Here is a 57671-nt window from a genome sequence, read left to right as displayed (position 1 = left end):
ACTCGCCTATTCTCAAGCATATTCAAAATAGCTTAACTTTTAGTAAATAATTAGCATTAACTGCTTACTTTAAAATAATCAACAGTATGAACTGAGACTTAGAAGTAAGGTAAAGTATAATTTCGATAATTTCGGGGGCTGTTTGTATAGCTGCCATGTCATGTTGTCTGTAAACTTTTGGTCCCACAAATGTTGGTGTAGGACGATGTGCTACTTTCTCTTGTTATGATTATCAATGGTGCCCCATTTTCTACGAATACTCTCCGCTTCTTTAACCATTCTGTCGATCAACTCGGAAACTGTAGGAATATCGTGGATCATGCCGGTCACTTGGCCTGCCTAGCCGAAGCCTTCTTCTATGATGCCATCGTAAATCCAGCGCTTGTTGGCTTCGCCACTTATATATTCTTTTAGCGCCTCATAGGTAGGTGTCATACGTTCAATGGCGAGAGTGTTATCGATGTAGCTACTTCGCAATACCCTGCCAGGTGAACCGATGGAACGTTTGATAACAGTTGTATCCGACTCTGAACTCTCTACTAAGGTCTTTTTATAAGAAGCAGATGCATCAACGCATTCCTGGGTCGCGATAAAGCGTGTGCTCTTTTCGATTCCCTCCGCTCCAAGTGCATGGGTTGCCATCCATCCACGGCCATCCCCAATACCACCCGAGGCAATGACAGGGATTTTCACGGCATCGACTACCTGAGGCACGAGCACCATGGTTCCAACGCCGTCACGTCCGATGTGCCCTCCTCCCTCCTGCCCGACGACAATCACAGCAGATGCACCGAGTTGTTCAGCTTTTTGAGCCTGTCTGCGCTAGGAAACGAGTACTAATGTGCGGATATCTGTAGGCTGCAGTATCTCTAGAATAGAGGCAGGGTTCATGCGGACCGACAAGACGAGCCGCCATTATGGATTGCTCCCCTATTCCCGCGGCGACATCCAACACCTTTCCCACCGGTTTCACTTTAGCCGCTTGCAGCATGAGTTCCGTTGCTTTCCCCATCATGTGAACTCTCTGTCTCTGGTCCCCAGCAACAGGAACCCGAAAGTCCGGCAATCCATTAGACTGAACGTTACACCTTTTTTCATATTCGCAAATAAGTTCGCAGATATACGGTTGGAATGTTTAGATTCGGTCTTTTTGGTCAAAAAATGCAATAAGACATATATGAAATTTATACGCATAATGAAGGAGGTACCATGACGCAGTTCGGGATCAGGGCAGGGGGACATTTGTTTTTTGTATTTACCTTTATTTTGTGGGTGAAGTTCGCATTACTGCGTTACTTTCTTTTTGATACAGTCGATTTGAAGTGGTGGCTTTTGGATTTGGCAAGTCTCCTTGTAATTACCGGAATCATAGAGATTTGCTTCTCGCATCGCGCCAAGCGGTATGCATATTGGGTATTCAATGCCACTTTGTCGCTAATCTGTTTTGCGGCTACCCTTTATTTTGAGCATTTCGGGTCGGTTGTTACCTATACCTCCATCCTTGAAATCAAACAGCTTATGCAAATTTCGTCGAGCATTAAAGCGACGATTCATCCGTTGGATTACTTATTTTTCGCGGACCTCGTACTTGGCCTCGTGATTTGGCTTGCAGCGAGGAAGCGCGGCCCGATCCTGAGCGCCGACCGGCCTGTGCGGCGGTCGTCTTTCATCATTGTAACCCTGGTCTGTTTGGGAATCTGCGCCTGGTTCGTTAAAATGGACAAAGGCATCACGAATGAGCTCGTCCGGGCCGAGCAGCTTGGTCTTATGAATTACGAGGTAACCGTGGCCATCAACGGGATAACCGAAAAAAGCAAAATGACATTCTCAAATTTGACGCAAGCACGAACAGTGATCAATCAGGTGGAAGCCGGTTATGGATATAATCCGACGGCAAGCCCTGATCAAAAGCCGAACTATTTCGCAGCCCAGCAGGGAATGAACGTCGTCGTCGTGCAGCTGGAGGCTTTTCAAAACTTTTTGATTAACCTCTCATACCAGGGCAAGGAGTTGACGCCTGTGCTTAATAAGCTGGCTCAGGAAAGCTTCTATTTCCCGCATGTTTTCCAGCAGATCGGCCAAGGCAATACATCCGACGCCGAATTCATGTCCAATACATCCATTTATCCTACGGGGACGATTCCCATGTCAACAGGTTACGGCGATCGGCAGCTCCCCAGTCTTCCAAGGCTGCTTGAGGGTAAAGGATACGAAGCGGATACGTTTCATGTCAACGATATTCATTTTTGGGATCGGATTAAGTTGTATCCTGCGATCGGGTTTACGCATTATTTTGACAAGCCGTATTATACGAACGACAATTTCAATTCTTTCGGGGCTTCCGACGAAGAATTGTTCCGCGTAGGCTTCGAAGAGCTTACCGAACTACACAATCAAAAAAAGCCATTCTACGCGCAGTTTATAACAGTATCGAGCCACTTCCCATTCATAGTTCCGGTAACATTCGAGAAAATGCCGATACCGGCTGCCTTACAGGGACAGGAGATCGGTAACTATCTGGAAGCTGCCAATTACGCCGATTATGCGCTTGGGACGTTTATTGATAAGCTGAAGAGCACCGGCCTGTGGGATCAAACCCTTTTCATCGCTTACGGCGACCATTTCGGGCTGCAGCCGGAGGACATTAAGCCGGATGTACTTAGCAGCGAGCTGGGGATTCCTTATCATGAAAGAATCACCCGCTTTAACATCCCGCTGTTTATCCATATGCCGGGCCAAACCAAAGGTCAAGTGATGAATCAAGTTGGGGGACAGCTCGATATTATGCCGACGATTGCCAACCTGCTTGGCATTTCTTTGAAGGAGGAGGGCTTCGTCCACTTTGGTCAGGATCTGTTAAATATCCGGAAAAATGCCTTCGGCATGAGATATTATTTGCCTTCCGGCTCCTTTTTTAATGATCATATTCTGTTTGTCCCTGGAAAAGGATTCGATGACGGAACGGCTGTGTCCCTGCAGACTCTTCAGCCTGTAGCTGATTTCCAGGCCTACAAGGGCGATTATGACTACGTCATGACCTTGATGAAATTGTCGGATCAATATGTGAATTTGCTGCCGAAGCGATAATTAGTAATTTCCATAATTGGATGCAGTCGCGATCTAGGAGGAAAAAAAGCGCCGCAGTATAACGAAAACAGCCTCATGTAGAAAACTCGGGGAAAGGGAAGAACGCGATGGACAGAAGGTCTTTTTTAAAATGGATGGCAGGCCCTCTTTCCCTTTCTTTGTTTGGGGGATTTGAGGTTTCGGAGCAGCGGCTATGGGGAGTACGAACGAACCTTCGATACCGCCTCAACCGGCCCGTAAATCTTTAGCTGCACAAATACCCGATGATCAAGCAAGGGCTATCACCCGTTGCGTACTCCCATCGTTCCGAGGCGCTTGTTTTTTTGCAAAGCTGATAATTAACGCAACAGGAATGCTATCGTCCCCCGTTAATGATTTGGTAAACACCTTTAATGTTTGATCAATTTGGTACTTACTCCTTGTTTTACTCCAATTCTCTAGAAAGTAGAATCTCCCTACATAAAAAAATAAAAGCCTGATATCTCAAGCTTTTTCTAAGTGGATAATGTAGGTACTTTTGTGTCATTGGACAGGAGGTGAACCAGCCTTCTCTGGAGGATATTCTAAGCGTAGAAGGTATCCCGGCAAATGTGTGTGTCGCCAGAATCCTGTTGCCGGCTTCGAAATGTCCATCTTCATCTCTCCATAATTCTTGAATAGTTTAATCATAGGTCTGTGATGTAAGCATTTCCCAACCTCGAATTCCTTTCGCACCGGAATAATGAAAGTACGACTTGCCGTCATCATCGTTGAGAACGGTGTCAACGATTTTCATGCCAAGTCCACCATGTTTATGTCCCCCTTATCGTTCGTCTCTCGAAAAAAACGCAACAATAACAATAACGACGAGATAAGAAACCAATCCGTATTAATCGAGCCCTATTGACTCGAATTTCCCCTTACAACATCAATGTAGAAACGCTTTGTGCCGATAAGGTTACTGTACCTTCAACTCGGCGACTTTTTTGTCTGCTTCTTCCTTAGCTTTTCGTAATGCTGAATTGATATCCGATTTACCTTCAAATACATCATTAAATGCTGCGTTAATCGCACCCGATACCGCACCGTTATATTTGGATTGGTAAATCATATTGGACGGTTGGCTCTTAAAGATGCCTTTCAGGTTTTTGCCTTTGACAAAATCAAGATCTTGCGCGAACTGATCGATAATGCTCTGATTCGTAAGCACTGTTTCTTTCCCCATCCTGGCAGCCTTCGCCTGAACTTCATCCGATACGATCACCTTCAAAACATCCATGACGTCATCGATATGTTTTGTTGTTTTGCTGACTACAAATTGATGGTAATCGACCTGATAATATTTATCAGGCGCTTCCGTAAAGGACGGTGCTTGCACAACATCCCAGTCAAGATCCTTCACCAGAGCTAAATTTCCGATCATGCCACCGGTCCAGTATGGCGCCATCGCGAGTGTCTTATCCTTTACGAACAGTTGAACATTGCTTGCATTCAATTTGAGGGGCCGATTTTCGACAACATCATAAAGCGCTTTCCCTTTGGCGAAAACGGCGTTCCAGTGATCCGAAACAAGCGCGTTCGACGTTTTTGGATCGACCAATTCGATTGACAGCGAAGATGCAAACGTCGCAATCCCGCCATGGGTGGCGACCATTCCCCGATACTGTACGCCGTTTTCAACCCGGGCTAACTTTTTGCTGAGCTCAATCGCCTCATCCCAGGTCATGCCATCCTTTGGGTAAGGGACGCCAAAGCGATCAAAAATACTTTTGTTATACCATAATGCGAACGATTGGCTCATATACGGAAGGGAATAAATTTCTCCTTTAGTGCCGAAGCTTTTGATCGCATCCATAATGGTTGGATTAAACCGTGACGTATCGATATTATGTTTCTTCAGTTGCTCTGTTAAATCAAGCGGAATGTCGCTGTCGAGCATACTTTGAATATACGGAGTTGCATAAATGAGGTCAGGAATTTCTCCAGCGCTTATTAATTCATTGAGTCCAAAATCGGGTTGAAATTTGATTGTTTCAAAAGAGATATGCGGATACAGCTGCTTCACTGGCTCAGCGATAAGCTGCTGAAAGATTTCATCTGTCATCCCGGGGTTCGAAAAAAGTACTTTCAGGGTGACCGGAGCTTTAGGTTTGCCATCATCTACTTTATCCGCTGAAGTCATCTCGCCTCCGCCGTTTGAACAACCTGCCGCCAACAACAGTAAAAAAGGAAAAACCAACAGATGTATCTTTGATCGTTTCATAAACATCAACTGTTTCATAACCATTTACCGCCCCTTTATTATTGGTTAGTATGCTTTCGTTTTTATCGGGAATAATTCAATATCTCAGTTTCCCAGCTCGTTACGATCTTGCTCCTGTTTAATCAGATAAAGCAGTGAATCAACCCCCGTATCAGATATGGCAACTGCTCGAGCGGACGGATAGGAAGATCTGACCAGAGATGATAGAACAAGTCCTGGCGGCATCTCAACGAATAACCGAGCTCCACGTTCATACAACTGTTTTGTCATATCGTGCCATTGGACTGGTTTGGCAATACTCTTAATCAAATCTTCGCGAATCGCTTCGGACGTCCGCAATAGCCGGGCGGTTGTATTCGCTATATAAGGTACTTGCGGTTCTTTTAGTGAAACACTTCTGATCGTATTCTCTAGATTGCTGGCGACAGACTCCATTAATGGACAATGGGAAGGTACGGCTACCCTTAGCAGCTCAGCTTTACGTGCTCCTAGCCCTTGTGCAGAATCCAGAACTCGACGAATTCCTGTGATCGTTCCTGCAACGGTAACCTGGTGCGAAGCGTTGATGTTGGCGATATAGACTGGATCTGCGCTGCTTGCGTTCCGAACAACAAGCTGCTGCACCAGCATTGGACCCAAACCCACAATAACCCCCATTCCATACCCGTAAGGAAAAGCTTGTTTCATCAGGGTCGCTCGTAGTTGGACAAGATGAAGTGCATCGCGAAAGGTCAATACGCCTGAAATAACCGCTGCTCCGAATGCACCGATCGAATGGCCGGCCACAAAGGAGGGCAAACCTCCCCAGTTAATAAGAGCTCGCGCCATGGCCACACCTGATAACAAGAGTGCAAGCTGCACTCCAACTGTAGAGGCTAGATTTTCCTCCGTATCGTACTCCAGAATATTGGTATTCAAGATGCATGAAGCTTCCTCGATCGTTTCTCTTACAACGTGATGATCCGGCAATTGATGCAGCATGGTTGGATATTGGGATCCCTGGCCTGGAAAAAGAAACGCCATAGTCATGGATATTGGCTACCTCCTTATATCTCAGATGGTCCATGGACATTTCACCAGCGCCGGGCCATTCATGGTTCGCATAAGAACCGTGGACTTCTCCTGCCGTGCAAGCTCGGATAAAGAGCAAGCACCTGCCGGTGTTTCCAGTAATGAGTCAACCTTGACTGAGCAACGTTGGTTGAAGGCATCCCAACCCGTAATGGTCTCCCACTCCACTTGCTGAGGCAAATAAATCGCCAGATCAATATCGCTTCCAGGATGAACGGTGTCGGCACCACTGGCCAGTTCAAATCCAATACTGCCCGTCAGCCCCCAACAGATACCGGCTCGGTTATAATAATCAGCGATCTCTTCCAATTGGGAGAAAACCTGTGATTCCGCTTTGAGGGAATACTCTCGCCACCGTGCTTGGATCGCTAGTTGTACCGGGGTCACGACCTCATTAACGAATCGAATGGGAAGAAATGCGGCGAAGCGTTGATTACGGCCCATTCCACGCACACCTACAGGGATACGGCCGTTACTAACGGGACTGCGGCGGACGACCACCCATGGTGCCCGTTTCAATGCAAGGTGTACCCATTCCGGAACTGTACTTACACACTCTAAATCAGCAGACGAATGAATCCTAAGCAAATCATGAACTTTCAGTTCCATTGTTCAGTGAGTTCCCTGCGAACGTGAATCGATAAGGAGCGTGAAGCCTGAGCTTGAACGGATTGAAGCCGACTGCTCAAATCCGCTGGAGTTTGGCGTGCGTGGGTGATCGCTTGCAGCAATGCGCTTTCGATTACCTCCATGTCACGGGATGTGGGAAGATCGGCATGGATACCCTTCAGAATATAATAAAGCGCACCGAGCGTGGCGAATGATTTCACATCGTACGCGGTTGCGGCAATTTTTCACGCTGTCTCATCCAACTCTTTTATTCGTCTCCGGGTTACCCTCGCTGCCGATTGTTTGGACATCACCTGTACGTTCACGCTCGCATCGTCCAGCGCTATGATTCGGTTGGCCTGCAAGCCGTGGGCGAGAAAGGCGCCTGAAATAGCCTGGCCGACGATCAACGCAACAACGGGGTGCCCGGCTAGCCTCGCCGTTGCATAGGCATCGACAGCAGCCGCACAGGATTGATGAATGCCAAGCAGTTCTTCTGAATATCCATAAGCCTGTCCCGGAACATCTACGATCGCAACAATGGCCCTTTTATCCCGGTCCTTGTCTTCGTCTACGACTCGCCTAACACAATCGGCAATCCTCCATCCTTCGTCCAAACCAACTTCTCCGTTTCTGGCTCGGTAAAAGCGATTTCCTGCATCAGGCACCACGGCAATAATCCGCACACGCTCCTGTCCAAGCTGCGAATCCGCCGACAAGACAGAATGGGTTCCGGTCGGTACCCGCTCATGCGCTTTCGTTAATCGATCGAAAAAGCTCCGGCCGCGGCTGTTCTTCATTCCTTCAACGATCCCAAGATCTTGCCCGAATGAAGGCAGTACGAATTCGCGCTCCGGCTGACGTAAGTCCCCCCAAAGATTTCTTAAAGCATCCGGTGTTAAGCGCTCTTGGGCATCGAGCTTAGATAAACCGTAGAGAAATCGATCTACCTGTGAGCTTCTGGATGAATGGGTCTTAGGTAACCGATAGATGGCGCGAACGGCATCTCTGATTTCCTCCACCTCATCCTCCACCAGCCTGTCGGCCAGTCCGACCGCATACCGCTGTTCCCCACCCGACATCGACCAGACTAGACGCCTGTTTCTGGAGTCGAGCTCCTGGATTCCCGCCTCTTGTTCAATAACTTCCGGACCGTTCAGCTGCATCCTGCCCTGCCTAGTCATTATAATGGCGCTGCAAAGCCCAGCTGCAATGGACATTCCTCCGAAACAGCCGATCATGCCTGCAATAACGCAAACTACTGGCTGATAGCGCTTTAGTGCAACGATTGCCGCATGGATCTCTGCGATGGCTAACAGACCATAATTTCCTTCTTGCAAACGAACTCCACCGGTTTCCAATAGGAGCACCGCGCGTGTAGGGATTCCCGCTAGATTATCGCGCAGAGCCAGCTCTAGCGCCCCTGCGATTTTGGCCCCGGATACCTCGCCAATGGCTCCTCCTTGAAATCTGCCATCAACAGAAACCAACACTGCCGGCTCTCCATCAATCATTCCTTTGGCCACAACAACGCCGTCATCGCTTTGCGGAACGAGACCTTGTACAGCGAGGTGAGGAGATTCAATCCGTTGAAACGGGTCCAAAAGCTCCCTAAGGGAGCCTTCGTCTAGCACGGCCTGGGCCCTTTCCCGAGCACTGAGCTCGGTAAAGCTGTTATTGCAGCGGAGCTGCCGGCTCATAAATCGATCACCTCCACAACTTGGGCTAAACGCAGGCTCACTACCCCCGGTGTAGCTCCGAAATCATTGATTTGAATTTGTGCGGTAATGTTATAAGTCTGAAAGAATCGGTCGAAAACGGCCTGCCAAATTTGCCCGTACCCTTCCGTTTGGGTTCTGATGTTGACCTCTGCTATACCGTTCGGAGAGGGCTCTACCAGAATTTCTAGATCCCCTGAAGCAACAACGCCGACGCACCCTCTCTTTATAACGCGGAGCTCGGTCTTATACTGAAAGTGTAGATGTTCGATTGTCAAATCCCCCTCGCGGTTTAAACACATTACCTGATGCGTTTTGAATTTTATCCAAAAACAGTACTGCCGCAAGCAAATCCGCGCTTCCCCCCGGTGAAAGACGAAGCTCTAACATTCTTTGTTCGAGCAGCCGATACGCTCCCCGGCCCGACGTTGTACACATGCCCCCTGACTTGAGCACATTTCTGGCACCCTGCTGCGTCGCCTCAAGCGCTTGCAGCCCTCCCCTGTGAAGCAGACAACTGTCTTGCAGACTGGCCATGATGGCCAGCAGAGCATGAAGGCGGGCAGTTTGTTCAGGAGCCTTCTTCGCTCTCATCCTCTGCAGCATGGGAAGTCCGATTCGGGTTACATGCGGAAAGCACATCAGCGCTTCCCCTCTTGCACCTTGAACCCCGTATTTTTGCGTAACCTCCATTCCGTTGGTCCGTTGCAGGGGGGCACGGCGATCAGGAAACTTTGAAATTCGGCCGGCGACCGCCGCAATTTCCGATGCAGATACAGGCTTGCAGTGAACAGCACAACCGGCAATCAGCAAGCCGAGAGCCCAGATCGCTCCGCGATGCGTGTTTACACCTTGTGTCACCCGCATCATCTCCTGCTCGCCGCTGCGTCCCAGGAAAGCCAGTTCTTCTCTTAATTCCTGATCCGGATTACGGCTGTATGCTGCCTTCCCCATGGCCTCGAAACAAGTGCGGAGAGCCACAGCGGACGACCTCATTAAAGAAATATCCATATTGTCATGGCTTCCTGAGGAGCGCTTGTCAACCAATCCTGGCTTTGGAGTCAGCTCCGCCTCCTCAAGCAGCGCCTGCACTGCCCAATCGGCCAATTGTTTCCCGCATTTGTCGGAATCCGCCCACATTGCAACCACCTCACCAAGTTCGAAATTTATCCGGAGGTTCGTATAATCCGCCGGAGCAATCGATTAAATCCTCAATGCTTTTGGCGGCGAGCAAAGACCTTCTTGCATCGGTTCTCCGGATTTGAAGATCCTCAGGGAAGGCAATCAGTCCATCCTGACGCATCTTATCATTCAAGGAAAGGTCATGTTCCCGCCCCAGAGGCGTCATTCCCGCGATCGCTCCGAGCGCCATCCTTCTTTCTTCCATACTTTGCGCTTTATACAAGTAAGCGATTCCATCTTCTGTTATGACATGGGTAACGTCGTCCCCATAGATCATGACCGGCGCTACAGGCAGGTTGCCCTGTCTGCCTACTTCAATGGCATCTAGAGAATCCACGAAAGCCGGTTGCCCCCCTTTTTGAAAAGTTTCCAGCATTTGGACCACAAGCTTCCTCCCTCTTATTATAGGAGATTGTTGCGTGATCAAATCTAGCCAAGCTGGGGTCGCATGTCTTCGTCCCCTCGGATCGCTACCCATGTTAGGCGCCCCGCCGAAACCCGCCAACCGGCCGGCTGTAACCGTGGATGAATTGGCATCACGATCCATTTGCAGGGTAGACCCGATAAACATATCTACACCGTACAAGCCCGCCACTTGACAAATCATCCGGTTGGAGCGAAGGCTGCCGTCAGGTCCGGTAAAAAAAACATCTGATCGTGCGGCCACGTACTTCTCCATGCCCACTTCACCGCCGAAGCAGTGTACTCTCTCTACCCAACCACTTTCGATTGCAGGAATTAAGGTCGGATGAGGATTTAACGCCCAATGCCTGCAAATCTTCCCCCTCAGCCCGAGACTTTCTCCATATGTCGGAAGCAGCAGCTCAATCGCAGCTGTATTGAAGCCAATCCCATGGTTCAAGGATTGAACCTGATGTTTTTCATATACGCCTCGGATAGCCATCATCGCCATGAATATCTGAACTTCCGTAATCTGACGCGGGTCTCGGGTAAATAGCGCTTCGAGCTGATAAGGTTTTTCCGCTTGTACCACAACATCAACCCATGAAGCCGGGATGTCCACTCTAGGCAGCTTGTCGACCAGTTCATTTACTTGCACAATCACGATACCACCTGAGAATGCTGCGGCTTCAATAATCGTAGGCGTTTCCTCCGTATTGGGACCGGTATAAAGGTTTCCCTCTATATCTGCTTTATCAGCTGCGACCAATACTACGTTCGGAGTCAAATCGATAAACAATCGTCCGTATAGCTCAAGGTAAGTGTGAATCGCACCTAGTTCAATCAGACCATCTTCCACCAGCTGTGCTATTCGCAGGCTTTGGGGACCGGCATAGGAAAAATCCAATTTACTGGCTATCCCTTTCTCAAACAAATCCAAGTGCTCCGGTCTTGAGATACTGCTGATCAGCATATGCAACTGATTGATTCGATTGCTGGATACCTTGGCGAGCGATTCGGAGAGGAAAGATGCCTGCTTCTGGTTATTCCCCTCGAGCACAACCTTATCTCCTGATTGAATCAAGACCTCCAATGCATCCACGATCCGCTCGGCAGACAGACATTTTCCATTTAACCATGATTTTACTGCAAGTAATCGTCGCAACTTCTCGTCACGGCGCTCTGACCAACGACGTGACTTAACTTCTGTGTTTTGCAAGCTCGATCAACCTCCATATCCTTTGTCTTTGCAGGAACTGGTTATCACTTTTCTATTAATATTAAGCTTGATTCTTTATTAATAAAAATACATATTTAAATATAGTTGATATAACCAAACTGATATAAAGGTGGGACATGACATTATGGAACTACAACAACTGATCTATTTCCAACAGGTGGCACATTCCGAGAATATAACCCGTACAGCCGGAGATTTACGAGTTTCCCAGCCGGCCTTAAGCAAAATGATTCGTACTCTCGAAGAAGAGCTGGGTGCATCCTTATTTGACCGTAAAGGCAAGCGGATCGAATTGAACACAAGGGGCAAAAGATTTTTGAAGAGAGTCGAAGCTGCGCTGAATGAATTGAACGAAGCTAGAAATGAGATCCAGGACGAAGAAGGAGAAGTGAAAGGTACTATCCGCTTAAGTTTCGATGTCGCCTCCTCCATTATTCCCAATTTAATAAGAGAGTTCCGCACGCTTCACCCGGATGTTACGTTTCAGCTTTCCCAGCATGACACTTACACCGCGTCAACAAACTTCGATCTTTGTGTAACCTCATTACCGATCGGCCTTCATGGTACAGAAAAGACTGTGTTGTTGAACGAAGAAATTGTACTTGCTGTCCCAAAGGATAACGCTCTATCCAACCAGGCAAGCCTTCGATTGGAACAGATCGCGAATGAAGGTCTAATCAGCCTCAAGAGAGGTCGTAGTTTGCGGGAGAAGACCGACGCCTTCTGCAAAGTGGCAGGATTTATCCCTCGCATCACTTTCGAAAGCGATGATCCAGCAACCGTGAGAGCCCTCATACGGGCGGGACAAGGCATTTCATTTATCCCTTCCATTACATGGAAAGGCGCTACAGATGAATCCATACGGCTTCTGAAAATTGAGCATCCTATCTGTTCCAGGTCCATAGAGCTGCACTGGAAAAAGGACCATTATCTAGGGCAAGCAGCACGGACTTTCCGCGAGTTTCTTATCGAATATTTCCACGAAGCTGAAGCTCGACATATAACCTAACAGTTATTTAAACCATATACGATTATATATTATTCAATATGAATATGGTCCGATATAATGGTCTAAGCAAACATTCTATCTGGAGGCTATGCAATTGATTATTAACACGAACTTAGGTCAAGTACAGGGTATTCAGCAAGGTGAACTTTACATTTTTCGCGGAATTCCTTATGCAGAGGCCCCAGCCGCCGAGCGCCGATTTTTGCCGCCGTATCCCAAGCTGCCCTGGGAGGGAGTATTGGATGCTAGCCGATTCGGCCCCAGGTCGTACCAGCCGGATAACGATCAGAAGCAATTCCTCAAGGAACAATCCGAGGATTGTTTAAGTCTCAACATCTGGACATCTGGTGTGGAGCAAGCGAACCGTCCAGTTCTTGTCAACATCCATGGCGGCGGATTTGTTAGTGGAACGGGCGCGGAATTTGCGGGTGTGACTTTTGCCAAACGGGATAACATAGTGTGCGTTTCCCTTAACTACCGCCTGGGGGCATTAGGTTTTCTGTATTTGGGCGATCTGCTGGGTGATGCCTATCGGACCACCGGAAACAACGGGATACTGGACATCGTTGCGGCACTTAAGTGGATCAAAGAGAATATTTCATCTTTTGGAGGCGACCCCAACCGTATCACCATTTCGGGTGTATCGGCCGGTGCCAAGTGCGTAAGTACGCTGCTAGCTGTACCCGCTGCTCAAGGATTATTTCACCAAGTCATTGCCCGAAGTGGCGCAATGCAGTCCATCCGTGATACACGCACTGCCAACCTAATTACTCTACGGCTTCTGGATAAACTGGGCATTCCGCATAAGGAAGCGCATCGATTACTGACACTTCCGGCACATAAGATTGTGGAAGCTCAAGATAACAGCCTTCACACTTTTGGTCCTGTACGCGATGGACTCACGATCCCAATGGAACCTATTGCTGAGGTTCTCGGTAAGCTTGACCGCAATATTCCATTGCTATTGGGGACTAATAAGGACGAAGCCGTATCCTTCATCTCGAACTCGTCCGGACTGAAAGTGCAAAACGAAGAAGTTCTGAATTCCTTATTCGGGACGAACAGCGGGTTGGTCTTGGATGCATATCGTAAAGCCGCTCTCCAAAAACCTGCTGATGAAGTTTGGAAAGACACGCTGACCGACTGCTTATACCGAATTGCGGCAGTCCGCCTCGCGGAGATGGCGGCAGAACACGGGAATCCCGTTTGGCTATACCGTTTCGAGTATACAGGTGAACAAGGAGCAATTCACGGAGCGGAAGGTCCGTTTATCATCGACTCCAATCCGGCAGAAGGAAAAGAGCTTGCAGCTCGTATGCATGCGGCGTGGGCCGCCTTTATCCGCTCAGGTAAGCCGAAAGCTGAGGGGCTGCCCGAATGGACCGCGTTCACCTTATCTGATCGTTCTACGATGATCCTAAACAAGGAGTGTATACTAGAGCATGAAGCAGACTTGAGCGAAAACCTGTTCCCAATGCAGGTGATACTCCTCCTCTAATAAGTAGCTGTGACCATGACTGGACTTCCTCTCCGCTTACCACTGATACCGTTCAGCCTGGTTATGGTGTTCCAAACAAAAGAAAGCGCATTCAAACTTGAGTAAAGAAGGTGAGAGAAGAAAAGGAATGGTGTTTCGATCCCTTGGTGCTGCTGGTTCAACAGGTAAACCCCATTTACAGCAGACAAGGAAAACTCGGGAAAGACAGGCGCATTCCTAATAAGATGCGCCTACCCTATTAACAAGGAGAGAGAATAATGAAGAAAACGTCCCTTCTATCCGCAATAGCAGGCGCCATCTTGCTGACAAGCTTGTTCCCTGTGACAACTCATGCGACTCCTGTCAGCGCAACCATCAACATCAATACTAGCGCCACAACGACGTACAACCCGGATTTTCGCGGCTTGAACAACGAACCTGAACGTACCGCCATCCGGATCAACGATGCGAATGTCATCAACGCGGCAAACAATTATGGACGAATCGGTTTTCTCAGGTGGCCTGGAGGCACGCCTACCAACAGCTATTCCTGGAAGCTCGGATCTACGGATACTGAATACAACGGGCAGGCGATGAAAGAAGCGGGTCGCTATTACCCTCAGTTGTATGCGAGGCGCTATCAGCTCACCAAAGGCGGCGAGCGCATCTCCGATTACGTGGACTTTCTGCAACAAACGGGAGCCAAAGCGGTCATTATGGTGAACGTCCTGCAGTATAATCCGGAGCAGTCGCGAGACCTAGCGAAATATTTGTACGATAATCATGTGCCCGTGCTTTACTTCGAATTAGGGAACGAAATTTCGTACTACACGACGGGCATCGGCAGTCAACAAGCGGCATTCAAGTCCGCCATCGACTATTTGAACAGAGCCAAGACGTTCAACGACATTATCAAATCGGAGTATCCAAGCGCCAAAACCGTCATTTCTATGAGCAACAATCAAGTGGCTGGCTTCGACAACGAAGTCTACAGCTACCCGAACAAATATTGGGATGCGATTACAACGCACAGGTTCAAAGGCGACGGCACCACTACAAGCGCTGCGATGACGAACGCCAACGGGTACTTGGACAACTGGAACACGCTGATTGATGCCAATTACGGGATCAATTTGCCAGGCACTCCCCTATTTATCGGCGAACACGGCGTCGCGCTGGGTGGGGAGCTGTACAACTCGCAGTACCACGGCATTTACGTAAGCGAGTCGATTCTTCGCCTGGTGACGAATTCTAGCATCCCGTACTTGGCGGGTTACACCTTTACGAACGGCTTATTCACCCCTGGCACGAGTAACAAGATGCTGCTCGAGGACGCCTATCAAAGAGGAACCACCGTGGACACATCGACTTTAAATTTCGATCCGTATTACGGCGCGCCTGCCGCTTCGCTGAAGGTCATCGACGGCGCTATCAATCAAGGTACGGTCGCCTGGGGCACATCGGTCACGGGTGGCAGCACCGTCAGTAAGACAGGCGGCACGATGCCGGCGTTGTTCGCGCAAGCGTTCAGAGGTGATAATGGCAAAAATTATGTCGTCCTTACGAATAAATCGGCTGACGAGCATGAAGTGACCGTTCGAATGAACGGCAGCAACGTGGCCTCCGAGCTCACCAAGACGTACACGACTGCAACTGATCCGCTAGCGAGAAACAGAGGAGCCAACTTGATTGATGTGACGGTTCAATCCGGATCGACGAGCAATCCTATACTCGTACCTCCTTACAGTGTCATGAGGGTGGAATGGACGCGTACTAGCAGCCCCGATGCGCCCCGCCCCCCTGTGCTGATGATGACGGCCGCAGGCAATCAATCGGTAACGCTGAAGTGGCAGCCGAGCTTGAACGCGACCGGGTACAAAGTGAAGTACGGCACCTCTTCCGGCAGTTATACGACGACGGTGGACGCGGGCAATAACCTAACTCGAACGATAACCGGTCTTACGAACAACAGTACGTATTATTTTACGATGACGGCATACAACGCCACTGGAGAGAGCTTGGTTTCTAACGAAACGTCTGCGACGCTATCCGCTCCAGTGGCCCCGGAAACCAGACGCGCTTTCGGGGAAACGATCGGCAACATCGGCGTCGAGTGGAAAAGCGTGCCGGGGGCAACAGGTTACAAGGTCAAATATGGAACTACTTCGGGTACTTATACGAACACGATCGATGTCGGCAACAACCTTGGAAAGTTAATCAGAGGTTTGACGGTAGGCACGACGTATTATTTCGCAGTTACAGCGTACAACGGAAGAGGAGAAAGCGGCCCTTCGTCGGAAATGACAGCTACAGCGCCAAGCTTTCTGCCGCTCGCTCCGCACGATGCCGCGATCACGAGCGAGACATCCAATTCATCCGTTGGGAACCAACCCGCACAGAAACGTATCGTAAGTATTTTGAAGACGGCACATCAAGCGGTTGGACGCCCGAACAAGGAACCTGGTCCGTCGTATCCGACAGCGTCCGGAACGCAGGCTTCTATCAATCGCCTCTCGCAGGCATGGGCGTGACGATATTCGACTCCATCGTGACCAACGATTATGAAGTAGAAACAATGGCCGAAAAAGTCGAGTCAGATTCCAGCAAAACGGTGTTTGCTTATGGTCTCGTGGCGAGGTATGCGAACAATTCCAACTACTATAAGTTCGTTTACAATATTAACGAAGACAAGTTTAAAATCGTCAAACTCCAGAACAACACGGAGACCGTGCTCGCTTCCATTACCCGGACCCAATTGCTGGAGAACAAGAACGTGCCTGGGATGGATCTAAATAATTTATTGATGTACTTCAGAGTCGAAGGAAGCACGCTCATAGGCTCAGTCAACCAGTTTGGACCGATTTTGACCGCAACGGATAGTACATTTTCAAGCGGCAAATTCGGCTTGTACTCTCTAAACGAAAAGGTGAACTTCAACTGGGTGCGAAATTACCGTAACAACGCGGACAGCTACACGGTTTACCGTAGTACGGGGCCTACAGCGAACTTCACCGTCTTGCAAAGCGGCATTACGGGCACTACTTTTACCGACAAAACACCGACTCCCGGTGTAACGTATTATTACTACCTAAGGGCTGTGAACAGCAACGGAACCAGCTATCACCATTCCAACACCTTGCGTAAAAACTAAGCGGATGTAGCATGGGGGTGTTTGAGATAGCTCGCATGAATGAACTACACACTACCTAAAAGGTGGAGCTGTCAAATAGCGTGAATCGTTATGTGAAAATTAAAAAACTGAAGCCTCACGGGGCTACAGTTTTTTTGTTTTATATGATATATTATTCCAGCCTTTGCGCTTTGCTCATTTCCACACACATGAGAATAAAGGCTCCTGCGCCGTGCAGATCATTTTCGCTGGTAGGGCGGGCAATATAGTGGGCGTAGTCACCGATGCCTGTGCCGATGCAGATGTTGCCAATGACCGCATGGCCGTTCTCATCGAAATTTAATGTGTCAATGACGCCTTGATAGCCCTTCCAGGCATATTCCAGATACTTCGCATCCAGATAGCCGAAGCGCACGGCCTTCGCTATGGCGTGAACGTACAGGGACGTACAGGAATTTTCCAGCCAGTTGTCCGGCTGATCTCCTTTGTCGACCACCTGGTACCATAAACCGGTTTCGGCATCCTGGAAATTAGGCAAAGCGATCAACAGGTCCTGAAGAATGTTTATCAGCTTCGGCTTATCCTTATGATCCTCAGGCAAGTATTCAAACATTTCCAGCAGGGCGACAGGGAACCAGCCGATCGCACGACCCCAGAACTCTGGAGCGAGGCCCGTTACGGGGTCAGCCCATTTCGCCTGCTTGGTTTCATCCCAACCGTGATACAGCAAGCCGGTCTTCGGATCCTTCGTATGCTTCTCCATCAGAATCGCCTGGTAAGCCATCATGTCGAAGTACTCGCTTTCACCGAAGGTCTTGCCATACATAACGGCAATCGGCCCGGCCATATACAACAAGTCCAGCCACATTTGATTCGGATAACGATCCTTATGCCAGAACCCGCCCGATGGGTTCGTTTTCCATGTTTTAAATAGGGGTACTAGCGTATGAAGGGCTTTGGTATACCGCTCGTCTCCTGTTTGCTCATATAGGTTAAAAAGGAGCACGCCCGGTTGAATATCATCGAATTCACCGGGGTTATACTTCTTGATGCTGCCATCCTCGAGAACCTGGCTGTCCACCCAGCGTTTGATATAATCGTAATATTTATTGATTTTGGTCTCACGCCAGGTTTTCTCCATGCCGGACAAAAAGACCCCCTGATGATAATGGAACCTGTCCGGCGGAAGGTTTTCCGGCTCGAACTTGTACATCAATGCTTCACATGCCTTCTCCGCCCATTGAATGGGAGTTAGTTCTGCCTGCATTGTTTTCTGGGAATTTGTTTCTGAAGAATTCATCGTACTTATCCTCCTTTATGTATTCTACACCTATACTATCACAACAATATGTACATTATTTGCGAAAAAACATGATTTCTTCTTATTTCTTGCGCTTGATATTAGGTGTATAATGAGGCAGACAAGCGGTGTAAAGGCGGTGTTCAGGTTGGGAAGTCTTTATTACGGTAACGACGAAGGGACCTTCTTGGTATCCCACCGGAAGGCACTTAGTCACCATATGCCGACCAATCATTTTCATAGCACGTATGAATTTTATTATCTGATGTCCGGCCAACGGGAATTTTTTATCAAAGACCGGACAATGGTGTTAAACGGGGGAGATATCATCATCATCTCGCCTAATATCCTGCATCGGACTACAAACGCTGAAATGCCGAAGCATGAGCGGCTCATCGTAAATATTCATGAAAATTATATGACCTCGGTAAATGAATCCTATAGGGAAATTCTCCAGCCTCTGTTTGAGAGGGATTACATTATCGTGAAAGGCTCCGAGCTTGACCGGCCCTCTGTGGAGGCGCTGGCGCATGCCATCATACAGGAGGTGCAGGAACGAAAGCCGGGCTTCGAGATGTATGCGCAGACCTTAATACTGCAGCTTCTTATTACCTGCTGCCGGCACATGAAACAAAAAAGCCCGGAACCGTTGGAATTTCCCAGCATCAAGCATGAAAGAATCTCAGAAATCGTTTGTTATATTAACAACCATTATATGGAGAAACTGTCGCTTGACCTGCTGGCGGAGAAATTTTACGTCAGTCCCTACCATGTAAGCCGTTTTTTTAAAGAAGCGACAGGCTTTACCTTCGTGGAGTATTTGAACAGCGTAAGAATAAAGGAAGCGAAAAAGCTACTGGTACGGTCCTCCATGAAGGTCAATCTGATTTCCCAAAAAGTAGGATTCGGCAGTGTGACGCATTTCGGCAGAGTGTTCAAGTTTGTCACCGGACACCAGCCGTTGTATTACAGAAAGAGCAAATAAAAGTTGTGTCAGAGTGCGTGTCAAATTCTTGAGCTCCGAGTTGGGCCTCGATTCCGAAGAGGAAGGCAAGAGCCTGCATCTTCACGCTTGATGACGAAGTATATACCAGAAGTGAACTTAATGAGTTCTGGGCTTTTCGTCGCATGCGTGTGAAGGACAGTCTTGTTGTGTTGTTTTATTTTAGCGATGAAGGGTTCGCTCCAACATAGGCAACGATATTCAAAACGGAATTTCCCGACTGAAATGCCTGAGGGGGCAATTGTCCTCCAGCTTTTACATTTAAGTGATCTATATCAACCGTCGTGCCGTCTCTTTTCACTTTCATACTCTCGGTATATTTGAGGATTTTTTGCCCCCGTTTTGCTCTGAAACCATATCTCCCATTACGGTACTAATATCTGAAGTGGTTAAGCCAGAATAGATAAAGATCCAAATGGAATGATTAGAACTATAGTTCAAAAAAAGTGGTAGCACCAGACTCTAATAAGTCCTATGCTGCCACTGCACTTTTTTTGACAAGATACATCTAGATTTAAGACTTATTCAAGCTTTTAGGAAAGGATCAGCGTTTACTCCCAACGATACCGAAACAGACCCGAGCGATCTGCACCAACACACAAGACCAAACTATTAAACAAAATCAATGGTTACTTCCCGCTTTAGTAAGGATGATCGTATAATACCATCAATAATGGCTTGATTCCGTACAATTTGCTCGCCAGGTATAGGCGCCGGCTTGCCTTCTATTACGGCATGAACGAAATCACGAACTTTTTCGTGAAACAAATTTTTATTATGATCTATTAGCGGAATTTGACTCTCAGTATGATGACCTCTTACATCATGGTAATAGGAAATGGCACCTACGCTCCCATCAAATACACCACTCCATGGTCCTTTACCGGCAGGCATAACTTTCAGCCCACCCTCTGTCCCCAAGAATAAAGTTGGACCCAGAGTATCCATATGCATAGCCCATGATATTTTAAAATTCAGTACGAGATCATTTTCAAAACGAATCATGGCAACACCGAAATCCTCTACATCGAAACGGCTTGATTCCTTGTGATAGCGTGGATTTGTTCCAAAATAATTACTGCTACTTGCGGAAACTGTAATCGGTTTAGGATAACCCATCGCATTCAGTGCCATATCGAGGGAATAGCAGCCGATATCTGCAATCGCACCTGCCCCAGCAATATCCTTGGAAATAAATGTTCCCCCAGGCATGCCTCTTCTCCGACCTCCGCCAGTTTCAATATAATATACCTTTCCGAGCTGACCAGATTGTACAATATCCTGAATAATTCTCATATTCGGATCATATCTGGGTTGAAAACCTATATTGAGCATGAAGCCAGTTTGCTTCGCAGTTTGGGCCATTTCTATGGCTTCATTTAAAGTAACAGACATCGGCTTTTCCAACATGACGTTCTTACCAGCCTTCAAAGCATCGATAGTGGTTTGATAATGGGCTACATTCGGTGTGCAGATGCTTACGCAATCTAACTCTAATTCCAATAACCTCCTATAGTCATCAAAAGGTTGTGCTGATGGAATATTCCAGAAGTCAATAAACTGTTTAGCCTTCCCAGGTACTACATCCGCAACCGCAACTATTTCTACATTGGTTAGTTCTTGATATGCTTTCACATGCGAGCCAGCAATCCCCCCGCTGCCAATAATACCGATCTTCAATATTCTGCTCATGACGTTTACCTCATCTCTATAAGATAATAATAAAGTAGCATAAGCCCTGAGTTAATATTAGTTCAACATTCAGACAAACTCATTCATAAATTACGACATTTTGTAAACGAAACAAATAAAACAATTAGCAAGTAGTGAAAAAGGATAAAAATTAGTCAAGTTGCGTAAAACGCTTATACATATACACAAAATCAGAATTTTGTGTATATGTATTAACGAAATAAGCCCTTTTAGGGGCTCTTTGACTAATCATTTGTCTAACGACACAAATCTCCCTACATTAATGACACAAATCCCCCTACATTTAAGGCGATTGTTGTCGGATGACAAGTGCTATGGGTTCAATCTCGTAACAATTCCAGTTAGGTTCTTATTTTCGAATTCACCGAAGCTGGCCTTAAGCGTACTAACTAGTGATGCCCGCAATCGGCTAAATAACTCTTCTTGTCCTTCTTCGGTCAGTTCTGGCTCCACTCGTAAGCTTATTAGGCTTCATGGATAGTATCCTCCTCGAAACAATAGCACGCTCCAGTAATCGAAACCGGTAGGATCGCTGTTACGTGTGATTCTTCTGCATTACCACGATTAGTAAGAGCCTAGAACGTTATTTTATTTCTCGTTCTTGTCATATTCCGTTAATGGAGCCAACTGCTTTTCATAGGATATCCCTAACGAACCGCCCCCCTTGTAATAACTCCATTTCGATTCTAATTCACGTTCATGTAATTAGGTGAATTAGGGATCTTGGGGCGTAATGAAAGCGTACAGTTCGCTTCCCAACGACTTTAAGCACAGGTAGGATTGCAGCGGAAATTCCTGATGGATCAATTGTTGGTTGTATGAGCGGTATCGAGATCATTGCCTAACCTTGACAATCTAGCGGAACAGTGAAATGTATCGATTTCAACAATAAGCAAGATATTCAGGAAGCAGATCAGGATGAATTTCTTAAAAAACGAAAGACTCACACCGACTTTATCGTGATTAGGGAAATAGTTGATGTAAGTCTTACTTAATATTCAGAATATCCTTGTTATAGAACAATGCCGTCGTCCCCATGTAGAAAGGCAGCGCAACCAGCTTTCCATCACGAAATCCTTTTAACGCATCCAGGGCTACAGGCTCGAAGGTGGATAAATCGACGCCGCTTTGCTTAATTCTATCATCGATTTCCAGCGGAATTCCGAGGTCGCTCAAGTTGGGGATAAAGTAAAATCCCGTTAACAAAATATCCGGAACCGCTCCTGCAGCAATACGGTCGGTAATTTCATTAACTTGGGGGACTCTTTCGCTGCGCTCTAAAGTCACATTGGGATATTTCAGCCCTCTTCGCAGCTTAAGCTAACCTACCACTTCAATCCAGGAAATCGCGCCTCCAACTCCTCAACCAACTACTGCGACGCGCTCAATAGATCGGAAATCGTAATCAACTACGGCGTATTGCAGATCGTTTCGTCAGACTGCCCCTCCTCCAACACTTGCCAGCCCGTTTCGGATCAGACTTAAATCCCGGTATGTCTGCTCCAGCTTCTCAATGACGACGCCGATAAAGGATTCATATTTGTTCATCATGACCTTTCACCTAGATACACAATAACCTCAATCGAACTTAACGACTCGTTTGGATAGAGATGTAAGAGAATTTATCGCAATGAATGCACCATGGTTCCAAATAATCGTTTATCTTAACTTTTCAAAATGAAAAAAGAAAATGCCTCAGGGACCTATACAAGATGTTTCAGCGAGGCTGAACAGTTGGTCAACGCTAAATCTTATGATCTGACTAATGTTCCAACGCACAATCAAGCTAATATGTCCCATTGATATTCATGCACTTCGAAACGGGTAGGCGCGCCCTGTTCTTTGCGCAATATGTCGGCGACGATTTCTCCCATCAGCGCCAGACGGCCATCCACGGTATCTCCTGCCACATGTGGCGTCAATAGTACGTTGTCCAACTCGCGAAGCGGCGATTCTTTCGATGGACCCTTGATAAATACATCGAGAGCGGCATAAAACCGGCCGGTCTGCAATTCCGAGAACAGAACTTGCTCGTCCAGTACTTCTCCACGCGAGGAATTAATGAGTATAGCGCCATCTTTAATACGGCGAATCAGTTCCGCATGCACAAGATTGTCCGTCGCCGGAATGGAAGGCGCGTGAATGGAAATGATCGGGCAATCCACCACCTCTTCCAAGGATGCACGACGCACCCCCAGCTCCTCTGCTCTTTGCTCGCTCAAGTATGGATCGTAGACCAAAATGTCCACTTGAAAAGGCTTCAACAGCTGAATAAACGCTCTTCCGGTCGAGCTCGCCGATACGATGCCTACTTTCTTTCCGAATAATTCGTTGCCTCTGACATGGTTCAGTTTCCAACCGCCTTTGCGAAAGTTCGCTTCGTATTGCGGGAACTTCCTTAACAAGGTCATCAATGCGGCAAGGCAATATTCTCCTACACTCCAAGCAATGCGGGGAGCTGCGGAATAAATGGATATCCCTTGGGCAAAAGCTTGCTTCGGAATACGCTTTTTGATCGTACCGGCAGCATGTCCGATATAGCGGAGCTTAGGAGCCCGTGCCAACATCTCCTCCGTAATTATTGGCGATCCCCAGCTTGTAAGGATCACTTCCGCATCGGTCATCATTTCCATCAACTGCTCCTGCGTATACTCCTCATCCGTCTCATTCCAGACCAGGTTGAACTGCTCCTCTATCCATTGCTTGCAGTCCGGGGAGCAAACCAGATTCAACTGGCGCTTTGATGGCAGAACATACGCTTTCATCTTCATTAACGAACATCTCCCTTAAACTCTGTGTAGTCTTGTAAAAACCGGTTGTACAGGTCATGCGGCAATTCCAAAAGATCGTTCGTCGATTGCATATGCTCGCGCAAGTGCTTCAGCATCCGTTCAATGCGCTCGCGATATGCTTCATCTTGAAATGCGAGATTGTCCATCTCTTGCGAATCGCTAATTACGTTGTACAGCTCGATATACGTCTCATTTTTAAACATATCGACGATCAGCTTGTAATCACCTTCAACGATGCAGCGACCAAAATTGCCTCTTCCTCCGTTGCCGTCGTATTGAATAAAGATGTTGTCACGGCCTTCCGAACTTCCATTAATTACTGGCATTAGGGATCGTCCGGACATTGGAGACTTCGGCTTGATCTGCATATAATCACATATCGTCGACAGCACATCGATGCTGCTGACCAACGAGCTGCTTGAAACTATCGCAGGTTTGAAATGAGCCGGAAACTTCATATATAATGGTGTATGAACCGATTCCTCGTACATACACATTTTTTGCCATAATCCGTGCGAGCCCAGCATCTCTCCGTGATCACTTGTAAATATAATGAGGCTGTTGTCGTATAAATCCTGACGCTTTAATTCGTCAATAATCTGGCCCACACAATGATCAAGCAGCGATACCAAGCCCATATACACTTTCCATATTTGTCTCCACTCTTCCCTCGTATAACGTGTACCGATCGCACCGGTCAAATTATATAGTTGCAGCGGCGACTGATTCCCGCACCACTTCCCGACATTGTCAGGCAAATCGACTTTATCGACCAAGTTATACCATGGGTCGGGAATATCCAAGGGAGGATGAGGCGCGTGGAACATCGCATTGAGCAGAAACGGCTTGGAACGGTCCCGTTGTCGAATCGCTTCCACGGAGTCTTTGGCAATAAACTCGTCGATAAAGAACTCCTCGCCTTCTTCATAACGGCCAGTCGTAGGTATCGAATACGACTGGGGACGCGTTATCGTCCCATAGGCCATCTCCGGCACAATCCCCCGATAATTCGGTCCACCGGGCCTTTTTTTATTGTTCTCCTTCAAAAACACTTCATATCGGCCCTCGAGCTTTCTCCAGTTCGTCTTGCTGTCAGGAGATTTATCCAGGGGGGGCTTCATCTGAAGATGCTGCTTCCCCGTATGCCAACTGTCCCAAGTATGCTCCATAAGTCCGTATAGATGGTCGAATTCCGGCTTTACCTTAGAATACACTTCCTCACCTCGATTGATGAGACAGCCGTTTTCGTTAGGATACATTCCGGTAAAGAACGCGCCTCGTGCGGGTACGCAAATGGGAGAAGCGCAATAAGCTCTTTCAAATACGACGCTGTCTTGTTTTATCCGATTAATGTTCGGGGTATGGACGCCGATAGCATCCAGCCTCAATTGATCCGCCATGATAATGATGAGATTCGGGTGCTCGTTTCCCATATCCAATCGCCTCCAATATAAGTTGAGCCAAAGTTTTTCTCCGTATTATCGCTGCGAGATCAGATCATTCCTCCGATCGCTGTTGTCCCCGAATCTCTTGAATTCATACCGCTGCAGCGGTTAAAATTCGGGGACAAAGGTGTAAAGGTGAACGCTAACGCTTCTCCAGAACGACCTGCTCTTTCCGTGAGATGGTTTTTCTTTGGTTCAACTTAAATAGCTTCCTTTACAATTATGTAAGTGCAATGGTTCTTTGTTCTAACCGTGACTGATCGGCCCCAAATCCGATCAAGTGCCCGTGAAGCGATTTCTCCAGAGATGTAGATGAAATCGATGGCGCAGCCCCGTACATTACTTTGACGAAATCGGCGACAAGCAGCAAGTCACCTCCGCCATGCATGTCACTCTTTACGCCAAGCTCAATCTTTTGCTCGGAATAGACGCTGCCTTTGCGGGCATCAGGACGTCGAATGACATACGTTCCTTCCTCCATCTCTCCCTGAATTTCGCCTTTAGTCCCGATAATATGGATCGTACGACCCGGCTTTGAGGAGCCTCCTGTCATTACATGCGTTCCAACACTACCATCTGCAAACTCGACGATGACGGTTTGATGATCGACCACGTCGTTATCGCAATGCCACACACAGCGGCCGTACGGGCTGTCATTGCGCAGCGACTCCTCCAATTCCTCATCCGTCATCACGACACCCAGATGTGTGTTGTAGTTAACATAAGCTCTCCATTTTCGCTGTTCAATATAGTTTTTCCGCGCGGAGTAAGGACAAGATTGTTCAATCGCGCAATCGACCAGACACCGTTTGCCTGCACCTTCAGGCGCATTCTCAGGACGGAATTGCAGCAAACCTCCGAAGCTGCTTACTTTCACCGGCCGGACATCACCCTTCATCCAAGCCACTACGTCCAAATCATGGCAGCTTTTAGCCATAAGCATGGAAGACCCGCCTTTATCGAGACGCCCCCATTTTCCTCTAACATAAGCCATCCCCATATGGTGATAAGTGACGTTCTCCTCTGTAGTTATGCTGATAATATCGCCAATCGCCCCGTCAATGATTTGTTGACGAATCGATGAGTAGAATGGCGCATAACGCAGCACGTGACAAATCATTACTTTTCTGCCATAGCGCTCTGCTTCCTCATGCAGATGTAACACTTCATCTGCACTGACACCAATCGGCTTCTCCAACATCATGTCGTATCCGGCTTTCAACAAAGGAATCGAAGTCGAAACGTGCAAATGGTCCATCGTGCCGTTAATGACGGCATCCGCCATCTTAGGCTTGCTTACAAATTCCTCGATATCAGAAAAACAGCATTCTTCCGAAAATTCAAATCTCTCTCTAGTTAGCGCTCTACGTTCCGCGTCTGGATCAACAACTCCGACAATTTTCATTTCCTCGGGATGCTGCTTGGCGTATGAAGCGTAAATCAGGCTGCGGTGACCGGCACCTACGATGACAACTGTAACAGGTTTCTTCACTGACGATTGGCTGCTCATTCTCATTTCCTCCAGTATAAATTTTAAGTAGATTCGGATGCTGCGTTCTTGACCTTATGCAATCATTAAAAGTAAAAATCCTGTCTGCATCGTCTTGCTAGCACACATCCTAATGTTCTATAATACCTTTAAATTATCACGTACTCTACGGAAAACGAATGTCCGAATTATCGCATTACTTGTAAATATGTGTGATTTTACTACAGTTCACAAGTAGGCGCGTCTCCTGTTCAAAACAGTCATTCATGATTCTGCTTACAAAAATTACGAAAAGGCATTTGTCAACGGTTTCCTTGAAACGATGTTTTATTACATTCAGTCCAACGACTTTCACAAAACTGACGATTCGTCCGAGCTGCTGGCGAAACTTGTCATGGAAAAGGTATATGGGCGTAATGGAAGAGCGATCACGATTAACGAGCTGGCCGATGAGCTATCGTATACTCGCAGCCATTTATCGAAGAAATTTAAAGAGATAAACGGAGAAAGCCTAAAATCGTATATCGATCAAATCCGGGTTCAAAAAATAGAGGAAATGCTTCGTTACAAAGAACAAAGCATTTCCGAAATTGCCGCCGATCTCGGGTTAAACGGTATATTTTCATTCTCTAAATTTTTCAAAAAGCATACCGGCGAAAGCCCGCGCCAATTCAATAAAAAGTTTGCATCGTGGCGCACCTCCATAGACGAATTCTGCCGGTACCGGGGTCAGCTTTGCATCGCGTGCAGCAGCCGGCTTCACCGATTTGTTATAGTACAGGGCGTTTGTATTTTTTCCTTTCAGCTTCCCAAAATCTCGACCGTACGCCTTCTTCACTTCTTCATTGTTCAATACCGTTGTCTTACCTGCTTTACTTGCTGCCAGCTGCATTTCTTGCGACAAGACGAATTCAATTACCTTGAATGCATCTTCCTTGTATTTGCTGGAGTTCATGGTATAGTAAAATCTTGGATTCAGCTGCGCATTGATGCTTCTCGCTTCAGTCATGGTCGGCAGAGAAACCATATCCCAATTGACGAAGTCGGACGGGAAGCTATCCATGGCCGCGGTCACATCCGCATGCATAGCCGAGATGCTGCTTGCGTCAGAGGAAACTATTATTTTGCTTTTTCAGCTTGAATAGCTTTGTTGAGCGCTTCCTCAAAATCACGCAATGACGTATTGATGTCTTTCGCACCTTTGATGAACTGAATGAATTCTTTGTTTGCAATGGGCGATGCCGGAATTGCCGTCAACTTAGCATCGCGTGCGGCAGCCGGTTTCACCGGTTTGTTGAAGTACAGGGCGCCTATATTTTTTTCTTTTAGCTTGTCAAACTCTTGACCGTACGCCTTCTTCACTTCTTCATTGTTTAATACCGTTGACTTGCCGGCTTTACTTGCTGCCAGCTGCATCTCTTGCGACAGAACGAATTCGATTACCTTGAATGCATCTTCCTTATGTTTGCTGGAGCTCATGATGTAGTAAAACCTTGGATTCAGCTGAGCATTGAGCCCTTTCGCTTCGGTCATCGTCGGCAGTGTAACCATATCCCAATTGACGAAGTCGGATGGGAAGCTATCGATGGCCGCCGTCACATCCGCGTGCATAGCCGAGATCCGCTCCTTGGTAAAGTCATTCACTTCTTTAACCCTGCTCCGATCATCCAATGGATTGTTCAGAGGAATCTGATAAAACTTACCAAGCGTCGTAAAAATGGAACGCCATTCCGGAGTGTTAACCGCCGCCTTATCTTCCTTAGGGTGAAGATAAGGTGCGGCGAGCTGATTATTGTCAAGCAAATACTGAAAGTTCATGGTCATTCCCTTATACTGCACACCGTCGACTTCCTTCGTCAGTTTGCGGGACAATTCATATGCATCGTCCCATGTCATACCGTCCTTGGGATAAGGAACACCGAATTTATCAAAAACTTCTTTGTTGTAGAACAATACCGGAGTAAACGTAGTTACAGGAAGTCCGAAATACGTACCGCCGTAACCTTGCGAAGCGGTGCGTATGATGTCCAAATATGCCGGGTCGATCCGGTTCAGATCGAAGCCTGATTTTTTGATCAAATCGGATAGATCGAATTGCATATTCAAATTCACAAGATTGGTATCTAACGCAGATAATCCCTGATAGTACAAATCTGGACTTTGACCTGCAAGAACAAGCTCCTTTAAGTCTTTGCCCCCTTGAAACTCAAACGAAATGTACGGATACTTGGCCTTTACCTTGTCAGCGATTTCTCTTTTAAATCTGTCTTCGTAATCTTTGTCTCCCGTATAAAATTTCAGTGTTATAGGCTGCTGTTGTTTATTCGTATTTCCTTCACCATTAGGAGCGGAACTGCAGCCAGCAAGCATGGCCACCGACAAAACGAGCGCAGATACGGTATTGATCTTTCTTTTCATCTCTAAATCCCCCAGGTTATTTTTTATTTCTATAGACTATAGCCTATATTAGAAAACGTTTTCATATATTCGTTAATTTATTGAATGTTTACCTTCATTTGGATTCCTGATTGAGATTAGACGCCAACGAAGTCCAACCTCTATTCATTTTCCCTAGTACTTGCTTACACGACGCCTACATTCTCTCCTTTAAAATTGGTATCATTCCAGGCACGGATGAAATTGCTACGGATGTTGAACCGGCCGGCCATGCCGCCACCTTCAAAGCACGCAGCTTCGACTCCTTGCTCCCCGTCAGTTTTATAGTTCGCGACGGAGCTCAGGCTCCACATAAAGCCGACATCGTGGTGAAGCTCCTCATATTGTCGATACACTTGTCCATCTTGCTCTCGCAAGCTTCGGCTAACCGCTTCAGCTCCTCATTGTTTGTCTCGTGGTACATAAGCCAAAACTAATATTCATTGTTATTTGCATCCATCTTCCAACTCGAAAAATGGCATCTTGCCTCATGCTCTGTTGTTATTTAATAACAGCTGCTTTCAGCTTCTCCGTTATTTCTTTATCCGCCAGCTCCTCTGCCTCGCGAAGCGCAGTATTAATATCCATATCCTGATCTATCACCTTGTTAAATGCCGGGACGATCTGGCGTTTCGCAATTTCCTTGTATTCTGAAGGTGGCGTACTCGGCGCAGGGGAGCTTTTCAGAATAGCATCCATATTTTTACCTTTCAGTGTGTTCAGGCTGCTACCGAACGCATCGAGTACTTTTTTGTTTTTAAGGCTTGTCAGCCTTCCTTCACGAGTCATTGCAGTCTGGACCTCCTCATTGGCGGTGAGCAAAGATACGACCTTGAAAGCCTCGTCCTTATGTTTAGTTTTTGACGATACGGCAAGCGCATGAAGGTCGATTTCCCACGACTTTCCCGGTGCTTCCTTAAATTGTGGCACGGTAACCATATCCCAATTCATCGGATTCCCTTTGTTGTGCTGTTCTTCAATGCTGCCAACTACCGCACCGTACGCCACCATCATAGCCAAATTGCGGTTTTTAATGAATGCGTCGACGAGTGGGAGTGGGGTACTACTCTTGTTGCCTGGAATCGTCTTGAAAGCTTTGTACACTTCAAAAGCACGCTTCCAGCCATCCGTGGCGAAGACCGCTTTATTGGTGTCATAATTAATGAATGGCAACGACATTTGGGCACCATACCTTTCTACGGTAAGCGAGTCAAAGCCCATGATGTCTTCCGTCGGCCGTGTCATCTTTTTGGCTAATTCAATCGTATCCTCCCACGTCATACTGTCTTTCGGATAGGGAATGCCGAACTTATCGAAAATATCCTTATTGTAGTACAAGACGCTGAAATTAATTGAAAATGGGAGCGCGTACATTTTTTCTTTGCCCGAAATAAGCTTGATTGCGTCCAGTGCATGTGGATCATATTGACTGCTGTCGAGCTTCTCGGATCGAATTTTGTCCGACAAATCGAGAGGTACCTCAAGCTGTATCAGATTGGTAAGTGCCGTACCAGCTGAGGTAAAGATAATATCGGGCACAGCCCCCGACATTATCAATTGCTCAATTGCCGAACCTTTACCGTTGCGAACAAGCTCCAAGGTGATGTTGGGATATTTTTCCTCAACCGGCTTAACCATCAGTTTCTGAAATTCTTCATCGCTTAGGGTACCGCTGTGTTGTAATACCTTCAGCACGATCGGCTGGCTCGAAGCTAATCCTTCATTTGTGGGCTTTGCGATATTTTCCTGAGTCTCTCCTGCTATGGGTTCACATGCTGTCATAGACAATAAAATTGCTGCACATGTCGCAATACGAACGCTTCTTTTTTTCAAAAGTAACCCTCCTCGATTCCTGTTGCTTCACATTCCAATAGAGATACAACAGAAATACAACGCTCTATTTAACGATGCCTCCAGCGCGCTCAATTCGCTCCTTATACTTTGGTGAAACATGATACGGTTTACCCGCCTGACATACGAGCGCTCCGTTGTCCGTTAAGCCAGCATCACGCTCGGACAACACGGCAATCAGCTTCTCTCTCCAACCAATCAGTTCGGAAGAATAAGCTACGTTTGAAGCCAAATCTACACATTCGCCGGGATCTGAGGACAGATCAAACAACTGCTCTGTGCCAATCCGGGGAAACCATATATATTTCCATCTGCCGTCTGTTACATACTGCATTTCTTGCAGTTCGGAATAGCACGTACTATGCTCCCCATGTACAAACTCACGCCATGAGGTCGACCTTCCCTGCATAAGCGGAAGCATGCTTCGCCCATCCACAGTATCAGGAATATCAACCTTGGCCACGTCAAGGATGGTCGGCATAATATCCTGCAAGCATACAGGAGCAGCGCTTCGTTCAATCTGAGCGCTCTTCATTGATTTCGGCAGTTTTACGATGAGCGGAATATGAGTCGATCCTTCATAGGCATACGTTTTACGCCACATATGATGATCTCCCATCATATCTCCATGGTCCGAGGTGAACAAGATAAGCGTGTTGTCCAGCTGACCTTTTTTCTTCAAATACATCAGCAACCGGCCGATTTGCAGGTCAATATGATGGATATTGCCGTAATATCCAATTCGACCTCTTCGAATCTCCTCCTCGCTCCGTTTGCCTCGCCAAGCATCCGGAAATGCAGCGTCCTTCTTTACATCATGCATCGCGGACCATTCTCCGATATGCGGCTTTGGAATATCCTTTTTGTCATAGATGTCGTAGTAAAAAGCCGGCGCATCATACGGCGAATGCGGACGTGCAAACGACATTTTCAAGAAGAAGGGTTTGTTGGGGTCCCGGTTTTCCACAAAACGGATCGATTCGTTGACCGTCCAATTGGTCGGATGCAGAAACTCCGGCGCATGATAGGGACGAGCCATCCACGAATTCCAATCAATGCCATGATCCGTAAAGCCGTAATCCCCCGTTTTGTTGTGATCAAACCATCTTCTGTAATCGGAAATGAAGCCAGGATCTCCTTGTCTTGCCGATTCATCTATCACGGTATGATGGAAGCCGAACAAAGACCTTTGCGGATGAAAGTGCATTTTTCCAACACCCTGTGTGTGGTAGCCTGCTCTGGCCAATTGCTCGGGCAGCGTATTTTCAAGGTAGCTCATCGGTCCTTGGCCTTTGCCCATTCCAAGAATGCCAACATTCCACGGATCCATTCCGGTCATCAGACTAGCCCTCGCAGGGATGCAGGAAGGAGTACACGAGTAGGCGCTTTCAAACACGGTCCCTTCTGAAGCAATCCAGTCAAGGTTGGCCGTTTCTATCACCTTGTTCCCGTAACAGCCCAGCGTATCCCATCGTTGTTGATCTGTCATAATGAGAAGTACATTCGGTTTGTTTGACATTTTTTCCCTCCTTGCCACTAAAGTAATTTTCACAATTTCGGTCAAGCCAAAATATCCCACATATGTTCTTTCACTTCGAAACGGGTAGGCTCATTCCGTTCTTTGCGCAATATATCGGCAACGACCTCCTCCATCAGTGCGAGATGGCCCTCCACGGTATCTCCGGCCACATGAGGCGTCACCAGTACGTTGTCCAGCACGCGAAGCGGAGAGTCTTTCGATGGGTTATTTACAAATATATCAAGAGCGGCATAAAACCGGCCCGTCTGCAGCTCCGAGAACAGCGCTTCTTCATCAAGCACAGCACCGCGAGAAGAATTGATCAGAATAGCACCGTCCTTAATCCGACGAATAAGCTCTGCATTCACTAAATTATTTGTCGCCGGAATGGATGGAGCGTGAATGGAAATGATGGGACATTCCATCACCTCTTCCAACGAAGCACAACGGACCCCGAGCTCCTCCGCTCTTTGTTCGGTCAAGTACGGGTCGTACACCAATATATTCACTTGAAAAGGCTGCAACAACTGAATGAAAGATCTTCCTGTTGAGCTGGCCGATACAATGCCTACCGTCTTACCGAACAATTCATTGCCTCTGATATCATTAAGCTTCCATCCGCCCTTGCGAAAATTCGCTTCATATTGCGGCAGCTTTCTAAGCATAGTCATCAATGCGGAAAGGCAATATTCCCCTACGCCCCAGGCAAGACGGGGACCCGCGGAAAAAATGCTAATTCCTTGACTGAAAGCTTGCTTTGGAATCCGTTTTTTTATCGTACCTGCAGCGTGTCCGATATAACGCAGCTTCGGGGCCCGTGCCAGCATTTCCTCCGTAAAGTTTGGCGAACCCCAACTTGTAAGTATGACTTCCGCATCGGCTATCATTTCCATCAATTGGTCTTGCGTATATTCCTCATCCGTCTCATTCCAAACAGGTGCAAAATACTCTTCTAACCATTCTCTGCAAGTTGCGGAGCAAACCTTTTGCAAGTGAGGCTTAGATGGCAAAACATATGCTTTCATCTTCATTACTTGAGCATCTCCCTACTTTTCATTTATAAGCTGCAGCTTGCAGATGTAAAAAGAGCTCTTCTGCTTTTGCCATCTTGTAAGCGCTCGCCTCTTTGCTTTATAATACCTATAAATTACCACGGGCACTGTTAAAACCGAATGTCAGAATCACCGAACAATTTGTAAAAATGTGTGTTTCAATTTATCTACTCATAAGGGGGATGGCAATGAAATCCGAATTACTTTCCGTACACTTCGGCTCGCGAGCATACCAGTGCATCAAGCCGTTGCATAGTCATGAGCATTGGCAGCTAGAGATCGTTACTCAAGGCGTAATTCATTGTCAAATGCTCGATGAGCTGCTGTCTCTTGAGGCGGGAGATATGCTGCTGGTTCCTCCAGTGTGCGAGCATGGGTTTAGATACCATAAGCATGACGTTGCCTGGATTTCTTTAAAATTCGAATGTGAAATAGATGACTTTCCCCTGTGGGGTGGAATCATACATGGCAATCAGTTCACAAGCAGACTCATCACATCTTTCAAATTAGCCATTCACGATAGCGTATTTAAGCAGTACGAAAAAGTATTTGTTAACGGTTTTCTTGAAACGATGTTCCATTACATTCAGTCCGACGACTTCCATAGAACAGATGATCCATCTGAACTGTTAGTGAAGCTGATTACGGAGAAAATATCGATGCGCAACGGCAAAGCAATCACGGTTAACGAGCTTGCAGAAGAGCTGTCCTATACACGTAACCATTTATCGAAGAAGTTCAAGGATATTACCGGGGAAAATTTGAAATCTTATATCGATCAAATCCGAATTCAAAAAATAGAGGAATTGCTTCGCTACCGGGAGCTTACGATTTCCGAAATTGCCTCTGATCTCGGATTTAACGATCTCTATTCGTTATCAAAATTTTTCAAGAATCGTACAGGCGAAAGCCCGAGTCAATTTATTAAGAACTCGTCTTAGAAGCATCCCATGAAGTAATGATGATAAAAATATCAAAAATATCCCAGAACAAAAAACAGCTTTAGTCCGATGGAATTTCAGACTAAAGCTGTTTTTTGGATCAGAATTAATGACAAAAACAATGTGCAAGGACCGCTTAACTTAATTAGGTTCGATTGATAATAAACTGCTGAATTGGACTAATGATATTTTTAATGATCATGTTCCAATGAAACTTCTACATCCAAGGTATACCATGGACCAACTATGCTTGCCAATGGATTTGGAAGAGGACATTCCTCAAAATCACCTCGTTCGTGTCGTCAACGAAGCCGTGAATAAGCTTGACGACGCTATCTTTGACGCGGCTTATCCCGGAGGAGGACGAGACAGCTATCATCCGAAGATGCTCACCAAAGTCATCATCTACGCCTACTGAAGAAAGCTGCCTTATAAAACCCTTTAAATGCGGACAGAAACAGTTGAACTGTTTTGGAGCTTTTACTCGTCAAATACACGCTTTCATGCCCGTCTCTGCCTCGGATCTTACAGTGCATTTGATCTAACAAATACTGCCTGACGTTAACGGCTTTCTGGTTCGTCATCCCACCATACTTTTCTGTCCTTGTAGCAACTCTTGTACTTTAGCCAATAAAAGAACGGTTCCATGGTGTTTAAATAAGCGATTACGGAACTCTCACTAATCCTCTTGACCTGGTCACGGTAAAACTCTGTCAGAGGTATGAAGGCTTCCTTCGAATCGTCAAATACGATAAGGTGGTATTCGCTATTCACTCCCTCTGGACGGTATACATGAAAGAACGAAGCCATACCTCTTCTCCTCCCTACTTTATTTTCACAAAAAAAGTGGACACTACCGTTTCTACGAAACGGATGTCCACTTATAATGTGTAACAATATATGAAAATACAGTAGAATCAAAGGCTGGTCAACGAAACTTGTAATTTAATTTTATAATTGTATTTTATACATATGTCTAGAAATCGACTAGATTCCATGTCTCAATAGTGTCGGACGACACAAATATTATCCTATAAATGACACAAACATTGTCCCTTTATCTATGAAACTGGTCCATTTAGTTTAACAATTTCCCCAACGGATTAAGGTATTCTTGAATTTTTATTAATAAGGGAAGTCTGGACGAAGCGGGCACTATGATTGACGGCAATTATAGCTTGATACCCAAAGAGCTCCCGTTACCCAACAGTTGGCATGCATAGGTAAGGCGAAATCGATGAGTTTTGCTCCTCCATTAAAAATGGACAATGTTTGTGTTGCAAAGTGATAATAGGATCAAGTTTGTGTCGTCAAATCGCGACTAAACTTGATCCTATTAATTAAAAAATTCCTAGTTAATAAGAGTTTTATGAGACAATGTTTGTGTGTCTGACAAGCGTCGTCTTCTGTCTAATTGACGTGTAGGGTTTTCTCTATAAAAATTGCGAATCCTGTAGGGACAACAGCAAATAATTCTGCACAGAAAAAAACATTAGGAAACTGCTGCATATCGCTCTCTATCCTAATGCATTCTTTTACGTGTTCTTTATAAAACCCCAGTTAGTGGAAAAATCTATTGGACAAAAACCAAGTATGTGAAGCTGTTCTGTGTGCCGTCCTTCGCCGTCACCTTAATTGTAAGGAGTCCAGCTGAAGGATCACCCTTCGATAATTCGGCGAAACTAGTAGCGGTTACAGCAGCACCGTTGCTCACTTCCACTTCCAGCTTTTTTAGATCCATAGCCTTATCGTCGACCTCAAGAATACTTACTCCAAACTTGTTCGTTACCTCAAATTTGTTTTTATTTTTGTACGAGATGGATTCGATTGCCGCAGCATTCGAGCTCCCAGCGGTTTCTATCCAGATAGGGTTAGAGAACGCAAAGCCTGTGCCGGTGAGTGGGCCTATGCCCGAACTGTTCTCGTTGGCTTTCTCACTAAAAACCTCCATTCGGTAGAACTCCTTACCTGTCACAGGTAGGGTTACCGTCTTTATTAATGTATTCGTGAATAAGCCCGACAGGTCTTCCTCAAAGACGATCTCTCTTCTGGAGTAGTCGTCTATGCTGCCCGTGACCGGGTACTTGATCACGCGCACTCGGCTCAGATTGGAGTTCGGATCGAAAGCCTGAATATGAAGCTGAGCATTGCCGTCGCCTTCGATGTGCAGCGTCCCCCCCATATCAACACCGTCGATGTTGAACCTTAGCTCCGGGCCGTTGGAGCCAAAGTATGCTCCGGTTTTCAGCAACTGGAGTACATTGCCCGACGTGAGACTCTGCATCAGACCCTTGCTGTACGTATCGCCTACCTTATCCTTCGTATGGCCATCCGTATTGGCAAATCCGTAATATTTCGCATCGCCGCGGATGTTGATTTCGTCCCAGAACTTGAACGCCCTCTCATTGACGCCGTTGTCTAGCGCATGGAAGGTGCCGTTCCATACCTCGATACCGGTGAAGCCTCTCCAGCGGTACGGATCTTCTAACTTATACTTGTTATCAAACGGATGCGCGAAATAGAACAATCCGCCTTGATCTGTCACCCCATTGATGCTGTCCTGCCAACTGTATCCGGTTTCCGAATTGTTAATGTCATACCGAGGTACGGCCTCCAGCCCGTAAACCAGCGCGTGGCCTACACTTGTCGTAACCTCAGAGCCAGCAAGGCTTTGGAAACGGCCGCCATAGCTCTGTGTGACGTTATCCGCATCCTGCTTAAAAAGTAGATTATGCTCTACGTTCCATACCCAGGAAAGCAGCGATTTGTTATAGATGCTGTTAGCATTCTCGGCAGTAGAATGAACGCCGTCGCTATTTTTAGTGTGTGTATGGTTGTCACCCGCATAATATCCAACACCTTTTACGTCGAAGCTACCTTTTCTTGTTATGTTAAACTGGCTACCCGAGACATTGGCCTGCATGGCTGATCTTCCGCCTTCTAGCGCAGCCGCCTTGACCTTAATCTCAACCTGCGACTGTGCTTCCACGACAGGGATTATCACAGTGCCTTCATCAAGCAGATGCACAAAATATGGCGGCAGAACCTCAACCTGTAGTTGCTGTAGCGCTTCGTTTGTCACATTTTTTACAGTAATCGAAATATCAAACGGTGCTGCAACTGTGAGCTCCGAAGGCATGCTGATGCTTATGTCCGCGTACTTCTTCACCACGAAATCCACCAGGACCCTCCGTGTATCTGCAAGCTGCATACTCTTCCTCTCTACGGAAAACTCACCACTTACTGGAGTGAGTTCATAGCTACCCTTCCGAGCAAAAAGCTGGTATTTGCCTTGGCCGTTAGTAACTGTTCTCCCGTAGAAGTTTCCTTGACTGTCCGTTAACACTACCTCCATAAAGGTCACCGGTTCGCCTGTTTCGGTGGTTATAGTTCCTGTTACGCTCCCGTAATTCCCGGCTTCGCCGTGTTCACTGATGAACTTTGCCCAGAATTCGGCAGCGGCATATGGTTTATCGGCTGGGCCAGCGATATGCGGCAGATGGTAGAGCGTATAAGTCTTGCTCTGGCCATTAGGTATGGACGCATCAAACCAGGCTCCTATCCAGATCCCTTCGTGTATGACACTATTTGGCTGCTGATCCTCAGGCCAGATGATCGCATGCGCGGTTTTGCCTGTAAATGAATTGTTGATTCCACTGAACACGTAGTTCTCCGTCCAGCCGCTCTTAACCGCACTTTTTTCCTGGCTGTACACCCAGCTTTGACCAGGCAGGTAACTGTGCTGCTCCCCCGGCTGATCCGGGTCGACGATGTACCCGAAGCTGCCTTTGAAATCGGCTCCCGTCTGGTTATTCAACGTGATTTCCATTTGGATCAAGGGTGTGCCTTCAACGATAGAATACCGGACGGACGATTTCATCTTATCATTCTTGTCCCAGTCTCCAGCTGCGACGATGCTGTTATTCGTTCTACTTATTTGCGGAAGTTCCAGCTTATTCAACGGATGGAACCAAGACCATTCCATATACTTGCCGTTAGCCTCATCCTCCGGTGTCACACCAAGATCGTCGCTTAAGACAAATTCCGTGAAGTCCATGTTCTCTTGTTTATTCAGAGTAGGAACTGCATCCATGATATGACCGGGGGTCAATGTCCCCCACTTGCTGTTGCCCGACGCGTTATCGGTCCAGTCCTTCGGGTCCTTGCCGGCAGTCCTTACTGTACCTACGGTAAACTTGATGTCGGGGTTTTCCATGTAATAATAATCGTTGCTAACCCACCAGTCCCTGGAGGTCCCTTCATAGGTGAAACCCGGATCTCCATTAGTTACGCCGGTAACGTTTTCTTGGACTGGAGCCTCCATAGTAAAATCGATCTTTGTCTTGGGCTCTGTGAGCACGTCGGACAGATCCAGCTCAAAGCGGTCTATTCCGTTCGTTGCGCTAAGGCTGTAAACATTATCAGTTACCGTATACACACTGTACATTCCTCTGCTATCGGTGGTAGTGGCCGCGTAGGTACTTCCGGTTACAGTTTGGAATGTGATATCAACGCCGGGGGAAGGCTTGCCCTCGGCATCTGTTACGGTTCCTAATATAGTACCGATGGCTGCAGGGTCGATGTCGTTTCGAATTACATCCGCCCATAATTCCGCGGTCTTATAGGACTCATATGCCGGTGACGGGTTATGCGGAAGATGGTAGATGATAAGCTCTTTCGTCTCATTCGGGGCTAATTTCACCTGAAACCATGCTCCAGTGATATAACCTTCCGGAATAAGTGCCGAAGGCTGCTGGTTATTCGGCCACAGGATGGCATGAGCCGTATTTCCAGTGTACTTATCCTGTATTCCGTTGAAAATATAGTTCTTGTTCCAGCCCGAAGTGATAAATGCGCTAGCTTGACCGCCTCTCCATCCCCAGCCAGGAACATAGCTTTGCTGCTCCAACGACTCCTCCGGATCTATGATATAGGCCAAATGACCGGCGAAGGCGGCAGTCCCCTCATTGGTCAGCTTCACATTCATTTGAATTAAAGGGGAATTCTCTACGATAGAGTAGGTGACCTGTGATTTAATACTCGAATCTTTGTCCCAAGCACCTTTAGATACAATCGAATTGTCCGACACTTGAATGTCGGGCATGTTGAGCTTTTCCAGTGGATACCACCATGTGCGGGCTAAGTTCGTACTAAGCACAAACTCAGTATAATCTAGGTTATCCCGGCGGCTGAACTTAGGGGCGGCATCCATAATATGTCCCGGCGTTAAGGTTCCCCACTTGTTGTTTCCCGACATATTGTCGCTAAAGTCCACCGTATCCTTGGTAGCCAGATGGTTCGAGCCGATTGTCAACTTGATCTCGTTATTCTCAATGTAGTAATAATCTCTACCTTCGATCCAGTCCCTTGAGACAGGGCCATAAGTAAAACCCGGATCTTCGTTCGTGACTCCGGTCTTTATCTGATTTACCGCTGCATCGACTTGTTCCTTGGTGATCAGGCATGCTAGAACTATAAACAGGGTGAGTAACGTAGCAGTCGAAGCTCGCATTAACATTCGTCTGAGCATGAAGGTTCCTCCCATTGTTATGACTTCCTGCAGGCAGATCGTGTTGTTATAACTAGGTATGCGAAAAAATACCCTCAATATCTCTTACTAGAGCGATCAAGGGAATTCGAGTCTTTATCATCGTGTTTAAGCCTTCGCCAGTATGGAATTGGTCAATCTGAAGATGTCCTGCAAGAGCTTATGTTTACACATTTTATGCTCGGAAGGAAAATGCGGGAATCCCCCTCGTTTTAGTTTCGATTTGAAATAAAGAACCGGCTAATGGATGCTTAGCCCTCTCAGACTCGTTTAATTCGACGCTGGCTGTCGTGATATAAAGGGTATCCAGGTTTGTACCGCCAAATGCGCAGGAAGTAACGTGAGTCACCGGCACATGAACAGTATCCAACCGATCGCCGCTATGCGGGTTCCACCGTGAAACGATACCGCCACCCCAATGGGCAACCCAAATCATCCCCTCTTCGTCGATGGTCATTCCATCAGGCACGCCCTCCGCCTTGGGAATTGTAACCGCCGTTCGATGTCCACTGATGTTCGCTGAAGCCTCGTCGTAATCAAAGCTCCATACTTCTCGTGTTGGTGAGTCAATGTAATACATGTTCTTCTTATCAGGACTCCATGTTATGCCATTGGAGCAGGTAATGCCTGTGAGAACCTGAGTCACGGACATGTCCGTATCGAGCCTGTATAAAGCTCCCCCAGGGCCGGAATCATTCGTCATCGTTCCAGCCCAGAATCTGCCGCCCGGATCGCACTTACCATCATTAAAACGGTTCGCTCCTAAATGGCTTTCCGGGTTAAAAAGAGGAGTAAGCAGCTCCAATTTCGTATCCAATGCAAAGAAACCGTCTTTCATGGCCAGTAAAAGGCCGCCAGATGCTCTCGGTACGACAGCCCCAACCGGCTGACCCACATCAATCTCCCGATTCATACCGGTAACTGGATTGAAAATAAAGACCTTGTGACCTAGAATGTCAATCCAGTAAAGCAAGCTCGCCACTGCATCCCAGACAGCTCCCTCCCCAAGGAGGGTCGAACGTTTTAGAGCTACCTGCAGACCGTCGGTACGTTTCTCCATCCAGCATTTCCCCTCCCGATTATCCTTGGTACATTTATAAAAGCAGCTGAACCTCATTAAAGCTCAGCTAAAGTGCTATCCACCGCACGAACGGTTTCTTGTATCTCCCGTTCACCGTGAACCGCCGATACGTACCATAGACCATTTGGTCGATTAAGCACGCCGCGATCGAGCATTTTTTCGGCGAAACGACTGTACATGGCTCCATCTCGCTTGTTAAAAGTATCAAAGTGCTCCACTTGAGTTTCTGTCGTGAACATCATATGGAACACTGGACCCACATGATTGATTAGTCCGGGAATACTATGCTTGGCGAGAGCGTCTCGGATCCCGGCGACTAGTTGATCGGTCGTTTGCTCCATTTGGCGGTATGCGGCACCGCCGTCTTTTGCAAGCTCCTCTATCGTAGCCATTGCCGCTGTTACTGCCAATCCATTGCCGTTCAGCGTTCCAAGATGACTGACCGTCCCATCCTCGATCTGCTTCATTATCTCTCTGCGTCCACCAACCGCACTAATGGCAATGCCACCCCCCATCGCTTTCCCTACCGTGACGAGATCCGGATTAAGATTTAATTTCCCATGCGCGCCTCCTAGCCCAAGACGAAAACCTGTAATCACTTCATCTAGAATCATCACGATGCTAAGCTCCGAGGTCAGCTCCCGTATAAGTTCCAAATATCCGGGTCTCGGTTTGATACAACCGGAGTTGCACATTATCGGTTCGGAGATGACGGCAGCAATCTGGTCTTTATGTTCCCGTAAGATTTGCTCCAGCATTTCGGATTCATTCCAAGGCAACAGGATGATGTCCTCCAAGCTGTTGTCGCTTTGCCCGCCTGTGCCAGGGAGAATTCGTTCGGCCTTCGCACCGGTAGCCCCGGCTGATTGGCGTATGTCGGCGCTTGGAAACGAAGTAAAAATGGAGTCCGACCAGCCGTGATAGTGTCCGTGAAAACGAACGATCTTCGGCCGCCTGGTATAAGCGCGAGCAAGCCTGATCGCCAGCATGACTGCCTCCGTGCCGGAACCGCTCAGTGCAACTTGGTCGGCGCAAGGGAGCACCTCTGTCAGGAGGCGGGCCAATTGGATCTCCCCCTCGTGTTGAAGGCCAAAGGCTGGGCTCTTCTTCAATGCTACAAGCACCCCGTCGGTAAGTGAGGGATGGGCATGACCAAGGATTAATGGTCCGTATGCCAGCAAGCAATCAATATATTCGTTGCCGTCAATATCCCTAATACGCGGTCCTTCGCCTGACTCGGCGAACAACGGCGTCGGTTTCATTGCAGAACGCAGAGAACTAGCGACGCCTCTGGCAAGAACCTGCTGCGATTCAGCATATTTCCGTTTTGATTTCTCAAATTTCGTTTGCTTAAAACCCGCCATCATCATCTCTACTTCTATTGACGCTTGCGTTAATGCATGATCCAACCGCCGTCGACATTAAGCGTTTGGCCTGAAATGAAATCGCTGTCTTTGGAAGCGAGGAAGAGGAACGCTCCCTCTACATCGGCGGCCATCTCCCTGCGGGAGAAGCATTGTGCCTTGGCCAGAAATTTCCCGCTCTCCCGAATCGTTTCTTCGCTGACCTTCTCGTATTCCGTCTCGGTCAGAACGGCGCCTGGGGTGATGCAGTTGACGGTGATGCTATGCCCCCCCACTTCACGCGCCAAAGCGCGGGTAAACCCGATAATCGCCCCCTTCGAGGTGACATAGTGCAGAAATTGCTTTTGACCTGTGAAAAAGGTAACGGATGACACATTGATGATCTTACCGTACTGCTGCTGCCGCATATATGGAAAGACGGCCTTTGCACACAGAAACTGCGAGCGGACGTTTACCCCCATAATATAGTCCCAATCCTCGGCAGTAATTTCATACCATGTTTTTCGCGGATCCATGGCAGCATTGTTCACAAGAATATCCACGGTCCCGTAGCACTTGACCGTTTCCTTCACCATGGCTTCAACCTGTTCCTCCTTCGAGACATCCGCCCCGAAGGCGAAGGCTTCTCCGCCGAAAGCACGGATGTCTTCCACCACACGTTCTGCGAGCTCGGGATGGGATCGATAATTTACAACGACATTGGCCCCTTCTCTCGCGTAGCGCTTTGCAACCGCTGCACCGATGGAACGCGATGAGCCGGTAATAATGGCTGTTCTCCCCTGCAATTTCATATGTCCACTCCCCCTGTAGAACATGACCCGCCCTGTAAGGCCGGCCGAGCTAGCTTAGTGTATTGCCCCAAAATCCCATTGTGACGGATCACCGGCGGCGACCACTTGGCAAATCGTTCTATAAGCTCCCGTTTTACTTCTTCATCTGTGCATTCTTGGCCTCGGATCCCTACAATGTCGATCCGTCGATTCGGAATTTCGATGCGAACCAGATCTCCGTTTTCAACTACCGCTATCGGTCCGCCGTCGAGCGCCTCCGGACCGAGATAGCCTACGCATGGCCCGCGGGTAGCCCCGGAAAAACGACCGTCTGTAACGAGGGACGTCGTATGGGACAGCACTGGGTCGGAAGCGATAAGCTCCGACATGAAGAACATTTCAGGCATCCCGACCGCTTTAGGGCCCTGATAACGGATGATCACCACATCGCCTGGTTGAATATGCTTTTGTGTCAAGGCGTCAACAGCTTCACGTTCGCTGTCGAACACCCGCGCTGGCCCCTGATGAACCTGCATCGAATCGGCTACGGCGAACTTTTTCACGGTTGCGCCTTCGGGAGCCAGACTGCCCCGCAGAACCGCAAGAGAGCCCTCTGCCTTCAGCGGCTTGCGGATGGAATAAATCAAATCCCGCCGGTTCAGCTTATAGTTGGCTAGAAACATCTCTGCGAAAGTCCTCATCTCGTTGTTCCGATACTGCTCGAGATTTTCTCCGAGCGTTTGCCCCGTGACGGTCATGACATCCAAATGAAGATAATCGCGCAGCTCCTCCATGACCGCCGGGACTCCGCCGGCATACCAGAACAGTTCTGTCGGATAATGTCCGGCAGTCTTCGTATCGACCAGAACCGGAATGCTGCGATGAATTTCATCAAACCTGGCCGCGTTCAGCTCAATTCCCGCTTCCTGGGCGATAGCTATCAGGTGCATCACCGCATTCAAAGAGCCGCCTATCGCCGAATGCACCATGATCGCATTCTCAAACGCCTTAAGTGTCAAAATATCGGATGGTCTGAGGTTCAGCTTCATCAGCCGCATAATTTGCTGCCCAGCGGCCCGCGAGGCCCTCCGAATCTCGGCATTGACGGCAGGAATGAGCGCCGTCCATGGGAGAGCGAGCCCCAGTGCCTCGGCTATAACTTGCATCGTCGCTGCGGTGCCCATGTATTGGCAGGCGCCGCAGGTCGGACAGCAGGCTCGTTGGAAAGCAAGAAACTCCTCTTTCGTCATCTTGTTCTTTTCTACTTCCACACTCATATGCCACAACTCTTCGTTACTCCGCAAGCATGGACCTGCACTCATCGCACCACCCGGCACATGAATGGCCGGAATATTGAGCCGTGCGATGGCCATGAGGTGCGCTGGAACGGCTTTATCCCCAGCCGAGGTCAATACCATGGCATCGAACGGAGTTGCAAGCGCATGAATCTCCACCATGGAAGCGATCATATCGCGCGACGGCAGCGAATAGTGCATCCCATGATGAGCTTGAGCCACACCGTCGCAAATGTCTGTCGTGGTGTAGATCGCTGGCTTACCGCCGTTCTGGAATACGCCTTTCTCGATCTCTGTTACTAGCTCTCCAAGGTGGTAGGAGCTTGGGTGGCTTGCTCCATTCGTGCTTTCCACCAGCACCTGCACCTTATCCAGATCCTCTACTGTCCAGTCCATCGACATGCGCAACGCGTCGCCCTCAAAGCTGATTTTGCGGGTCTTTTGGCTATTAAGCTCAGCATCCATATTCGACTCATACTCTTTTATCCGCGCAGGCTCGCTTGCTGCACCGCATTCTACTCGGTCATGACCGTTCATTGTCTTCGTCCTCTCTCTTCTGGCAAGCCGTCCCGTATAACGGATGATCCTTCCAATCGTCATCAAACGGATAGAAGGGCCGTGCGATTTTTCGGAACGATAGGGCCTTGATGTTAGCCGTGCTGTATCCAGGGGTATCGAGAATATAAATATGACGCGTCATCTTCCCGTAATCGACCCGGAATTGGTTCGCAGATTTAACCATCACCAAATCCGCCTCACACGGCTCGAGCCCCATGCTTCGATACATGCTCGGATCTCCGGAGAAGGTCGCGCGTTCCGTAATTAGCACGGATATACGCCCGATGTCGAATACGACGCAGCGTCCCATGAACGCTTCCGTATTCTTGGCATAGCCGCCCTTCAAGAAAAATCGCCCGTCGCCGATTCTTCGTACGATGCCTTTCGCCTCGATTGGTCTGATGCGCCGATTCGAATCCATACTGGATACAGCTCCGCCAAGCGACAGTGTAACCTCTTGCCCAACACCGGAGGTAATGGCCTTCATAACGGCGGGGGTATCTACCATCGTGATCAGGCAGCTATACGATTCGTATATTCCGCTAGCGAGAAGTCCTTGCAGCACGGCATTGCTGTCCCCTAGAGAACCGGCGCTAGGGCTGTCCGCCGAATCCGAGACGACCATCGGGCCCTCCCCAGGCTGTAGTTGCCACAGCTTTTCCACGACCTCCTGCACACTACACAACCGAATATCGAATTCCTTCCTCATCTCCCAGAAGAGTGATGCTAGACGCTCCGCCTCCTCGATAGCGGCTTCTTTGCGACGTGCATCACCGACTATCACCACGGTGCTGCCCATTTCTTCGATATCAAGCCAGGGCTGCACAGGAAATAACGATGTTACTAGGGAGTCCCCCCGCTCTTCGCCTGCCTCTGCTTCCGCCCACATCTCGGCAAACGGGCCGGAGGTCGTTTGGCTGTTTTCCGCAGGGACAATAAGAGGCAGCTTCCGCATAATTACGATAGGTCCGATCTCGCCGCGAACAGTGGCAAACAGCAGCTTAGCCGCCCGGCGCCCCGTCTCAGCGAAGTCCGTATGCGGATAAGTACGGAACCCGACAAGTCCATCCACCTGACGCACCATGTTTCGTGTGACATTCGCATGTAAATCCAAGGAGACGACCAAGGGAATATCCGGTCCGATACACTGTCGGATTACCGCAATCAGTTCGCCCTCCGTATCATCGCAATCCTCAGCAACCATGGCCCCATGCAAGGCGAAATACACTCCGTCGCAGCTTCCTGCATCCCGAAACGCAGTCTGTAGCAGCTCACGAAGCGAGGTTTTCAGCTCTGCAAACGCTTGAGCCGTCAGCATTCCGGAGGATACTGCATTTGCGGATAGAACAGGAATGGCCTCAATGCCCTCGTCTACTGCCTCACGCATAAATCCCCACAGTTCATTTTCCGTCCGGAGATCCCGGATCGCTTCGCCGATCACCCAGTGGTGCCGATAAAAGTCCTCCATGCTGCTTCGTGCAGGAGTGAATGTGTTGCTTTCCTGAATCAGGCTCCCGATCAACACCTTCTTGGCTTTGCCACGACACACGCACTACACCTCCAAAGTTGACCATTCGAGCAAAGTCACACTGTAAGAAGGGAGAAACCATACGAGCAGGCTATCCGACACGATGCGCTCTTCACGCAAATCGAGCCGATGATCGTCATCTATCGTGTAGACGCGAACCGTGATTGGCCCCTTCATCCCCTCAAATCCAATTGTATGAAGCCTGGCATTGCCACCGTAGCTTGTAATCAATGCCGCGCCGCCGCCCGCTCCGTTCAACCCAGCCAAGCAAGACACATTAGTCGCTTTGTTATCGACGAGCGTCTGCACACGCTCAGCATACTTTGTCATCCGCTGGAATGCCTTAAAGGTATAGTAGGTCTTCTGTGGTACCCCGTGGTAATCAAACAGGCCGCAAAATAAGGCTGTAGGTTGACCGTCGTAGTAATTGGCGGCATCCACCGGACAATCCTGAAGCAGTGTCAACACGGTGGAGGTAAAGGCTGCGCCGTGCGCATTCTTTTGCCTGTCAAAGTTACTTTTGCGTACATATTCATTTCCGCGATGCCAGATTTTCGTAAAATCCGTCTCCAGGTAATTCCACTCATTCAAGTGGCTTTCAGTCTCACGATAACCATGCCGATCGAGCTCGGCACGCACATGATGGGCATGCTCCACGATTTTTTGAGGATTGCCGGTATACGTATGCCAAGTGAAGAAATCAAGCGGTAAACTACGCTCCTGACAGTAAGCCAGGAAATCGGTCAGGAACGGTAATGTAGGCCGCGCTGCCGCGTAGCCTCCTACCTTCAAAGAGGGGTCAAACGTTTTAATCGCTTTTACAGTAGCCTCGTACAGCTCATACAGCTGAAGCGGAGTTCCGGACCACATGCGATCGTCCAAATCCGGCTCGTTCCAAACCTCCCAGTACCGGATATCGTAGTGAAAACCGTCGGCCCAGCCTTCGTTATAATGGCGGATGATATTGACGCAAACCTGGGTCCATGTCTGATAATCGGACGGCGGATGAACATAGTACTTTTGCCTGGTGTGCTCGATGCTTTCGCCAAGCCGGTAAACCATTTTTGCCCCTGTCTCAAGAATCGTACGCAAATATTCGTCCGTGCGCGTGAAGTCGTAGTTTTGCGGGTCCTGCGGGTTTTTGCTGAAATCCGGGAAAATGGTGTGAATATCCACCTCCCAGGCATGAGGCCAGTTGGGATCATGGATGCGGACCAGAGGAATTTCCGCGTCTATGTAATAATGTGTTACATCGATGAGCGAGCCATAGCAAACCGGTCCATTGTTGACCCCATGAATAGCCTTGATTTCTCCAGCCGATTGATTCAATGCAATGTGGATATCGGACATAGCTTAGACCTCCTGCTTTTTTTTAAGACTTGAATCCATAACGTACCTTCAGTCAGATATTTCGGCGAAGAGCAAATCCCGCTCTATAATAACGTTATGAGAACATTACAGCTGCCTTACGGCATGATGATCCCTGTATTCCTGCGGGGTCATGCCAAACTCCTTCTTAAACACCTTGATAAAATACGGCGTATTCAAATAGCCGACTGACGCTGTAATTTCATAGATTTTTGCATCGCTGTGCTTGAGGAGGTGGACAGCTCTCTCCATTCTTACAAAATGCAAATAATGGTTGAGCCCTTCACCAGTCTCTAGTTTAAACACCTTCGATAAGTAACTGGGATGCAGGTTTACCCGGTCAGCAAGGATATGCAAGGACACGTCCTCCGATAAATGCTCATGAATAAAGTCCTTAACCTGACTGATCACCAATGCACGCGAGTGGCGAATGTCCTCTGTATTGTCGCTGGACAACTTCTTGCATAGACCCAAAGCCCATTCCCTCATCCGTTGGACGGACAGTAACGCATGCATGTCTGGGATGCCTTCCGTTTCTCCGATGCGTTCAAGCAGTTGAGCGAGCGTTTCTCCATTCATATGGGCGAAGCGGTAGATTGCCGAAATGAGGGTATGATACCATTCGGCCAGCAACTCCGGCGAATCGTCCCAGGCTTGATCCAATTCGTTCGACACGGCGTCCAGCTTGCGGGCCGCTTCTTCCCACATCCCAGCCTCAAATAAGTGATTGAGGGAGGGTGCCTCATGAAGCGTTTTCAATACCGAAACCTTCCGCTTCTCTTCGGGGTCGTTGACCGTCATCAGCAACCCGACGTCCTTCCCGATTCGGCGCCGCATCGTTTTCAAAACGGTTTGATAGCCGGTTGCCATATCCTCTGGGAAGTTTACCGGATTGCCGATCACAATGGAAATGTCCCCATGCAAGTAGCGCTTGACATTATGCTGCAGCTGGCTGCACAAGCGCGGAAGCAGGTACAGTACTTCCTCTGTTTCCGGAGCAGCTGCCTTGGCCTTAAGAGCGAGCACCAAATAGTCATGGCTATCCCGGCAAGACCAGATCTCGAAATATGGTCCTAGTGACTCCTCGGCTATATTGCAGATCGAGAATTCCATCAGCAAACGATCTCTCCGGTTATACCGGGTGAACCGCCCTTCCTGCCGGATTAATATTAGCAACACTTCATCCCCTTCGAAAAATGGGATGCCCATCATGGCCAGACTATCCTCCGCCTCAAATCGGCTCTCTTCCAGCATATTAGCCAGTACTTCCGACTTTAAAGCTGGCTGGTGCTCCTTCAAAAAATGCGCAGCTCGCTTATAGAAGGCAGCCTCTTCCCCTTCTACCGTCAGCTCACGGGTTATGCGTCGGATCGACTCTATCAATTTGTCGTCACTGACCGGCTTAAGCAAATAGTCCACCGCACCGAGCTGAAGTGCTCGTTTCGCATATTCGAACTCAGCGTAGCCCGTTAATAGAATAATTTGGGTGTCCTTTGAAAACTTGAAAATTTGCTCCATAAGTTGAATGCCGTCCATTCCGGGCATGCGAATATCTGTGATGACGATATCCACGACTTGCTTCTTGATGAGCTCGAGCGCCTCGCGCCCCGAATACGCACACAGGACATCTTCGATGCCGAGCTCTGCCCACGGGAGCGTATAGGCAATCGCATCGACCACCGATGGCTCATCATCTACGATCATTAGCTGATACATGCGAATCCCCCCCTCCCGTACGCAGCACGATCATCACCCTCAAGCCGCCATCTGGCCCGTTTGCAAAGAATAACTCCGAACCATCACGGTACATAAGCTTTACCCGCTGATTCACATTCCATAGTCCAAAGCCGATGCCGTTCTCGTCCTCATTTTCAGAACGGTTTACGGCTCGTTTCATATAGGTAAGCCCATCTTGATCCATCCCTACACCGTCGTCGGTCACGATCAAACGGTATTCCCCATCGTCCGACTCTCCCGTAATGCTCACCTTTCCCTTGCCATCCTTAGGCTCAATACCGTGTAGGATGGCATTCTCGACCAACGGTTGCAGCATAAGGCGCGGAACTACAAGACTTTTCATCTCTTCAGGAACGGCCACTTCGTAAGCGATTCTTCGCATTCGCAGGTTTTGAATTTCCAGATAATTTACGATCAGAGACAGCTCTTCCTCCAAAGTGGATGACTGGTTACCAAGCCTAGTCGTATACCGGAAGTATTCTCCTAAGTTTAAAGCCATCGCAACGACCGACTCCTCGTCCCCCATCCGCGCCATGTTTTTAATATAAAACAGGCAATTATAAAGGAAATGTGGGTTAATTTGCGATTGCAGCTGCTTGAGCACCGCTTCCCGGGACCGCAGCTGCTCGGCGACCACTTTCTCCAGCAGATCCTGGATTTGTTCCGCCATCTCGTTAAATCGTACGATTAAAAAGCTGAACTCTGTCCCGCCGTTAAGCTTGACCCGTGAAGAGTAATCCCCGCGTTTAATTCGCTGTACGTGTAGAACGAGCGCACGAATTGGAACCTGCACATTGCGGTACAGCATGTATGAGGCAAACAAACTAAGCAAGAGCAGAAGAAGCGTTGAACCATAGAATAAATTACGCGTCTTGATCACAGGCGTCAAAATATCTTCGAGAGGTACGGTGTCCACCAAATACCAGCCCAGGTTGTTCAGCTTCATGTAACTGGCGAGTGATGTTCTGCCGTTCATCTCCACTGTGAAATGAATGTTTGAGCTCACCATCTTCTGGCCATCAAGATACCTTATCAAATCGGCCGAGCTGGCCGGGTTCAGCGTTCGGTTAGAAATGACTCCGTGCTCAGGATGATATAAGAACGGGTCCCCCTGTCCGTCCGCCTTGTACTGATCCAGCAGATCCTGTAGATAGGAAGGCGAAAACGATGTTTTGACAATAAGCTTTGCTTCCGAAGGCTCTTCAAAGGCTGTAATCGGATGTACTGCATACCAAACAAACTCGGGCTTCACGACTTTCCCGTTATCCAATGTTGCATAATTCCAGCCCTTCGCAATTTGACGGAGTAGGAGATTCTCTTTCAAATCAACGGATGTGCTAGAGGTCGAGATAATATCCTTCGTGAGCCGGGAGTAGACGGTAATGTCCGTCATCCACCCGCTGATCCCGGATTGAAGCGTAATATTATCCAGAATCATCTGGAGAAGCCTCTCTCGTTCGTAATAGGAGCCTGATCGATGCTGATATTCCAATTCACGTATAGCTGCGTCATTCGACATCGCTATGGAATTCATTGAGATTTGATCAATTTTCGCCTCCATTTGCTGATAAAGAAACCGAAGCTTATTCAGATTGTTCGTTTTCATTTCATCTTCCAAGACACGAACCGCCGTCTGGTTGGACAAAGCAAATAAGAGCATAACGGGCACCAACAAGCCTATAATCATCACAACGATCTTTGTGAATATAGTTACCTTCTTATCCAAATCTGCTCACCTTTCCCCTCATGAAGAGACTGATGGTTATTGCCTTCTCGATGGGGGACCAAAATCCTTCTTGAGCAAAAGGGAACTTCTCAGTAGTAATGAAAAATCCTTTTTGAAGCGGACTATTTTGGGGAGACACTCTTATACCATTCATTTACTTCCTTGGTAATCGCATCGCCACCTTGTGATTTCCAGGTTTGGATGAACTTATCGTAAGCTTCGATCGGTTCGTCACCGAATACGATTTTACTGAATGTTTCCATTTCGAGCTTGGTCAAGTAGTCGCCTTTGTCCGTCATGGTTGCTGTTGCCCCGCCTGTATACGCGTTCATCAGACGATTGGCTCGCTGATTCCAGACATTGCTTGAGGACTGAATCTCGATCGCTGGGGCAAGCTGCGACCAATAGCGCTCATACGGCGTTTGCGGCTGTCCGTTCTTCGCCAGGTTGACCAGTGCTGTAATGTTCTGAGACGGAATACGAGGACCCTGCGTCATCAGTAGGCTGTAGAAGAAGACGCGCACACCGCCGCCAGGAATCTTTTGCAGATCCGTTGTCACCTTGCCGTCAACCATATCCCAGTCATAGCCCTTCGCCCAACCATTCTCAAACTCACTTCCGGCCTTTGGATCGGCGATGTTATCGAACAGGAAGTTTCCATAGGTAAAGAAAGCTTCCGGGTTCTTCATCTCTTTATTGATAAAAATGGCACCTACATACGGCTGTGTGGCAAAATGAAGTCCTTTACCGTTTGGACCTGCCGGCAGCTGGAATGTATTAAGCTTCGCTTGCGGGTTATTTTTGGTCAAGTCGCCCATCGGCCATGCTTCAGACCAATACGGACCGGTGAATGTGCCTGCCCGGCCTGCGGATACGAAGGAACCCGCCTTCGCTTCATCCCATACCGGCGCTTCTTTTGGAATGTAGCCTTTAGCTACCCAGCTCTTAAGCTTCGCGAGCCCTTCTTTGACACCCGGCTGTACGGAACCGTACGCCAACGTACCATCCGCTTGCTTCATCCAGATCCCCGGTATGGCTCCGTATGCACCGAACAGCCAGCTGACTCCGAATTGATTGGCATATGCCTTCTTGAAGCCCACGGATAGACCAACTGTGTTCTTTTGACCGTCCCCGTCCGGATCCTGATTCGTAAAAGCATCCAGAACCTTCTCATAATCATCGATGGTTTTCGGCTCAGTTAGGTTCAGCTTCTTCATCCAGTCGTCGCGAACCCAAAGCACAGGGTCATTATTGAAATCGTAATCAAGCCCTGGAATACCGTACCGCTTGCCGTCTTTGGTGAATTCATACCAGGCGGATGGATTCTCAGCCATCGCTTTCTTCCACGTCTCAACAGCATACTTATCAAATAAGGCTCCTGCGTCTTGGAAGCGGCCGGATTCGATCAGGAGCCGCGCCATTTCCCCGCTTGCATGCACGATATCGGGCATCGGCTCGTTAGCGGAAAGCGCTAGCTTCAGCTTCGTATCATAGGCATTGTTCGTGTTTACGACAGACCACAAGCTTTTGATCTCAATGCCCAGCTTCTCCTTTGCCCAACGAGTATGTACGTTATGGTCGATTGTTTCCCCGTTCTTGAATGTAGCCGGGCCGGGAACCCCTCTTACTGTTGTAATCGTTACAGGCGGATCAAATTTTCCGTTGACCTGTTGAAGTGGAACTTTGTCCGGCGCTGCTGTTCCTGTTGTTGTGCCGCCAGTGCTCGACGTACAGCCGATCGAGGACCCTGCCAGGGCAATAGTGAGCACGGTTAGTGCCATTCTTCGTTTGGTTAGATGCAACGTACGTTCCCCCTTAACCTATTGTATTGGGCTTACATTCAAATCATAAAGGAATATGTTGGCGGGTAAAATAACACTTTGTTAACTCAATATGTTTTTTTATTAACATCCCGTTTCCGCATTCATTTCGCCTTAACAAAACAATATCAGGTGTTAAGAAAATGGTATATAGCCGTCTGTGTGCCTATGCTACACTGTTAACAAATCATATTAAGTCCTTAAGAGGTGAACCAATGAACACGTCTACGCACCCGGAGGATTTACTCCAAACGGGCACTCGAACGTCGCTACTCCGCCGATTTCGCAAAACCTGGCCCTTTCATCTGATGCTCCTTCCTGCTGTAATCCTTGCCTTGTTGTTTCATTATTTGCCTATGTTCGGTGTAGTGATTGCCTTTCAGGAATTTAAGCCATACCTTGGGATTACCGGCTCCGAATGGGTAGGGTTCAAGCATTTTAAAGCGTTATTCGAACGAACGGACAGCCTGCAGGTAATCTGGAACACACTGCTCATCGCTTCGCTTAAGATTGGGTTCATGATACTTGTTCCTGTGGCGTTTGCTCTCCTACTCAACGAGATTCGCAAGATGGTATTCAAGCGAATCGTACAGACACTAGTGTACCTTCCCCATTTCTTATCATGGGTGATCTTGAGCGCGATCCTGGTCGATTTGTTATCTCCCGAAGGAGGACTTGTCAATAGAGTGCTCCAAGATTGGTTCGGTTTGCCTCCCGTTTTCTTCCTGGGGGATGGAGAATGGTTCAGGTTTACAGTCGTGACAAGCGAGGTGTGGAAGGAATTTGGCTTTAGCACCATTATTTATCTTGCCTCCCTATCGGGGATTAATCCTGATCTCTATGAGGCCGCAGAAGTTGATGGCGCATCCCGCTGGAAGCAAACCGTTCATATTACGCTTCCAGGACTGGTTCCAATCATGACCGTCTGTGCTACATTATCTTTAAGCAGCATCCTCAGTGCCGGCTTCGATCAAATTTATAACTTATACAATCCACTCGTGTACGATAAAGGGGATATCATCGATACTTATGTGTATCGGGTCGGTATACTTAACCAGAAGTTAAGCTTTGCTACGGCAATGGGGCTATTCAAATCCATCGTGAGCTGTATTTTGATTCTATCGGTATATCGACTAGCACTTAAGATGGCTAATTACCGGATCTTCTAAGGGGGCTTTGACTTGTACCATAAAACGCTACCATACCGGATTTTCAACATTTGCAACTATGTGTTCTTGGCTATTATCGCCTTCATATGCATTCTTCCGCTCATTCATACGCTCGCGGTTTCTTTCAGCGGCCGCGGACCGGCGAATGCCAACCTGGTAGGCTTGATCCCGATCGACTTTACACTGGATGCGTATAAGAAGACACTGAATAACGAAAACTTTCTCCATTCGCTATGGGTATCCGTGCAACGGACGGTAATCGGCACGCTCATCACGATGATCGTTACTTTTTTGGCCGCCTACCCACTCTCGAAGGACTCGATGGTGATGAGGAGTCGCACTTGGTATTCTTGGTTTTTTGTAGTGACCCTGCTCTTTGGCGGAGGTTTAGTTCCTACCTATATCGTCATCCAGAAGCTTGGACTGATGAACTCCCTTTGGGCACTCATACTCCCAGGAGCCATCGATGTTTGGCTAATCGTGTTGCTGCTCAACTTCTTTCGCAGCATCCCGAAAGCGCTTGAAGAAGCAGCGTTAATCGATGGTGCGGGGCAATTTAAAATACTGACGCTTGTCTACATTCCGCTCTCACTACCTTCTATCGCTACACTCTCACTTTTCAAAATGGTCGGTCACTGGAACTCTTGGTTCGACGGGCTAATCTATTTAAATAACATTCAAGATTATCCGCTGGCTACCTTCCTTCAGACAATTTTGATTCAGCTCGATTCGACACAATTATCTTCGATTGGACGGGAAATGGAAAACATATCAAATAATACTGTGAAAGCTGCACAAATTTTCATTGGTGCCTTGCCGATTCTCGTCGTGTATCCGTTCCTGCAGAAATATTTCGTTAAAGGTATGGTTGTGGGGTCTATCAAAGAGTAAATGACGGAAGAGTTACAGAGTTGATAGGGGAATTTCGGTGTCTGGTGCTTGAAATAAGATCATCCTTCTCTTTTAGGCTTAGTGAGGGCTTTAATCAGTTGAAGATAGGGCAGCTTTTTCAAACTCATGCTTTTTTCACTCATTTCCGCATGCTTCACAAACGTCGGTACAAATCCGGCAAATCTCCTTCGCATAGGAATCGTTATTGGACTTCACTTGCGCAGCAAAGCACAAATGTCGACGCACTCCCGATCTATGCGGATACATTCTTTCATCATCGCTAGGCGATCTTCATTCAAGCAAACTTCGTGACAGTGATTGTATGCAAGCATACACTTTATGCACTCATCGATACAATGTTGAAATTGCTCATGTAGGGGTAATTGCAATATAAGAGCAAAAAAGCCTTGAAGCTCTTTTGTTCGAGAGTTTCATGGCTTAATATGGTTAATTCTATAAATTCATAGAATCGTATGACCGATTAGCCGTACCTTCGTCATAAATGAGTGTCTCCTGATTACATGTCGAAAAACGGACAATGTTTGTGTCGTCCGACAAATCACAAGCCAAGCAGCTATGTCGGTTTCTTAGCATTCATGGTTTTCTTCCCAAGGGCCGACGTCATCAGTTCCCCAAATTCTTAATTTCCCCATGTTCTCACCGCCATGTTCAAAGATATTCATTTTGATACTTGATTGATAAACCATCTACTAAACATAAAAGCACCGATAAAAACTAAAGTGAGTATGCATGCAAAAATCCCCCAATTGATCCTATAGAATTCATTCCATAAATTGTACCATACCTTGGTTGGGGGAAATATTTATAACTAATTTATCCTGCCCGTTTCAATCAAACAAGGGACAGCTGCCTTGCCGCGGCGATCTGTCCCTTGTTTGCACTATCGTCTCCCGCTAGAGCGGAACACCTTGTACAGCGCGACTATTTCTCCAACTCATAGCGGGTCGCGATAATGCCCGACTTGAGCGTTCGGCTGGACAGCAGCTTGAGCCTGATTTTCTCGACGCCGCCGTCGAATACCGATTTTCCGCTGCCCAGGACGACTGGACAAATCGTCAGTAGGAACTCGTCGATCAGGCCGAGCTCAAGCAGCGTCTTCGCAGCCCCCGGGCTACCGAAGATAACGAGATTTTTGCCAGGCTGCTCCTTGAGCGCCTTGATTTCCTCTGCGATTTTGTCCTTGATCAGCATTGTATTGTTCCATTCCGCCTTGTCCATCGTGCCCGAAATGACGATCTTCTTAACATCCTGCAGCCATTTAGCATGCTCCATACCGTGCCTCGACGCATTCGGATCATCCAGCACCGTGGGCCAGTAGCTCTCCATCATCTGATACGTCGTGCGTCCGTAAACGGGAGAGCCGACTTCGGCTACGACCTCCTCGGCGTATTTCTCTAATTCCTCGTTGTACGGAATCCAATCCAGTCCTCCGTTCGAATCTGACGCATACCCATCCAGCGACACATGCATGAACAATACGAGTTTTCTCATGTCCGTTTCTCCTCCGATTTCGAATTTATCTTGTTCGATTTTTTGGCCGTTGTCCTGTGTTTTGTCCTGCTGTTACGTTCACTATAAATCATTACGTTACGTAAGGTTCAAGGGGGAATCTGATTTTTTTTTTTGCAGACCACAATGTTGCGCGAAACTGCCCGTTCGTATTATGAAATCAGCCAGTTTTTACTGGTTGACCTTTGCATTTAAGAGGTTTAGTAAACGGTAGCCGGAGTCGAACGCAACTGCCCGTGGGACCGTGATCTCGTCAGCTAAACTGTTCACCCCCTACTTGTAGAAACATGTTTGAGGCTAGTTGAGACTATGATCTCGAATAACAAGCGAAGCTATGACACTGCAAGAAGGACTAGGGGCTACCGGCGAAAAAAATGATGGATGGTGATGCAGAAATGAATCCTGTAGTCGGACTGGATATTGCTAAAGGAGAAAGTCAGGGCCAGGCGTTCTTAGACAAAGGAACGCCCTACGGTAAGAGTTTTTCAATCATTCATACACATGAGGGATTACTGCTTTTCCATCAGCTTTTAAGGAATCTTGAAGCCTTCACTGGACAAAAACCAACGGTTATTCTA

At 47.8% G+C, this 57671-nt stretch carries 44 protein-coding genes and 4 pseudogenes (1 of these 48 running past the window's edge); 13 read left to right on the top strand and 35 right to left on the bottom strand.

Annotation, left to right across the window (positions count from 1 at the left end; all coding sequences use genetic code 11):
- Positions 1-50: the final stretch of a hypothetical protein gene (locus BP97_RS0120035; protein WP_028550705.1), read on the top strand. It extends 475 nt beyond the left edge of the window; only the last 50 of its 525 coding nucleotides appear in the window; its start codon lies beyond the left edge, outside the window; its stop codon occupies positions 48-50.
- Positions 51-210: 160 nt separating this feature from the next.
- Here BP97_RS0120035 and BP97_RS36920 read toward each other — a convergent pair.
- Positions 211-888 (bottom strand): annotated as a pseudogene (locus tag BP97_RS36920) (NAD(P)H-dependent flavin oxidoreductase); the annotation flags it as partial.
- A complete protein-coding gene (locus tag BP97_RS40730; RefSeq protein ID WP_197035508.1) occupies positions 800-1015 on the bottom strand; it encodes a hypothetical protein in 216 nt (71 codons plus the stop codon). The pseudogene BP97_RS36920 and the gene BP97_RS40730, both read right to left, overlap by 89 nt.
- Positions 1016-1209: 194 nt before the next feature.
- Here BP97_RS40730 and BP97_RS0120020 point away from each other — a divergent pair, with 194 nt between their 5' ends.
- Positions 1210-3087 carry an LTA synthase family protein gene (locus BP97_RS0120020; protein ID WP_028550703.1) on the top strand — a complete coding sequence of 626 codons (1878 nt, stop codon included), beginning with the start codon at positions 1210-1212 and terminating at the stop codon, positions 3085-3087.
- Positions 3088-4024: 937 nt separating this feature from the next.
- On the opposite strand, the gene BP97_RS0120010 is transcribed toward BP97_RS0120020, so the two are convergent.
- From BP97_RS0120010 to mdcA, 8 genes are all read right to left on the bottom strand, one after another.
- Complete coding sequence (locus BP97_RS0120010; protein ID WP_197035503.1) at positions 4025-5347, bottom strand: ABC transporter substrate-binding protein; 1323 nt, start codon at positions 5345-5347, stop codon at positions 4025-4027.
- A gap of 66 nt (positions 5348-5413) precedes the next feature.
- On the bottom strand, positions 5414-6358 hold the full coding sequence (gene mdcH, locus BP97_RS0120005; RefSeq protein ID WP_028550701.1) for a malonate decarboxylase subunit epsilon: 945 nt from the start codon (positions 6356-6358) through the stop codon (positions 5414-5416).
- 24 nt (positions 6359-6382) lie between these two features.
- Positions 6383-7009 carry a malonate decarboxylase holo-ACP synthase gene (locus tag BP97_RS0120000; RefSeq protein WP_028550700.1) on the bottom strand — a complete coding sequence of 209 codons (627 nt, stop codon included), beginning with the start codon at positions 7007-7009 and terminating at the stop codon, positions 6383-6385.
- Positions 7000-7230 (bottom strand): hypothetical protein, encoded by a 231-nt coding sequence (locus BP97_RS41605; protein WP_331281315.1) that lies wholly within the window; start codon positions 7228-7230, stop codon positions 7000-7002. Before BP97_RS41605 ends, BP97_RS0120000 begins: the two co-directional genes overlap by 10 nt.
- Before the next feature lie 24 nt (positions 7231-7254).
- Positions 7255-8709, bottom strand: coding sequence for a biotin-independent malonate decarboxylase subunit beta (locus BP97_RS36915; RefSeq protein ID WP_331281314.1), 1455 nt, complete (start codon positions 8707-8709; stop codon positions 7255-7257).
- Positions 8706-9005: a malonate decarboxylase subunit delta gene (locus BP97_RS0119990; RefSeq protein WP_442952381.1), complete on the bottom strand. Its 300-nt coding sequence runs from the start codon at positions 9003-9005 to the stop codon at positions 8706-8708. Before BP97_RS0119990 ends, BP97_RS36915 begins: the two co-directional genes overlap by 4 nt.
- Positions 8974-9867, bottom strand: coding sequence for a triphosphoribosyl-dephospho-CoA synthase (locus BP97_RS36910; RefSeq protein ID WP_051620791.1), 894 nt, complete (start codon positions 9865-9867; stop codon positions 8974-8976). Before BP97_RS36910 ends, BP97_RS0119990 begins: the two co-directional genes overlap by 32 nt.
- Before the next feature lie 10 nt (positions 9868-9877).
- Entirely contained in the window at positions 9878-11530 is a 1653-nt protein-coding gene (mdcA, locus tag BP97_RS0119980) for a malonate decarboxylase subunit alpha (protein ID WP_028550698.1), read from the bottom strand.
- A gap of 145 nt (positions 11531-11675) precedes the next feature.
- On the opposite strand from mdcA, the gene BP97_RS0119975 reads away from it, so the two are divergent.
- The 4 genes from BP97_RS0119975 to BP97_RS0119960 all read left to right on the top strand — a co-directional run bounded on the left by BP97_RS0119975 (position 11676) and on the right by BP97_RS0119960 (position 17188).
- Positions 11676-12560, top strand: coding sequence for a LysR family transcriptional regulator (locus BP97_RS0119975; RefSeq protein WP_028550697.1), 885 nt, complete (start codon positions 11676-11678; stop codon positions 12558-12560).
- A 94-nt stretch (positions 12561-12654) separates the two neighbouring features.
- Positions 12655-14058 (top strand): carboxylesterase/lipase family protein, encoded by a 1404-nt coding sequence (locus BP97_RS0119970; RefSeq protein ID WP_028550696.1) that lies wholly within the window; start codon positions 12655-12657, stop codon positions 14056-14058.
- A 257-nt stretch (positions 14059-14315) separates the two neighbouring features.
- On the top strand, positions 14316-16568 hold the full coding sequence (locus BP97_RS0119965; RefSeq protein WP_028550695.1) for a fibronectin type III domain-containing protein: 2253 nt from the start codon (positions 14316-14318) through the stop codon (positions 16566-16568).
- Positions 16565-17188 carry a hypothetical protein gene (locus BP97_RS0119960; RefSeq protein WP_028550694.1) on the top strand — a complete coding sequence of 208 codons (624 nt, stop codon included), beginning with the start codon at positions 16565-16567 and terminating at the stop codon, positions 17186-17188. The genes BP97_RS0119965 and BP97_RS0119960 overlap by 4 nt, the downstream gene beginning before the upstream one ends.
- Before the next feature lie 151 nt (positions 17189-17339).
- On the opposite strand, the gene BP97_RS0119955 is transcribed toward BP97_RS0119960, so the two are convergent.
- The gene (locus BP97_RS0119955; RefSeq protein ID WP_028550693.1) at positions 17340-18467 is read right to left on the bottom strand and encodes a glycoside hydrolase family 88/105 protein; all 1128 of its coding nucleotides are present in this window, start codon (positions 18465-18467) and stop codon (positions 17340-17342) included.
- A 148-nt stretch (positions 18468-18615) separates the two neighbouring features.
- Here BP97_RS0119955 and BP97_RS0119950 point away from each other — a divergent pair, with 148 nt between their 5' ends.
- Positions 18616-19452 (top strand): AraC family transcriptional regulator, encoded by an 837-nt coding sequence (locus BP97_RS0119950; RefSeq protein WP_028550692.1) that lies wholly within the window; start codon positions 18616-18618, stop codon positions 19450-19452.
- A gap of 630 nt (positions 19453-20082) precedes the next feature.
- Here BP97_RS0119950 and BP97_RS0119945 read toward each other — a convergent pair.
- The 5 genes from BP97_RS0119945 to BP97_RS0119920 all read right to left on the bottom strand — a co-directional run bounded on the left by BP97_RS0119945 (position 20083) and on the right by BP97_RS0119920 (position 26930).
- A complete protein-coding gene (locus BP97_RS0119945) occupies positions 20083-21162 on the bottom strand; it encodes a Gfo/Idh/MocA family protein (RefSeq protein ID WP_028550691.1) in 1080 nt (359 codons plus the stop codon).
- Positions 21163-22170: 1008 nt separating this feature from the next.
- Entirely contained in the window at positions 22171-22470 is a 300-nt protein-coding gene (locus BP97_RS0119940) for an extracellular solute-binding protein (RefSeq protein ID WP_028550690.1), read from the bottom strand.
- 494 nt (positions 22471-22964) lie between these two features.
- Complete coding sequence (locus BP97_RS36905) at positions 22965-23954, bottom strand: hydroxyacid dehydrogenase (protein ID WP_051620785.1); 990 nt, start codon at positions 23952-23954, stop codon at positions 22965-22967.
- Positions 23954-25408, bottom strand: a complete 1455-nt coding sequence (locus BP97_RS0119925) for a sulfatase family protein (protein WP_036746217.1) — start codon at positions 25406-25408, stop codon at positions 23954-23956. Before BP97_RS0119925 ends, BP97_RS36905 begins: the two co-directional genes overlap by 1 nt.
- Positions 25409-25640: 232 nt before the next feature.
- A complete protein-coding gene (locus tag BP97_RS0119920; RefSeq protein WP_028550688.1) occupies positions 25641-26930 on the bottom strand; it encodes a Gfo/Idh/MocA family protein in 1290 nt (429 codons plus the stop codon).
- A 301-nt stretch (positions 26931-27231) separates the two neighbouring features.
- Here BP97_RS0119920 and BP97_RS41735 point away from each other — a divergent pair.
- Positions 27232-27528, top strand: a pseudogene (locus tag BP97_RS41735) (helix-turn-helix transcriptional regulator); the annotation flags it as partial.
- A 3-nt stretch (positions 27529-27531) separates the two neighbouring features.
- Here the strand turns inward: BP97_RS41735 and BP97_RS41115 are convergent.
- The 6 genes from BP97_RS41115 to BP97_RS36895 form a co-directional block, all read right to left on the bottom strand.
- Entirely contained in the window at positions 27532-27996 is a 465-nt protein-coding gene (locus BP97_RS41115) for a type 2 periplasmic-binding domain-containing protein (RefSeq protein ID WP_028550687.1), read from the bottom strand.
- Between the two features lie 32 nt (positions 27997-28028).
- Positions 28029-29327 carry an ABC transporter substrate-binding protein gene (locus BP97_RS0119910; RefSeq protein WP_028550686.1) on the bottom strand — a complete coding sequence of 433 codons (1299 nt, stop codon included), beginning with the start codon at positions 29325-29327 and terminating at the stop codon, positions 28029-28031.
- Positions 29328-29491: 164 nt separating this feature from the next.
- Positions 29492-29722, bottom strand: a complete 231-nt coding sequence (locus BP97_RS0119905; RefSeq protein WP_028550685.1) for a hypothetical protein — start codon at positions 29720-29722, stop codon at positions 29492-29494.
- Between the two features lie 124 nt (positions 29723-29846).
- Positions 29847-31178: an ABC transporter substrate-binding protein gene (locus BP97_RS0119900; RefSeq protein ID WP_028550684.1), complete on the bottom strand. Its 1332-nt coding sequence runs from the start codon at positions 31176-31178 to the stop codon at positions 29847-29849.
- 64 nt (positions 31179-31242) lie between these two features.
- Positions 31243-32715 (bottom strand): arylsulfatase, encoded by a 1473-nt coding sequence (locus BP97_RS36900; protein ID WP_036746215.1) that lies wholly within the window; start codon positions 32713-32715, stop codon positions 31243-31245.
- A 41-nt stretch (positions 32716-32756) separates the two neighbouring features.
- Positions 32757-33746: a hydroxyacid dehydrogenase gene (locus tag BP97_RS36895; protein WP_051620783.1), complete on the bottom strand. Its 990-nt coding sequence runs from the start codon at positions 33744-33746 to the stop codon at positions 32757-32759.
- A 209-nt stretch (positions 33747-33955) separates the two neighbouring features.
- Between BP97_RS36895 and BP97_RS0119885 the strand changes: the two genes are divergently transcribed.
- Positions 33956-34708 carry a helix-turn-helix transcriptional regulator gene (locus tag BP97_RS0119885; protein WP_028550683.1) on the top strand — a complete coding sequence of 251 codons (753 nt, stop codon included), beginning with the start codon at positions 33956-33958 and terminating at the stop codon, positions 34706-34708.
- A gap of 208 nt (positions 34709-34916) precedes the next feature.
- Positions 34917-35123: pseudogene (locus BP97_RS39775) on the top strand (IS1182 family transposase); the annotation flags it as partial.
- Between the two features lie 146 nt (positions 35124-35269).
- Here the strand turns inward: BP97_RS39775 and BP97_RS41110 are convergent.
- The 11 genes from BP97_RS41110 to BP97_RS0119825 all read right to left on the bottom strand — a co-directional run bounded on the left by BP97_RS41110 (position 35270) and on the right by BP97_RS0119825 (position 53485).
- Positions 35270-35518, bottom strand: a complete 249-nt coding sequence (locus BP97_RS41110) for a hypothetical protein (RefSeq protein WP_064745723.1) — start codon at positions 35516-35518, stop codon at positions 35270-35272.
- Positions 35519-36281: 763 nt separating this feature from the next.
- On the bottom strand, positions 36282-40238 hold the full coding sequence (locus BP97_RS0119870; protein ID WP_197035501.1) for a CehA/McbA family metallohydrolase: 3957 nt from the start codon (positions 40236-40238) through the stop codon (positions 36282-36284).
- 193 nt (positions 40239-40431) lie between these two features.
- Positions 40432-41316: an SMP-30/gluconolactonase/LRE family protein gene (locus tag BP97_RS0119865; RefSeq protein ID WP_036746213.1), complete on the bottom strand. Its 885-nt coding sequence runs from the start codon at positions 41314-41316 to the stop codon at positions 40432-40434.
- 56 nt (positions 41317-41372) lie between these two features.
- Positions 41373-42746: an aspartate aminotransferase family protein gene (locus BP97_RS36885; protein ID WP_231506347.1), complete on the bottom strand. Its 1374-nt coding sequence runs from the start codon at positions 42744-42746 to the stop codon at positions 41373-41375.
- Positions 42731-43492 (bottom strand): SDR family NAD(P)-dependent oxidoreductase, encoded by a 762-nt coding sequence (locus BP97_RS0119855; protein WP_028550680.1) that lies wholly within the window; start codon positions 43490-43492, stop codon positions 42731-42733. Before BP97_RS0119855 ends, BP97_RS36885 begins: the two co-directional genes overlap by 16 nt.
- Positions 43489-45303 (bottom strand): dihydroxy-acid dehydratase, encoded by a 1815-nt coding sequence (ilvD, locus tag BP97_RS0119850; protein ID WP_197035500.1) that lies wholly within the window; start codon positions 45301-45303, stop codon positions 43489-43491. The genes BP97_RS0119855 and ilvD overlap by 4 nt, the downstream gene beginning before the upstream one ends.
- Positions 45290-46873 (bottom strand): M81 family metallopeptidase, encoded by a 1584-nt coding sequence (locus tag BP97_RS0119845; protein ID WP_028550678.1) that lies wholly within the window; start codon positions 46871-46873, stop codon positions 45290-45292. Before BP97_RS0119845 ends, ilvD begins: the two co-directional genes overlap by 14 nt.
- 3 nt (positions 46874-46876) lie before the next feature.
- Positions 46877-48202, bottom strand: a complete 1326-nt coding sequence (locus tag BP97_RS0119840) for a GH39 family glycosyl hydrolase (protein ID WP_028550677.1) — start codon at positions 48200-48202, stop codon at positions 46877-46879.
- Between the two features lie 105 nt (positions 48203-48307).
- Positions 48308-49936 carry a response regulator gene (locus BP97_RS0119835; RefSeq protein WP_028550676.1) on the bottom strand — a complete coding sequence of 543 codons (1629 nt, stop codon included), beginning with the start codon at positions 49934-49936 and terminating at the stop codon, positions 48308-48310.
- A complete protein-coding gene (locus BP97_RS0119830; RefSeq protein WP_036746212.1) occupies positions 49911-51683 on the bottom strand; it encodes a sensor histidine kinase in 1773 nt (590 codons plus the stop codon). The genes BP97_RS0119835 and BP97_RS0119830 overlap by 26 nt, the downstream gene beginning before the upstream one ends.
- A 122-nt stretch (positions 51684-51805) precedes the next feature.
- Positions 51806-53485, bottom strand: coding sequence for a type 2 periplasmic-binding domain-containing protein (locus BP97_RS0119825; RefSeq protein ID WP_028550674.1), 1680 nt, complete (start codon positions 53483-53485; stop codon positions 51806-51808).
- Positions 53486-53718: 233 nt separating this feature from the next.
- Here BP97_RS0119825 and BP97_RS0119820 point away from each other — a divergent pair, with 233 nt between their 5' ends.
- Both BP97_RS0119820 and BP97_RS0119815 read left to right on the top strand, forming a co-directional pair.
- Positions 53719-54672: an ABC transporter permease gene (locus BP97_RS0119820; RefSeq protein ID WP_081824277.1), complete on the top strand. Its 954-nt coding sequence runs from the start codon at positions 53719-53721 to the stop codon at positions 54670-54672.
- A 12-nt stretch (positions 54673-54684) separates the two neighbouring features.
- Entirely contained in the window at positions 54685-55563 is an 879-nt protein-coding gene (locus BP97_RS0119815; RefSeq protein ID WP_028550672.1) for a carbohydrate ABC transporter permease, read from the top strand.
- 212 nt (positions 55564-55775) lie between these two features.
- On the opposite strand, the gene BP97_RS41105 is transcribed toward BP97_RS0119815, so the two are convergent.
- Positions 55776-55838, bottom strand: coding sequence for a four-helix bundle copper-binding protein (locus BP97_RS41105; RefSeq protein WP_231506352.1), 63 nt, complete (start codon positions 55836-55838; stop codon positions 55776-55778).
- Between the two features lie 667 nt (positions 55839-56505).
- Entirely contained in the window at positions 56506-57075 is a 570-nt protein-coding gene (locus BP97_RS0119810) for a dihydrofolate reductase family protein (RefSeq protein WP_028550671.1), read from the bottom strand.
- A 392-nt stretch (positions 57076-57467) separates the two neighbouring features.
- On the opposite strand from BP97_RS0119810, the pseudogene BP97_RS36880 reads away from it, so the two are divergent.
- Positions 57468-57671 (top strand): annotated as a pseudogene (locus BP97_RS36880) (hypothetical protein); the annotation flags it as partial.

Origin of the sequence: Paenibacillus sp. UNC451MF, assembly GCF_000686845.1 — a bacterium.
Classification (GTDB): Bacteria; Bacillota; Bacilli; order Paenibacillales; family NBRC-103111; genus Paenibacillus_S.
Note: the sequence above shows the minus strand (reverse complement) of the source record. Positions and strands in the feature narration are given on the sequence as shown.

Excerpts from the sequence above, each read along its gene's own strand:
- BP97_RS40730 (WP_197035508.1), bottom strand. The coding sequence starts at position 1,015 with ATGATGGGGAAAGCAACGGAACTCATGCTGCAAGCGGCTAAAGTGAAA.
- BP97_RS0120020 (WP_028550703.1), top strand. The coding sequence starts at position 1,210 with ATGACGCAGTTCGGGATCAGGGCAGGGGGACATTTGTTTTTTGTATTT.
- BP97_RS0120010 (WP_197035503.1), bottom strand. The coding sequence starts at position 5,347 with ATGAAACAGTTGATGTTTATGAAACGATCAAAGATACATCTGTTGGTT.
- mdcH (WP_028550701.1), bottom strand. The coding sequence starts at position 6,358 with ATGACTATGGCGTTTCTTTTTCCAGGCCAGGGATCCCAATATCCAACC.
- BP97_RS0120000 (WP_028550700.1), bottom strand. The coding sequence starts at position 7,009 with ATGGAACTGAAAGTTCATGATTTGCTTAGGATTCATTCGTCTGCTGAT.
- BP97_RS36915 (WP_331281314.1), bottom strand. The coding sequence starts at position 8,709 with ATGAGCCGGCAGCTCCGCTGCAATAACAGCTTTACCGAGCTCAGTGCT.
- BP97_RS36910 (WP_051620791.1), bottom strand. The coding sequence starts at position 9,867 with ATGTGGGCGGATTCCGACAAATGCGGGAAACAATTGGCCGATTGGGCA.
- BP97_RS0119975 (WP_028550697.1), top strand. The coding sequence starts at position 11,676 with ATGGAACTACAACAACTGATCTATTTCCAACAGGTGGCACATTCCGAG.
- BP97_RS0119965 (WP_028550695.1), top strand. The coding sequence starts at position 14,316 with ATGAAGAAAACGTCCCTTCTATCCGCAATAGCAGGCGCCATCTTGCTG.
- BP97_RS0119955 (WP_028550693.1), bottom strand. The coding sequence starts at position 18,467 with ATGAATTCTTCAGAAACAAATTCCCAGAAAACAATGCAGGCAGAACTA.
- BP97_RS0119945 (WP_028550691.1), bottom strand. The coding sequence starts at position 21,162 with ATGAGCAGAATATTGAAGATCGGTATTATTGGCAGCGGGGGGATTGCT.
- BP97_RS36905 (WP_051620785.1), bottom strand. The coding sequence starts at position 23,954 with ATGAAGATGAAAGCGTATGTTCTGCCATCAAAGCGCCAGTTGAATCTG.
- BP97_RS0119925 (WP_036746217.1), bottom strand. The coding sequence starts at position 25,408 with ATGGGAAACGAGCACCCGAATCTCATCATTATCATGGCGGATCAATTG.
- BP97_RS0119920 (WP_028550688.1), bottom strand. The coding sequence starts at position 26,930 with ATGAGCAGCCAATCGTCAGTGAAGAAACCTGTTACAGTTGTCATCGTA.
- BP97_RS41115 (WP_028550687.1), bottom strand. The coding sequence starts at position 27,996 with ATGCATGCGGATGTGACCGCGGCCATGGATAGCTTCCCGTCCGACTTC.
- BP97_RS0119910 (WP_028550686.1), bottom strand. The coding sequence starts at position 29,327 with ATGAAAAGAAAGATCAATACCGTATCTGCGCTCGTTTTGTCGGTGGCC.
- BP97_RS36900 (WP_036746215.1), bottom strand. The coding sequence starts at position 32,715 with ATGTCAAACAAACCGAATGTACTTCTCATTATGACAGATCAACAACGA.
- BP97_RS36895 (WP_051620783.1), bottom strand. The coding sequence starts at position 33,746 with ATGAAGATGAAAGCATATGTTTTGCCATCTAAGCCTCACTTGCAAAAG.
- BP97_RS0119885 (WP_028550683.1), top strand. The coding sequence starts at position 33,956 with ATGAAATCCGAATTACTTTCCGTACACTTCGGCTCGCGAGCATACCAG.
- BP97_RS41110 (WP_064745723.1), bottom strand. The coding sequence starts at position 35,518 with ATGGCTTCGTTCTTTCATGTATACCGTCCAGAGGGAGTGAATAGCGAA.
- BP97_RS0119870 (WP_197035501.1), bottom strand. The coding sequence starts at position 40,238 with ATGCTCAGACGAATGTTAATGCGAGCTTCGACTGCTACGTTACTCACC.
- BP97_RS0119865 (WP_036746213.1), bottom strand. The coding sequence starts at position 41,316 with ATGGAGAAACGTACCGACGGTCTGCAGGTAGCTCTAAAACGTTCGACC.
- BP97_RS0119855 (WP_028550680.1), bottom strand. The coding sequence starts at position 43,492 with ATGAAATTGCAGGGGAGAACAGCCATTATTACCGGCTCATCGCGTTCC.
- ilvD (WP_197035500.1), bottom strand. The coding sequence starts at position 45,303 with ATGAACGGTCATGACCGAGTAGAATGCGGTGCAGCAAGCGAGCCTGCG.
- BP97_RS0119840 (WP_028550677.1), bottom strand. The coding sequence starts at position 48,202 with ATGTCCGATATCCACATTGCATTGAATCAATCGGCTGGAGAAATCAAG.
- BP97_RS0119835 (WP_028550676.1), bottom strand. The coding sequence starts at position 49,936 with ATGTATCAGCTAATGATCGTAGATGATGAGCCATCGGTGGTCGATGCG.
- BP97_RS0119820 (WP_081824277.1), top strand. The coding sequence starts at position 53,719 with ATGAACACGTCTACGCACCCGGAGGATTTACTCCAAACGGGCACTCGA.
- BP97_RS0119810 (WP_028550671.1), bottom strand. The coding sequence starts at position 57,075 with ATGAGAAAACTCGTATTGTTCATGCATGTGTCGCTGGATGGGTATGCG.